Raw genomic sequence first — 40,673 nt, forward strand, 5'->3', positions numbered from 1 at the left:
CGTACCGGGTGTACTCGGACGATCCCGACAACGCAGCGAGCGTGCGTGCCAGGCGTCGCGGGGCAGGCGGGACTTTCGCAACACGCCCTAGGCGGATTCACCCTGCGGGCCGGCCTCGTCCGCGTCGTCGAACGCGCTCACTCCCGCCACGCCGTGGCCCTGGTGCTCACGGCCGCCGCGGCGGCGGCGAGGGCCAGGGCGGCCACGAGGGCGGGCCACGGGAGCGGGACGGTCGCGGTACGGGAGCCGGTGACGAGGGCCGTCACCGCGTGCCGCGCCGGTGAGCCGGGCGTCACGAGCGCGAGGAGCGAGCCGAGGACAAGGGCGGTCAGGGACCAGCCGCGGGAGCGGACGAGCGGCCGGGTGGTCAGGGCGCCCACGGCGGCGCCGGTCAGGACGCAGGCCGTGGTGGCGAGGAGACCGGCGGTCCCGGCCGGGACCGGGTCGACGCGGCGGAGGTCGCTCACCGCGGTCACGCCGAGGACGGCGACGAAGCCGAGCAGCGCCGCGCAGGCGACGGCGGCCAGGACCGCCGCGAGATGGGCCCGTTCGCGTCCGGCCGCGGCGGCCACCACGTGGCGGGCGGCGGACGGTTCCTGACCGAGACAGATCCGTACGAGCCAGGCCGTCACGGGGAGCAGCGCGGCGGCGGTGTAGCCGAGGGCGCCGAGCACGGGCTCCCCGGCCTGGACGCCGACGCCGAGGAACACCGCGTACAGCAGCACGGGCGCGAGCCAGCGCTGGGAGCGGACGAGCAGGCCGGTCCGGTAACGCAGGAGTGCGGTCATACCCGTCCCGCCCGGAGGGCCTCGGTGGTCGCCAGTTCGTGGATGTGCCAGGAGGCCTCGAGCAGGGCCCGCAGCGTCGTGTCGGAGTGCGCCGCGTCGACCGCGTACACCGTCGTGCCGTCGGGGCCGGGCTCGTACGAGGGCGCGCCGGGCAGTCCGTCGGGGAGCGGGCGGCCTCCGGAGGCCACGATCCGCGTCCGGGTCCGCGGGCCATCGTCGTGTCGCGGGGTCCCGGGTCGTACCCGTCCCGCCTCCACCGTGAACGCGGCGTCGGCCTCCCCCGCGAGCCTTCTCGGGTCGTGGTCGACGAAGACGACCGTCCCGCCCGCCGCGACCCGCTCGCGGACGGCACGGTCCAACTGCTCCCGCGCGCCCGTGTCGAGGCCCGTCCACGCCTCGTCGAGGACCAGGAGGCCGGGGTCGGCGAGCAGGGCCTGGGCGACGGCGACCTTCTGACTGCTGCCCTTGGAGAGTTCGGCGAGCGCGGTGTCGGCGAAGCGGGCCGCGCCGAACCGCTCCAGCCACTCCCCCGCCCTCCCGGCCGCCTCCGTCCGGCCGAGCCCCTGGACGCGCCCGAGGTGGGTCAGAAAACCGCGCGCGGTGAAGGGCAGGGTGGCCGGGAAGCGCTCGGGAACGTACGCCGTGCGTCGCGGCCTGCCGGTGATCCGGCCCTCCGTCGGCGCGTCGATGCCCGCGACGACCCGGAGCAGCGTCGACTTGCCGGTGCCGTTGGTGCCCGTGATCCTGACGAGGCTGCCCTGGGACAGGCCGAGTTCGACCTCGCGCAGTACCCACGGGCCGCGCAGGCCGTACCGGCGTCCCACCCGCGCCAGGTTCAGTTCGACGCCTTCTGCGGGGTGAGCTCGCTGGGCCGGACGATGACGAATCCCTCGCCCTCCAGCTTCAGCTGGACGGCCTCGCCCGAACCGCCGCGGATCATCGATCCGACGGACTGCGAGCGGTGCAGCGAGGTCTGCAGCTGGTGGCTCCAGCCGACGACGGCGTCGGTGTCCACGAAGACCGGGAACTGTGACGTGACGGGAATGACGATCGGGTTGCCCTCACAGATCAGGGCGATCTTGCCGTAGCCGGTGAAGACGCTGTTGAAGAGGCCGCCGCCGGTCATGCCGGCGCCCTTCACCGTCTTGATCTCGTAGCTGAGGGTGGAGTCGAAGCAGAGGACGTTGCGGCCGTTCACGGTGAACGCGTCGTTCTGCTCGATGTCGACGATGAAGCAGTTCTGCGCCTCGTGCGCGAACCAGGCCTCGCCCTGACCGCGCACGGCCATGAGCGCCAGGCCCTCGCCGGTGACGGCGCGCTTGAGCATGCCGCCGATGCCCTGGCCCTTGCGCTCGAACTGGAGGTTTCCGCGGAAGGCGATCATCGAGCCTTGCCGAGCCTGCATCTCGCCGTTGACGGCGTACTTGACGCATTTGGCGTTCTGCAGGGTCATACCGGGGAACGTGGCGGTCTCGGCAAGGTTCTCGCCGGCGAAAAGGTCGCTCTTCATGGGGGCATCCTGTCCCGGAACCATCCATTCCTCCAAGAAGCGTCTCCGCGGACGGTGGCAGACTTGCCAGGTGAGCAGCGAAGAGACCGACATCCGCGACGAGAAGCCCCAGTTCGTCCTCCCCCTGGTGGTACGGATCGAGCGGGCCGAGCCCCCGGCCCGTACCGACGCCCTGGAGACGGCCGCCCGCGCCGTCCTGGAGATCCTCGCCGACGAGCGCTCGTCCGGAGACGGCGTGTGGGCACAGACGATGACCGACTGGCAGGACGCCCGCATCCGCAAGGTCGTGCGCCGGGCGCGCGGCGCGGAGTGGCGGCGCGCGGAGGCGCTCCCGGGCATCACGGTGAGGGGGGAGGCCGCGGAGGTACGGGTGTTCCCGCCGGTCCCGCTGGACGGTTGGCCCAAGGAGCTGGCCAAGCTCCAGGTGTCGGGGACCGATCTGGAGGACCCGGCCGCCCCGGGCGCCCCCCGCCCGGGCGCGGCGCTGCTCCGGCTCAACCCGGAACTGGACATGTCCGCCGGCAAGGCCATGGCCCAGGCGGGGCACGGCGCGCAGCTGCTGTGGTGGGAGATGTCCGAGTCCGACCGCAAGGCGTGGCGCGAGGCCGGCTTCCCGCTGGCCGTGCGCACGGCCGATCCGGCGCACTGGGCGGAGCTGACCGCGAGCGGTCTGCCGGTGGTGCGGGACGCCGGATTCACGGAGATCGCCCCCGGTTCGTGCACGGTCGTGTCCGAATTCCCCGAGCTCGGTTCGCTCGGCGACTGAACACGCCCGTCCCGTAGTACGTATCTCCCGATACCGCCAAGGGGGTTGAACGGAACCCTCGTTGCCGGTTCAGTTCCGGTGACCGATATTTCGAACGTACGGGAGAGACACCTTGTCGCTACGCGTCAACGGGACGGCACTCATCATCGCGGCGCTGGTCGCGACGGTCGGCGCGCTCGCCTTCCCCGTCTGGTCCTACGCCGACCGCTCCGGTACCGGCCAGGCGAACCTCAACGCGTCGAGCGTCGCCACGCAGTGGGGGCCGCTGTCGGCCACCGACCGCGACTTCCTGGTCAAGGTGCGGCTGGCCGGCCTCTGGGAGCTCCCGGCCGGCCAGCAGGCCATTCAGCGCGCCCCGAGCAAGGCGATGGTGGACTGCGGCGACCACCTCGTCGTCGGCCACACCGACCTGGACCGGCGGGCCCGCACCGTGGCGGCGAAGCTGGGCGTCGAGCTGCCGAACCAGCCGACCGACCAGCAGCAGGGGTGGCTGGACGAGCTGACGGCGGCGAGCGGCCAGGAGTACGAGCGGAAGTTCGCGAACCTCCTGCGCAACGCGCACGGCAAGGTGTTCGCACTGATCGCGGAGGTCCGGCACACCACACGCAACACGCTCATCCGCCAGCTGGCGAGCGACGCCAACCAGACCGTCCTCGACCACATCACCATGCTCGAGGCCACCGGGATGGTCGACCACGACGCCCTGGCGAACGAAGCGGCCGGCCGCAAGACGGCGCCGCCCACGGGCCCGCCGGTCGTGTCCTCCCCCGCGACCCCCTCGCCGGTCGGGCCGTCCGGGACCGACCAGTCGTTCACCTCGCGTCCGGTGCCGGAGGGCGGGCTCGTGACGCCGCACTCGGAGCCGTAGCGCCGCCGAAACCTCAAATCAACCTCTGAACGTCCCCCTGACTGGATTCGAACGTGCCCGGCGGGGCCATCACGTGGGGGACTGAAGGAGGGGGACATGACGGAACTCGGCATCGGCATCGGCTGGCGGCCGGAGATCGCGGAAGCGGTCGAGGCGCTCCCGGGCGTCGACTGGGTGGAGGTCGTGGCGGAGAACGTCTGCCCGGGCCATCTGCCCGACTCGCTGACGCGGCTCCGCTCGCGCGGGGTCACGGTCGTCCCGCACGGCGTCTCGCTCGGCCTCGGCGGCGCGGACCGGCCGGACGCGGGACGGCTCGCCGATCTGGCGGCGACGGCGACGGCGCTGGGGGCGCCGCTGGTCACGGAGCACATCGCGTTCGTCCGGGGCGGGGGCGCGCTCACCGCGACGCCGTCCCTGGAGGCGGGCCACCTGCTGCCCGTGCCGCGCACACGGGACGCGCTGGACGTGCTGTGCGAGAACGTCCGGATCGCCCAGGACGCGCTGCCGGTCCCGCTGGCCCTGGAGAACATCGCGGCGCTGTTCTCCTGGCCGGGAGAGGAGCTGACCGAGGGCCGGTTCCTGGCGGAGCTGGTGGAGCGTACGGGGGTACGGCTCCTGATCGACGTGGCCAACCTGCACACGAACCACGTCAACCGGGGCGAGTCCCCGTCGAAGGCGCTCTCGGAGCTCCCGGTGGAGGCGATCGCGTACGTCCACGTGGCGGGCGGCCTCATGCGCGACGGCGTCTGGCACGACACCCACGCCCACCCGGTTCCGGAGCCCGTCCTGGACATCCTGGCGGAACTGGCGTCCCGGGTCTCCCCGCCGGGCGTCCTGCTGGAACGGGACGACAACTTCCCCGTGTCCGAGGAGCTGGCGTCGGAGCTGACGACGATCAGGGATCGGCTCTCCCTGGCCCGGACCGCCGGCGCCGAGGCGGCGACGGCCGCTGCCGCACCCCCGCCCGCACCCGAGCACGCGCTGCTGATCGGCGCGGGCGCCCGGGTCTCGGGCGGCCCGATGCCGCAGCCTTCGAGTGGTCCGATGCCGCAGTCGTCGGGCGCGCCGCTGCCGCAGCCCCGGCCTGCGGAGCCCGCGTCGGCGGTGTTCACGGTCGCAGCATCCCCGGTCGCTGGGTCCACGGTCGCAGCATCCCCGGTCGCTGGGTCCACGGTCGCGGCATCCCCGGTCGCTGGGTCCACGGTCGCGGCATCCCCGGTCGCTGGGTCCACGGTCGCGGCACTCGGGGGCGCGGTACCCGGGGGCGCCGACAGGCGGCTCGCCGCCGTCGAGCCCGGAGCCGTCCGCGTCACCGCACCGGCCGAGAGCCCCGGCGGCGCGGGCGCGCGGGAACGGGTCGCCGTGGCGCAGGCCGCGCTGCTGTCCGCACTCGTCGCCGGGACGCCCGTGCCCGAGGGGTTCGACCCGGTGCGGGTAGGGGTGCAGAGCCGGGCCCTCGTAGGGAAGCGGGCCGACGTGATCGCCAAGATCGCGCCCGAGCTCCCCGTGATCCTCGGCGACGACTACCGGCCCTGGTTCCGCGCGTACGCCAGGTCCCGCCCCATGACCGGCGGCTACCGCCGTGACGCGCTCGCCTTCGTCGAGCACCTGCTCGTGGCCGGACGCCCCGAGGATCCGGACGCCCGGCGCCGCCTCACCCGCTGGTGGCAGGAGCGCACCGACACGCGCCCGCCCGGCCCCGCCACCCGACTCATCCGCGCTGCCCGCGCCGCACTCGTACGGAGGTGACGCCCTCATGAACCTGATCGCACTGATCTTCTGGGCCGCCGTGATCACCGGCTCCATCCTGCTCATCGTCAGCCTCCGGTCCGCCCGCGCGGACCGCGGCGGTTCCGTCCACGACGTCGCCGAGGCGGCGTTCCTGGCCGGCGGCCCGCCCCGGGTCGTGGACACGGCCCTGGCGACCCTGCACGCCGAGGGGCTGATCGGGGTCGGCGGGCCCGGCCTCGTCGTCGTCCTCCGTCCCGACCGGCGGGCCCGGGACCATGTCGGCCGTGCCGTACTGGAGCAGCTCGCGGCCGCTCCGAGCGGCGCGCTGCACGAGCTGCGCCTCGCGGTGATGCGCAGCCCCGCCGTCCAGGAGATCGGCGACGGCCTCGCCGCGCGGGGTCTGATGGTGGCCCCGGACGCCCGGCGCGCCGGCGGACGCGCGTGCCTCGCACTCGGCATCGGGTCGCTCGCGCTGCTCGTCACCTCGATCATCCTGACCGCGAGCGCCGACCGGGAGCCGTTCGAGGTGCCCTTCTTCGTCAAGGTGATCTTCGTACTCTTCGCGGGCATCGTCACTGCCCTGGTCTGCGCCGCGTACAACGCCAACCGCGCCACCCGAGGCGGTCGGCGGGCGTCGGCCGAGTACCACCGGGACCACGTGTACGACGCCGACGCCGGGCACCAGGTGGCGCTGCGCGGACTGCGCGGGGTGCAGGATGCCGAGCTGAGGAGCCAGCTGATCGCGGCGGCCCGTATGCCCGTCGCCAGGACCCGGCCCGTGACCGCGCCCGGCGGGTCCCGCCCGCACGGCACGCACCACTCGCACGGCACGTCCGGCTCGGACGCGGTGCTGATCCCGGTGCTCTGGTGCGCGGGCACGCCGGGCAGCCCGGGCGGCTGCGGCGGCGCTTCCGGCAACACCGGAGGCTCCGGCGGCGGAGGCGGGACGGACAGCGGGTTCGGCGGCGGCTGTTCCGCGAACGCCTGCTCCGGCGGTTCGTCGGGCGGGTCGAGCTGTTCGAGCTCCGGCGGTGGCAGCTCGTGTTCCGGCTCCAGCGGTTCGAGCTGTTCCAGTTCCAGCGGTTCGAGCTGCTCGAGCTCCAGCGGTTCCAGCTGTTCCAGCTCCAGCGGCTGACCGGGTCGATTCCGGCGACACCGGCCGGAGACGCTTTACAACGGGGTGGCGGCCGTGCTGACGATCCTGCCGTGAAAGCCCTCGCGTTGACCGGAACCGTCGGGTCGTTGCTGCTGACCTCCCTCACCGCCGCACCTGCCCCCGCCCTGGACGCCCCGCCCGCCGAGACCGGTGGCACCGTGGTCGCCGCCCGCCGCGCGGCCGCCGAAGGAATCCGCTTCGGCGACTGCCCGGCGGCCGAGAAGCTGCCGCCGTCCGTCCGGTGCGGCACCGTCCGCGTCCCGCTCGACTACGCGGACCCCGACGGCGTCCGGATTCCGCTCACCGTCAGCCGGGTCAGGGCCTCGGGGCCGTCCGCCGACCGTCAGGGCGCGCTCGTCTTCAACCCGGGCGGCCCCGGCGCCTCGTCGACGTACTTCCCTCTGGTCGCCGAACTCCCGGCCTGGAAACGGATCGCCGCCGCGTACGACCTGATCGGCTACGCCCCGCGCGGCGTGGGCGCCTCCGCCCCGGTCTCCTGCCAGGACCCCGCCGACCGCCCCAAGGGCCCCACCCCGGCGCCCACCCACCCCTCCGAGGTCTACAAGCGGGAGCGGATCGCCCGCGCGAAGACGTACGCGCAGGGCTGCGCGAACCGCACCGGCGCTGCGCTGCGGCACTACCACTCGCTCAACAACGCCCGTGACCTGGAGGTGCTGCGCGCCGCGCTCGGCGAGCCGAAGCTCACGTACATGGGCGCCTCCTACGGCACGTACTTCGGCGCGCTGTACGCCACGCTCTTCCCTCACCGGGTGCGCCGCATGGTCTTCGACGCTCCGGTCCACCCCGCGCCGGGGAAGATCTGGTACGCCAACAACCTCGACCAGTCACGCGCGTTCGAGGCCCGCTGGACCGACTTCCGCAGCTGGGTCGCCCGGCACGACAAGGTGTACGGCCTGGGCGCCACCGTCGAGGAGGTCCAGCAGAGTTACGAGAAGGTCCGCGCCGAACTCGCGGCACGGCCGGCCGGCGGGCGCGTCGGCCCGGGGCAGCTGCACGGGGCGATGCTCCAGGCCGGGTACCACGACGGCTTCTGGCCGTTGCGGGCCACGGCGCTCGCCCGGTATCTGAAGGGCGACCCGAAGCCGCTGATCGAGCAGGCCGCGCCGAGCGAGGAGGTCACGCCGTCCACGGGCAACGGGGCGGCCGTCTACACGGCGGTGGAGTGCAACGACGCACCGTGGCCGGAGGACTTCGCCGTGTGGGACCGGGACAACGTCTGGGCCAACCTGCCCTGCGCGTACTGGAAGGCGCCCCGGCAGAGGCCGCTGGACGTACGGACCGGTCCCGGCGTGCTGCCGCCGGTGCTGATCCTGGCGGCCGAGCGGGACGCGGCCACACCGTACGCAGGGGCCCTCGAACTGCAGCGCAGGCTGGCGGGTTCGGCGCTGGTGACCGAGCGGGAGGCCGGTACGCACGGGATCGGGGGCGGGGCGAACGCCTGCGTCAACGGTTACCTGGAGAGCTATCTGCTGACGGGGGCCGTGCCGGAGACCGCCGGAGGGACGCCGGTGCGGCGCGCGTCGTGCGCGCCGCACCCGGAGCCGGACCCGGTGTCGCTGGAGCGGCGTACGGAACTCCGTCCGCCGTCTGATCTTCCGGGTCAAGGGATGACGGCCCGGCAGGCAGCCGGGCCGTCACCGAGTCGGTAGGGCGGCCGTCAGGCCAGGCCCGCCACCAGGTCCGCCACGGAGCGGCGGCGCCCGGTGTAGAACGGCACCTCCTCGCGGACGTGCATCCGCGCCTCGGAGGCCCGCAGGTGGCGCATGAGGTCGACGATGCGGTGCAGCTCGTCGGCCTCGAAGGCCAGGAGCCACTCGTAGTCGCCGAGCGAGAACGAGGCGACCGTGTTGGCGCGGACGTCAGGGAAGCCACGGGCCATCTTGCCGTGGTCCGCGAGCATCCGGCGGCGGTCCTCGTCCGGCAGCAGGTACCAGTCGTAGGAGCGCACGAAGGGGTAGACGCTCACGTAGTCGCGGGGCGTCTCGTCGGCCAGGAAGGCCGGGATGTGCGACTTGTTGAACTCGGCGGGGCGGTGCAGCGCCATGTTCGACCAGACCGGCTCCAGCGCGCGGCCCAGCCGGGTGCGGCGGAAGAGGTTGTACGCGTCCTGGAGCTCGTCGCTCGTCTCGGCGTGCCACCAGATCATGACGTCCGCGTCGGCGCGCAGACCGGAGAGGTCGTACGTGCCGCGGACGGTGATGTCCTTGGCCGCGAGCTGGTCGAACAGCTCCTGGACCTCGTCGGCGTAGCCGGCGCGGTCCTCGGGCAGGTTGTCGCGCAGCTTGAACACAGACCACAGGGTGTAGCGGATGACCTCGTTGAGGTCCTTCGCCTTCTTACCGGCGTTCGGGATCTTTTCGGGCGCACTCATACGCCTATTCTCGCCCGTCACGGACAGTGCCCTGCACCAGGGTGGGTGGTTGGGGACGTGGCGATGATCTCGTCGGCGAGACCGGCGGCGATCTCGTCGGCGGCGCGGGTGCCCGAGGCGATGCAGGCGGGGATGCCGACGCCGTCGTACACGGCCCCCGCCACCCGCAGTCCGGGGACGCTCGCGACGGACTCGCGGATGCGGGCGACGCGGGCGAGATGGCCGACGGGGTACTGCGGGAGGCCGCCGGTCCAGCGGGTGACGGTGGTGGCGACGGGCCGGGCGGTCAGCCCGGCGGCCGTGGCGAGGTCCTTCAGGGAGGCCTCGACGAGGTCGGCGTCGTCTCGGAAGACCTGCTCCTCCTCGCCGTAGCGGCCGACGGAGGTGCGGAGGAGGAAGAGGTCAGGCGCGCCGTCGGCGACCCACTGCCACTTCTGGCTGGAGAAGGTGGACGCCTTGATGGTGTGTCCGTCGACGGGCGGCACGAGGAAGCCGGAGCCGGGCAGCGCGTGCACGTCCTGCCGCCGGAACGCGAGGGTCACGAGCGCCATCGAGGCGTACTCGACGGTCCCGAGCTCGCCGGCGGCGACGGGCGCCTCGGTCGCGAGGAGTTCGGCGGCGGCCCAGGCGGGCGCGGCGAGGACGACCGCGTCGGCGAGGAACTCCCGGCCGCCGGCGTCGACCCGCCATGCTCCTCCGTCCGCCACGCGGCGCAGGCCGGTCACGGGCATGAGGGTCAGGATCTCGCCACCCGCCGCGCGGACCGCTCCGGCGACGGCCTCGGGGAGGGTGCCGATGCCGCCCTCGATGCCGAGGAAGGCGGAGCCGCCGAGGCCGGTGGCCGCGCCCGCGGCGTCGGACGGGGTCGCGGCGCCCGCGCGCTGGACGGCCCGGACGGCGTCGGTGAGCGTGGGGTGGGTGCGGGCGGCGGCGAAGAGCGCGGGGACGGCGGCCCGCATCGAGATGCGGTAGGCGTCCCCGGCGTACACCCCGCCGAGCAGCGGTTCGACGAGCCTGTCGACGACCTCGTGGCCCATCCGCTCGGCGACGTACGCGCCGATGGCGATGTCCTCGCCGATCTCGCCGGGGGGCAGGTCGCGGTCGTGCGCGACCCGGCGCAGGCCCTCGTCGGAGAGGAGTTCGGTGAGCGCGGCGGGATCGCCCGGGACGCCCATGACGTGGCCCTTGGGCATCGGACGCAGGGTGCCGCGGGTCCAGACGGACGCGGTGGTCGTGGCGGGCGGCCGGAGCCGGTCGCCGAGGCCGACGGCACGGGCGAGCGCGATCGCCTCGGGCCGGCGCGCGAGCAGGGACTCGGCACCGAGGTCGACGGGGGCGCCGGCGATCTCCCCGGCGAGCAGCTTGCCGCCGAGCCGGTCGCCGCCTTCGAGCAGCGTCACCCGGAGCCCGGCCGAGACCAGTCGGTGGGCCGCCGCGAGACCGGCGATACCGCCTCCGACGACGACGACATGCCTGGTCCTGGTGTCCGCGTTCATGGCTCCACTCTCTCAAACCCGTTCCGAGGCCGGAACGTGACCGCATCGCTACCGCACGGGCGAAACCCGGGCGCCCCTCCCCCACGTCGAACCGGCGACATTCGCCACCGTCCCAGGGGGGATTCCATGAGTGGAGCACGAAGAGCGGCCGTGGCGCTGCTGACGGTCTCGCTGGCGCTGACCGGCTGCGCCGCGGGCGCGTCGGACAGCGGTGCGGACAGCAAGGGGCTGAGCGCGGCGAAGCCCGCCGAGGGGGCCGGGGGCGCGGGCGCCGCCGACCGGGGCTACGAGGCGGACGAGGGGGCCGCGCCCGCGGAGAAGCCGGCCCCCGCGCTCCAGCGCCAGCACGTCATCCGTACCGCCGAGCTGGCCGTGGAGGTCGAGGACGCGACCGGGGCGCTGGCCACCGCCCGCCGGGTGACCGAGGGTGCGGGCGGTCATGTCGCCAACGAGTCGACCGAGCGGATCGACGAGACGCACATGACCTCGCGGGTCGTGCTGCGCGTGCCGCAGGACGCGTACGACGCGGTGCTCGGGGAGCTCGCGGGTACGGGCCGGCTGCTGTCCAGGAAGGCGGACGCGAAGGACGTCACCGAGCAGGTGGTGGACGTGGAGAGCCGGATCGCCACGCAGCGGGCGAGCGTCGACCGGGTGCGCGGGCTGATGGACCGGGCGACGCGGCTGAGCGACGTGGTCACCCTGGAGGGCGAGCTGAGCCGCCGTCAGGCCGACCTGGAGTCGCTGCTGGCCCAGCAGGCTTCGCTGAAGGACCGTACGACCATGGCGACGATCACCCTCGAACTCAGGGAGGAGACGGAGCGGGCGCCGGACTCCGAGGACCGGCCGGGCTTCCTCGACGCTCTCGCCGGTGGCTGGAACGCGCTCGTGGCGGCACTGGCCTGGGCCGGGATCGTCCTGGCGGCAGCGGCTCCCTGGCTCGCGCTGGCCCTCCTCGGTTGTCTGGTGTGGCGTCTGCTCGCGCGCTCGCGGGCGCGCCGGACGGAACGCTCCCCCGCCGCGGAACCCGAGGTGCATGGCGAGCCGGTCGGGCGCGCGGCCCCCGGAGCCGGGGCGGGCGCTGAAGAATAGAGGCATGAGCGAACGACTGGTGGTCATCGGCGGCGACGCGGCGGGCATGTCCGCCGCCTCGCAGGCGCGCAGGCTCAAGGGCCCCGAGGAGCTGGAGATCGTCGCCTTCGAGCGCGGGCACTTCTCCTCGTTCTCGGCCTGCGGCATCCCGTACTGGGTCGGCGGCGACGTCGGCGAGCGCGACGAGCTGATCGCGCGTACCCCGGAGGAGCACCGGGCGCGGGACATCGATCTGCGGATGCGCACGGAGGTCGTCGAACTGGACGTGCCGGGGCAGAGGGTGCGCACGCGGGATCTTGAGTCGGGCGCCGAGGCGTGGACGGGTTTCGACAAGCTGGTGATCGCGACCGGCGCGCGCCCGCTGCGGCCGCCGCTGCCGGGGATCGACGCCCCGGGGGTGCACGGTGTGCAGACGCTGGACGACGGGCAGTCCCTGATCGACTCGCTGGAGCGCACGGAGGGCCGGCGCGCGGTGGTCGTGGGCGCCGGGTACATCGGCGTGGAGATGGCAGAGGCGCTCCTGAACCGGGGCTACGAGGTGACCGTCCTCAACCGCGGCGAACAGCCGATGGCGACGCTCGACCCGGACATGGGGCGCCTCGTCCACCGGGTGATGGACGGCCTCGGGATCAGGACCGTGGGCTCGGCGGCGGTCACCAAGATCCTCACGGGGGACGACGGCCGGGTCGGGGCGGTGGCGACGGACGACGCCGAGTACCCGGCGGACGTGGTCGTCCTCGGGATGGGGGTGGTGCCGGAGACCCGCCTCGCGGAGGCGGCCGGGCTGCCGCTGGGCGTGCACGGCGGACTGCTCACCGATCTCGCGATGCGGGTGCGGGGCCACGAGAACATCTGGGCGGGCGGTGACTGCGTGGAGGTGCTGGACCTGGTCTCGGGCCGGGAGCGGCACATCGCGCTCGGCACGCACGCCAACAAGCACGGCCAGGTCATCGGTTCGAACGTGGGCGGGGGCTATGCCACGTTCCCCGGCGTGGTCGGGACCGCGGTGTCGAAGGTGTGCGACCTGGAGATCGCGCGGACGGGGCTGCGCGAGAAGGAGGCCCGGGAGGTGGGCCTGCGGTACGTCACGGTGACGGTGGAGTCGACGAGCCGGGCGGGGTACTACCCGGGGGCGGCTCCCATGACGGTCAAGATGATCGCGGAGCGGCGTACGGGCCGGCTCCTCGGCGTGCAGATCGTGGGCCGTGAGGGCGCGGCCAAGCGGGTGGACATCGCGGCGGTGGCGCTGACGGCCGGGATGTCGGTGGAGCAGATGACGGCGCTTGACCTGGGGTACGCACCGCCGTTCTCGCCCGTGTGGGACCCGGTCCTGGTCGCGGCGCGCAAGGCGGTCACGGCGGTACGCGCGGCGGGCTGAGGGCGCGAACGGCGCGGCGCCCCGACGGCCCGGGGCGCCGACGGCCCGGCGCCCCCACGGCACGGCGCGCTGACGGTCCGGCGCGCTGACGAGGGAAGGCGCCGTCGCCCCCGGGACGGGGGACGACGGCGCCGTCACATCAGAGCGGCCGGCGTCCGCTCAGACGGCCGTCTTCGTGTGGACGTACTCGACCAGACGCGTCAGCGCGTCGGGGTCGGTCGTCGGCAGCACTCCGTGGCCCAGGTTGAAGACGTGCCCCTCGAGGCCCTCGGCGGCGGCCAGGACCTCGTCCGTCTTGGCCTCGACGGCCTCGCGGGTGGAGAACAGCACGGCCGGGTCCAGGTTGCCCTGGAGGGCCTTGCCGGGGCCGACGCGCCGGGCGGCCTCGTCGAGCGAGACCCGGTAGTCGACGCCCATGACGTCCGCGCCCGCCTCGCCCATGAGGCCGAGCAGCTCACCCGTGCCCACACCGAAGTGGATGCGCGGGACGCCGTACGAGGCGACGGACTCCAGGACCTTCGCGGAGGCGGGCATCACGGAGCGGCGGTAGTCCGCGGGGGACAGCGCGCCGACCCAGGAGTCGAAGAGCTGGACGGCGGAGGCGCCGGCCTCGATCTGGACCTTGAGGAAGGCCGAGGTGATCTCGGCGAGGCGGTCGAGCAGATCGGCCCACAGCTGCGGGTCGCCGTACATGAGCGCCTTGGTGTGCTCGTGGTTGCGGGACGGACCGCCCTCGACGAGGTAGCTCGCAAGAGTGAAAGGCGCGCCCGCGAATCCGATGAGCGGGGTGGAGCCCAGCTCATCGGTCAGCATCCCGATGGCCTCGGTGACGTAGTGGACGTCCTCCGGGGTGAGGTCGCGCAGCCGGTCGAGGTCAGCGCGGGTGCGGATCGGGTCGGCGACGACCGGGCCGACGCCGGGCTTGATGTCGAGGTCGATGCCGATGGCCTTGAGCGGGACCACGATGTCGCTGAAGTAGATCGCCGCGTCCACCTTGTGGCGGCGCACGGGCTGCAGCGTGATCTCGGTGACCAGCTCGGGCCGCATGCAGGACTCGAGCATCGGGATGCCCTCGCGGACCTTCAGGTACTCGGGAAGCGAGCGCCCGGCCTGCCGCATGAACCAGACCGGCGTGTGCGGCACCGGCTCCCGTCGGCACGCCTTGAGGAACGCGGAGTCGTGCGTCCGCGACTGCTGCTTCGTCTGCTGGCCCACGGGGCTTTCATTGGCACTCACGACCAGAATCTTCGCATGTGGCGGGAAGCCGCTCGCCCGGGCCGGGTGTCCCTCCCTGCGCGAGGCCCCCGTTCCGCCTACTCTTCCCCGCATGGCTGCGGCTCAGGGACATTTTTCCGATCATTCCGACGGTGACGGAGGTACGGGCGACACGGAGGCGAACGCGGTGCCCCCCGCATTCCGGCGGGCGGTCGACGCCCTGCGGGCGGCTCGGCTGCGGCCGGAGCTGGAGATCGACCCGACCAGGCCGCCGCAGCGCCTGGCCCCGTACGCGTACGCGCTGGAGGCGGCCGTCGTCGAGGGCGAGGACGATCTGGCCGACGGGCGGCTCGTGCTGCTGCACGACCCGGCCGGGCACGACGCCTGGAAGGGCACGTTCAGGCTGGTGACGCTCGTACGGGCGGAGCTGGAGCCCGAGATGGCGGCGGACCCGTTGTTGCCGGAGGTCTGCTGGTCGTGGCTGACCGGTGCGCTGGAGGCGCGGGGCCTCGCGTACGGGGAGGCGAGCGGCACGGTCACCCAGGCGGGCTCGCACTACTTCGGCGGGCTCGCCGAGCGCCGTCCGGCCACCCAGATCGAGATCCGGGCCTCCTGGACACCGCAGGACGCCCTGGGCGGCGCGCCGGACACCGCGGCGCATCTGGCGGCCTGGTCGGACCTGCTCTGCCAGATCGCGGGGCTCCCGCCGTCGCTCTCCGACCCGGGGGCGGGCACGATCTCGGGCGCGGGGGTCGTCTCCCTCCCCCAGCGCAGAGGCCCGCAGCAGGCGTGAGGGCGGCTCCGGCACGGGCCCGGCGGGGCCCCGGCCAGGGGCTTTCGGCGGCGGCCGGCGGAGGCTCACTCGTAGGATGATCGATCACGCGTCCGAATTGCCCCAATTGTTACTCAGCAAATCGTGATCTTTCCCTAAAGGCGGGCGGCCCAGCTGCCGAAGAGGTCAATGACCCCTTCACCGCACGGGTTCGCCCCCGGCTTCTTCCCCGAGCCGGCTCCGTCCCGCATCTCCCCAGGAGGCCGTGTGTCCGTTCTCCTCGAGCAGCCCGCAAGCCTGGTCGCCTACCGCCCGAACAAGCCGACGGCCATGGTCGTCGTGGCCGACCCGCGCGTCCGCTCCACCGTCACCCGCCACCTGTGGGCTCTCGGCGTACGCGACGTGATCGAGGCGTCGTCCATCGCCGAGGCCCGTCCTCGCGTCGGCAACCCCCGCGACATCTGCGTGGCGGACGTCCACCTCCCGGACGGCAGCGGCCTGACGCTGCTCTCCGAGACCCGCGCGGCGGGCTGGCCCAACGGCCTCGCCCTCTCCGCGGCCGACGACATCGGCGCGGTGCGCAACGCACTGGCCGGCGGCGTCAAGGGCTACGTCGTCACCGGTACGCGTACCAACATCGGGCACCCCTCCCGCCCCGGGGCCGCCCCCATCGGCGCCGCGGCGGCCCGCCTCGGCCACCGCCGCCCCCCGGGTGCCCCGAGCCACCCGGGCGGCTACCGCGAGCTCTCCGGCCGTGAGGTCGAGGTGCTCCGGCTGGTGGCCGAAGGCCAGTCGAACAAGGCGATCGGCGTGTCCATGGGCCTCTCCGCCCTGACCGTCAAGAGCCACCTGGCCCGCATCGCGCGCAAGCTGGGCACGGGCGACCGGGCCGGCATGGTCGCGGTGGCGCTGCGCACCGGAATCATCCACTGAGTCCGCCGAGTCCCCGAACGGGCACCCCGCGCGGTTGACGAAAGATCGGCGCCTGTCGACGGAACGTTCCGGCGTTCTGTCGACAGGCATTTGCCGATTCACAGATACCCTTGACACGTGACCGACGCCCAAGAGACCGCAGCAGACACAGCACTGCGAACCACCGGGGGCGCTCCCCCGGACGACGACGTCCCTGCGAATGGGCTGCCGATCCCCTTGCTGGAGCCCCGTGAGGGCATTCCGCCCGTCGTGACCACCGCCGAGGGGCTCGCCGAGGTGATCGCCGCGTTCGCCGCAGGCCACGGGCCTGTCGCCGTCGACGCCGAGCGCGCCTCCGGATACCGCTACGGCCAGCGCGCCTATCTCGTCCAGCTCCGCCGCGAGGGCGCGGGCACCGCGCTCGTCGACCCGGTGGGCTGCCCCGACCTGTCCGGCCTCGGCGAGGCGCTCACGGGAACGGAGTGGATCCTCCACGCCGCGACCCAGGACCTGCCGTGCCTGCGGGACATAGGCATGACGCCGACCACGCTGTTCGACACCGAGCTGGCCGGCCGGCTCGCCGGCTTCCCCCGAGTGGGCCTCGGGGCCATGGTCGAGTCCGTACTCGGCTACGCCCTGGAGAAGGGGCACTCCGCGGTGGACTGGTCCACCCGCCCGCTGCCCGAGCCCTGGCTCCGGTACGCCGCGCTGGACGTCGAGCTCCTCGTCGACCTGCGTGACGCACTGGAGAAGGAGCTCGACCGGCAGGGCAAGCTGGAGTGGGCCCTGCAGGAGTTCGACGCGATCGCCTCGGCCCCGCCCGCCCCGCCACGCAAGGACCCGTGGCGGCGGACGTCGGGCATGCACAAGGTGCGACGCAGGCGCCAGATGGCGGTCGTTCGGGAGCTGTGGACGGCCCGGGACCGGATCGCCCAGCGGCGGGACGTCTCGCCGGGCAAGGTGCTCAGCGACGCGGCCATCGTGGAGGCCTCGCTCGCACTGCCGGTGAACGTGGCCGCGCTCACCCTGCTGCCGGGCTTCGGCCACCGCATGGGCCGGCGCCAGCTGGAACAGTGGCAGGCGGCCGTGGACCGGGCGAAGGCGCTCCCGGACAGCGAACTCCCGCAGCCCGGCCAGACGGTCGCGGGCCCGCCCCCGCCGCGCGCCTGGGCGGACAAGGACCCGGCGGCCGCCGCCCGGCTCTCGGCCGCCCGTGCGTCGGTCTCCGCCCTCGCGGAGCAGCTGCACCTCCCCCAGGAGAACCTGATCACGCCGGACACGGTCCGCCGCGTCTGCTGGGAACCGCCCGCCGGACCGACGGCCGACTCGGTGGCCGCCGCACTCGCCGGGTACGGAGCGCGCCCCTGGCAGATCGAGCTGGTGACACCGCTGCTGGTGACGGCGCTGGCGAGCGCCGAGCAGTGACCCCGAGCCCCCGGCCGCATGCGGCCGGGGGCTCCGCCGTCCTACGGGACCGGACTGAGGACACCGTCGACGGCCATGTCGAAGACGCCCTGGGTCTTGCCGTCGACCTTGAGGTGCTTGAGCCAGTGCTTCGAGAGCGCGTGCACGTTCTTGTGCTGCTGCTCCCACACCACCGAATGGCCCGCGCAGGCCAGCTTGACCATGAGCTTGTGGGAGCCCGCGACGGCGTCGTAGAGCGCGGGAACCGAGAAGTTGAGCTCCGGGTTCGTGCTGGGCGGGGACGTGTTGACCTGGGTGTCGGCATCCCCGTACACGATCAGTACGGGCACGCTTCCGCCGAGGACACCGCCCTGCGCCGCCGTCGTCCGGTTCCAGCCCCATCGGACGAAGTTCCGGATCCGGTTGAGGCCCTCCGGCGGTCCCCAGGTCCTGCCCACCGGGTCGTTGTCCATGATCGCGGCCCAGGCCCTCTCGACCATGCCGGGTTCACGCTGGTCCGGGCAGCGCAGTTCCGCGTTCCACCCGGACTCCACGCCCCATCTCGTGCTCAGGAACGTGGGGAAGCCGGGCTGTGGCAGCGTGCTCGGCGGGGTCGACGTGCCGTCGGGCGGGAAGATCGGCGCCAGCAGGAAGAGGCTCTCCACCTTGCCGGGGTTGTTCACCGCGTACGGCCCCATGGTGAACGCCGCCGCGGACCAGCCGATGAAGGCGACCTTGTCCACCTTGCGCTCCTTGCGGATCCACTCCACGACGGTGTGCAGCTCGTCGCGGTCGCTGTCCGAGTTGTTCAGCTGGAACGCGTAGTTCGCCGGGCCGGGGGTGAAGCCCGGTGGTCGCGGCTTCAGGAGGCTCTGGTTGGCCGGGTTGACGTTCCGCGGGTCGTCCATCTTCGGGCGCGGCGACCGCCCCGAGCCCTGGAGGTCCATCATGAAGACGTCGTGGCCGGCCTTCGCCAGTGCCTCGGCCCAGCTGTACGAGGCGTGCTGGAGATCGCAGCCCGCGAGTACCGGGACGCTCCGGCCGTGCAGCATGAGGACGGCCTTGCGCTCCGGGCCGTGCCCCGGTGACGTGTCGACCTTCTCCCGTACGAAGAGGTCGACCATCTCGCCCTTGTTCGCGGGGACGCTGGACTTGTGGGGAACCGCGTGGTCCTTGTTGACGATGGGCATGGAGTTCCGTTCTGTGGTCGCGCCCGGACGGTCGCCCGGGTGCGAGCAGCGTCCGCCCGGAACCGCATCCCGGACGGCTGACGTGACCGTGTCGCCCTCGCCGTCGACACGATCGGGTAGCCACGGCACTCCGATCGGACGGGCGTGCGCCGGGCGCACACATGCGCCCCTGCACCCCACCGGGGGCTTCGGCGCGCCCTCCCGCCAGTGTGACCTTCACCGCTCCGGCCCCCGGGGCTGGGCAGCCCGGTTACCCGCAAGTAGCATGGGGGGAGCAAGCGCGCGCTTAGCCGCGTGCCGCAGCAGTGCCATCCCGCACCCTGGAGGAGAGCCATCGTGCCTCGTACCGTCAGGGACGTCGTCTTCGTCGACGGCGTCCGCACCCCGTTCGGCAAGGCGGGCCCGAAGGGCATCTACCACGAGACCCGCGCCGACGATCTCGTCGTGAAGGCCATCCGGGAGCTGCTGCGCCGCAACCCCGGCCTCGACCCCGCGAAGATCGACGAGGTCGCTATCGCCGCCACCACGCAGATCGGTGACCAGGGTCTGACCCTCGGCCGCACCGCCGGCATCCTCGCCGGGCTGCCGCAGTCCGTCCCGGGCTACTCCATCGACCGCATGTGCGCCGGTGCCCTCACCGCCGTCACCTCGGTCGCCGGCTCCATCGCCTTCGGCGCGTACGACGCCGTCATCGCCGGTGGCGTCGAGCACATGGGCCGTCACCCCATGGGCGAGGGCGTCGACCCGAACCCGCGGTTCGTCAGCGAGAAGCTGGTCGACGAGTCCGCCCTGTTCATGGGCATGACCGCCGAGAACCTGCACGACCGCTACCCGAGCATCACCAAGCAGCGCGCCGACGAGTACGCGGTGCGCTCGCAGGAGAAGGCCGCCAAGGCGTACGCCGACGGCAAGATCCAGCAGGACCTGGTGCCGATCTCGGTCCGCCGCACCAACGCCGAGGCCGGCGAGACCGGCTGGGGCCTGGTCACCGCCGACGAGCCGATGCGCCCGGGCACCACCCTGGAGTCGCTGGCCAACCTGAAGACGCCGTTCCGCGTCCACGGCAACGTCACCGCCGGTAACGCGGCCGGTCTCAACGACGGCGCCACCGCCTCGATCATCGCCTCCGAGGACTTCGCCCGCGAGAACGACCTCCCGGTGAAGATGCGCCTCGTCTCGTACGCCTTCGCCGGCGTCGAGCCCGAGGTCATGGGCTACGGCCCGATCCCGGCCACCGAGAAGGCCCTCGCCCAGGCGGGTCTGTCCATCGAGGACATCGGCCTCTTCGAGATCAACGAGGCCTTCGCCGTCCAGGTCCTGGCCTTCCTCGAGCACTACGGCATCGCCGACGACGACGCCCGGGTCAACCAGTACGGCGGCGCCATCGCCTACGGTCACCCGCTCGCCTCCTCCGGCGTCCGCCTCATGACGCAGCTGGCCCGCCAGTTCGAGGCGAACCCGCAGGTCCGTTACGGCCTCAACACGATGTGCGTCGGCTTCGGCATGGGCGCCACCGTCATCTGGGAGAACCCCCACTGGGAGGGCAAGTGAGCACCACCGCCGAGCTTCTGAAGGGTGCGGCCGAGCTGTTCCCGGACGAGGTCGTCACCAGCGCCCACGTACGGCACTTCGAACTGCCCGCGGGCGCGGGCCGGTTCGCGCTGATCACGCTGGACAACGGCTTCGACCACACCAAGCCGACCACCTTCGGTCCGCAGTCGCTGGCCAACCTCAACACCGCGATCGACCAGGTCGAGGCCGAGGCCGCCAACGGTGAGATCGTCGGCGTCGGTATCACCGGCAAGCCGTTCATCTTCGCGGTGGGCGCCGACCTCAAGGGCGTCGAGCTGCTCAAGCAGCACTCGGACGCGCTGGCCATCGGCAAGGGCGGCCACGACGTCTTCAAGCGTCTGTCCGCGCTGGCCGTGCCGACCTTCGCGTACTACAACGGCGCGGCGATGGGCGGCGGTGTCGAGGTCGGTCTGCACTGCACCTACCGCACCGTCTCCAAGGCGCTGCCCGCCTTCTCGCTGCCCGAGGTCTTCCTCGGTCTGGTCCCCGGCTGGGGCGGCTGCACGATCCTGCCGAACCTGATCGGCGCGGAGAAGGCCGTCTCGGTCATCATCGAGAACTCGCTGAACCAGAACCGTCAGCTCAAGGGCAAGCAGGTCTTCGAGCTCGGCATCGCCGACGCGATCTTCGAGGGCGCGGACTTCCTGGAGCAGTCGCTGATCTGGACCGCCTCGGTCCTCAACGGCTCGGTCACGGTGGAGCGTCCGGAGATCGACCGCGGTGAGGGCTGGGACCAGGCCGTCGCCAAGGGCCGGTTCATCGCCGACTCCAAGGTGCACGGCGCGGCCCCGGCCGCGTACCGCGCCCTGGACATCATCGCCGCCTCCAAGGACGGCGACCTGCAGGCCGGCTTCGACGCCGAGGACCAGGCCCTCGCGGACCTGATCATGGGTGGCGAGCTCCGCTCCGGCATCTACGCCTTCAACCTGGTGCAGAAGCGCGCCAAGCGCCCGGCCGGTGCCCCGGACAAGTCGCTGGCCCGCCCGGTCACCAAGGTCGGTGTCGTCGGCGCCGGTCTGATGGCCTCCCAGCTCGCGCTGCTCTTCCTGCGCCGCCTCGAGGTGCCGGTCGTCCTGACCGACATCGACCAGGAGCGCGTCGACAAGGGTGTGGGCTACGTCCACGCCGAGATCGAGAAGCTGCTCGGCAAGGGCCGGATCAACCAGGACAAGGCCAACCGTCTCAAGGGCCTGGTCTCGGGTGTCCTGGACAAGGCCGAGGGCTTCGCGGACGCGGACTTCATCATCGAGGCCGTGTTCGAGGAGATGTCCGTCAAGCAGAAGGTGTTCGCGGAGGTCGAGGCGGTCGCTCCGGCGCACGCGATCCTCGCCACCAACACCTCCTCGCTGTCGGTCTCGGAGATGGCCTCCCAGCTCCAGCACCCGGAGCGCGTGGTCGGTTTCCACTTCTTCAACCCGGTCGCGATCCTCCCGCTCCTGGAGATCGTCCGCGGCGAGAAGACGGACGACGCCTCCCTCGCCACCGCGTTCGGTGTCGCGAAGAAGCTGAAGAAGACCGCGGTCCTCACCAAGGACGCCCCGGCGTTCGTCGTGAACCGCATCCTGACCCGCTTCATGGGCGAGATCCAGAACGTCATCGACGAGGGCACCTCGGTCGAGACGGCGGAGAAGGCCATCGAGCCGCTCGGTCTGCCGATGTCCCCGCTGGTCCTTCTGGAGCTCGTCGGCCCGGCCATCGGTCTGCACGTCTCCGAGACCCTGAACCGCGCCTTCCCGGAGCGCTTCACCGTCTCCCCGAACCTGGCGGCCGTGGTCAAGGCCGGCAAGCGCGGCTTCTACGTCTACGACTCCGGCAAGCCGGAGCTGGACCCCGAGGTCGCCGCGCTGCTCGAGCAGGGCGATGTCGTCCTGACCGAGGAGCAGGTCCGCGACCGCGTCCTGGACGCGGTGGCGCAGGAGATCGGCCTGATGCTGGAGGAGGGTGTCGTCGCCGAGGCGCAGGACATCGACCTCTGCCTGATCACGGGCGCGGGCTGGCCCTTCCACCTGGGCGGCATCACGCCGTACCTGGACCGTGAGGGTGTCTCCCAGCGGGTGAACGGCAAGCCGTTCCTCGCGCAGGGCGTGGCGAGCGTCCCGGCGTAGCGCCGAGTACGCGGGCGGCCCCGGCACCTTCTGGTGCCGGGGCCGCTCGTGCTTCGCGGTGGCGAGATCAGACCACCGAGTGCCAGGCGCCCAGCTGGAAGCCGTCGGACGCCGTCTTCTGACGCATGGTGAGCAGGACCGGTCCGTCGGCCACCGTCATGGCCACGAGGCCGCCGTCCAGGGCCTGGGTGAGGGTGGTCGCGAGCGGGCCATGCGGGGCGCCGGTCTCCGTCCACTTGGCGCCGGCCGTCTCCTGCTCGGCGGGGTACGCGGCGAGCGCGAGCCGCCCGTCGGCGGACTGCTGGGCCAGGACCGTGCAGTCGAAGCCGTCGATCCGGCAGGAGGCGGCCGCGAGCGGTCCCGTCCCCACGGCGTCGACGAACTGCGTCGCCTCGGGCGAGCGTCCCGGGGACCAGACGCAGACGTGCCCGTCCTTGTCGAGGTAGAAGAGCGTGACGTGCCCCGAGGGCCCGGTCACCGCGGCCAGCGTGCCGAGGGTCACCTCGGCGGGCACCACGTCCTGCCGCACCGGCTTGCCGCCGGGCTCCTCCTGGACGTACCGCAGCAGTCCCTTGGCGGTGGCCGTGTACAGCTCGACGAGGCCCTCGCCGTTGGTGACGGCGACCGGCGAGGGGTCGGTGCCGCTGCCCATCAGGTCCCACCAGGGGTGCCAGCCGCCGCCCTGCTTCTGGGCCCGGACGCTGAGCCCGCCCCCGCCGTTGCGGGTGAACACGTACGCCCGTCCCTCGGCGTCGACCGCGATGCTCGGGTTGCCGGTCCGCTTGAAGCTCTTGCCGTTGGAGTGCTGGATGGAGCGCCACTCCACCGCCGGACGCCCCGTCTGGAACTGGGTGCTGTGCACCAGCTCGACGTGGTCCTCGGTGTCGGGGACGGGGCGCAGCCCCACGAGGTGGACATAGCGGTCGGCGCCCTGTCCGACGGCGAGCACCGGCAGGAGTCCGCCGCCGCCGAGGGAGACCGCGTCGCTCCAGCGGCCGTCGGTTTCCTCGGTCCAGCGCACCACCTCGCCGTCCCTGAGAAGGTACGCGCTGAAGCGGCCCTCCGTGCCACGGGTGAGCCAGCCCCCGTTCAGTGTCGGGACGCTGAACGGCCCCTTCGGACGGCGGGTCGGGTCCTCGGATCGATATGCCATGGGGTCCAGCGCTCCGGTCGACAGGTCAGCATCGGAATGAGCAGGTCCGCTCGGACTGCTGTTCGTCGACTTTAGTGGGTGCCGGGAGTGCCTGATGCCGCCGCTCCGCCACCGGCGGCTGACGCGGCGGCACTCAGGACGTGCGGAAGGGGTGCGAACCGGTGAGAGACCGGTTCGCACCCCTTCCGCCGTCACGGCGCTTCGGTGCGGCGTGTCAGTACTGCGCGTTATGTCCCGCCTTGCCCAGACGGCTGTGGGAGCGGCCGTACAGGAAGTACACGACGACGCCGATGACCATCCAGACCGCGAAGCGGAACCAGGTCTCGCCCGGCAGGTTGAGCATCAGCCAGACCGAGGCGGCGATGGAGAGGATGGGCAGGAACGGCACCCACGGCGTACGGAAGGCGCGGTGCAGGTCCGGGCGCGTGCGGCGGAGCACCATCACACCGATGGCGACGACGACGAAGGCGAAGAGCGTGCCGATGTTCACCAGGGTCGCGAGCTCGTTGATGCTGGTGAAGCCGGCCACGATCGCGATGATGACGCCGAGCAGGATGGTCGGGCGGTACGGGGTCCGGAACCGCGGGTGCGTGACGGAGAAGAAGCGCGGCAGCAGGCCGTCGCGGCTCATCGCGAAGAACACCCGGGTCTGGCCGAGCAGCAGGATCAGGCAGACGGTCGTGAGACCGACGGCGGCACCGAAGCTGATCACACCCGCGTAGAACGGGTGCCCGACCGCCTTGAAGGCGTCCGCGAGCGGGGCGCTGACGGAGAGTTCCGTGTAGTTCTGCATGCCGGTCACGACCAGAGCCACGGCCACGTAGAGCACGGTGCAGATCAACAGCGATCCCAGGATGCCGCGGGGCATGTCGCGCTGCGGAAGCTTGGTCTCCTCCGCGGCGGTGGCGACCACGTCGAAGCCGATGAAGGCGAAGAAGACGACGGACGCGGCGGTGAAGATGCCCATGACGCCGAAGTTGGTGGCGTCGTAGCCGAAGATCGTCTGGACCAGCGGGGCGTCCCAGGCGGAGCCGCCGCCCTCCGGGGTGACCGCGGGAGGGATGAACGGGCTGTAGTTGTCGCCCACGATGAAGAAGAGACCCGCGACGATCACGATCATGACGACCGTGACCTTGATGGCCACGACGAGCGCGGTGATGCGGGCGGAGAGCTTCATGCCGAGGACGAGGACCACGGTCAGCACCAGGACCAGCAGGAAGGCCAGGATGTCGAAGGTGCCGCCCGGCACGTCGGGCCCTTCCAGCGCGGCCGGTAGATGCCAGTCCACGTTGTCCATCAGGGACCGCACGTAGCCGGACCAGCCCACCGCGACGACGGCCGTGCCGAGCGCGAACTCCAGGACGAGGTCCCACCCGATGATCCAGGCGGGGAGTTCGCCGATCGAGGCGTACGCGAAGGTGTACGCCGATCCGGCGACGGGGACTGTCGAGGCGAACTCGGCGTAGCACAGGGCCGCGAGCGCGCAGACGATGCCCGCGGCGACGAAGGCCAGGGCCGTGGCGGGGCCGGCGTTCTCCTTGGCCACCTTGCCGGTGAGCACGAAGATGCCGGTGCCGATGATGACGCCGACGCCGAAGACCATCAGGTCCCAGGCGGAGAGCGATTTCTTGAGCGCGTGCTCGGGCTCTTCGGTGTCCCGGATCGACTGCTCGACCGTCTTCGTCCGGAACATCCCGGAGCTCGCTCGTGGTTGTTGCTGGTCCGTACTCACCGTCGTACCTCCGTACCGTCGGTCCCGACACCCATGATCGAGACCCCGAAGGGGTAGCGCCTGTCGAAGCAACAGGTTTCACACGAATGGGCCGGTCGGCAACCCCGCGGGGTGGTCCGACCGGCCCAATGTCGACGGTGCGACGGCGTCAGTCGCGGGCGGGCTCCACGGCTCGGCCGCTCTCCTCGTACCTGCCGTCCAGACGTGAGACGAGGCCGGTGACCTGACGGGCGATGTCCGGGGCCGTCAGACCGATCTCGGCCATCACCTCGGCGCGGGAGGCATGGTCGAGGAAGCGCGGCGGGATGCCGAAGTCACGCAGCGGTACGTCCACGCCGGCGTCGCGCAGGGCCTGCGAGACGGCCGAGCCGACACCGCCCACCCGGCTGTTGTCCTCGACGGTGACGACGACCCGGTGCTGCTCGGCGAGCGGGGCGAGCGCCTCGTCGACCGGCTTGACCCAGCGGGGGTCGACGACGGTCGTGGAGATGCCCTGCTTGTCCAGCAGGCCGGCGATCTCCAGGCACATCGGCGCGAGCGCCCCCACGGAGACCAGGAGGACGTCGGGCGTGTCGGTGCCCGGCTCACGGAGCACGTCCATGCCGCCGACGCGGCGCAGAGCCGGTACGGCGGGGCCGACGGCGCCCTTGGAGAAGCGGACGACGGTCGGCGCGTCGGTGACGTCGACGGCCTCGCGCAGCTGGGCGCGGACCTGGTCGGCGTCGCGCGGCGCGGCGAGCCGCAGACCGGGGACGACCTGGAGGATCGACATGTCCCACATGCCGTTGTGGGAGGCGCCGTCGGTGCCGGTGATGCCGGCCCGGTCCAGCACGAACGTGACACCGCACTTGTGCAGGGCCACGTCCATGAGCACCTGGTCGAAGGCGCGGTTGAGGAAGGTCGCGTAGACCGCGAAGACGGGGTGGAGGCCGCCGGTGGCGAGGCCGGCCGCGGAGACCGCGCCGTGCTGCTCGGCGATGCCGACGTCGTACACCCGCTCGGGGAAGGCCTTGGCGAACTTGTCGAGGCCGACGGGCTGGAGCATGGCCGCGGTGATCGCGACGATGTCCTCGCGCTCCTTGCCGAGCTCGACCATCTCCTGGGCGAAGACGCCGGTCCAGTCGGCGCCGGAGGAGGCGATCGGCAGACCGGTGTCGGGGTGGATCTTGCCGACGGCGTGGAAGCGGTCGGCCTCGTCCTGGAGCGCGGGCTGGTAGCCGCGGCCCTTCTCGGTGAGGCAGTGGACGATGACCGGGCCGCCGAAGCGCTTGGCGCGCGTCAGGGCGGACTCCAGCGCCTCGATGTCGTGGCCGTCGATGGGGCCGACGTACTTCAGGCCGAGGTCCTCGAACATGCCCTGCGGGGCGATGAAGTCCTTCAGGCCCTTCTTGGCACCGTGCAGCGTCTCGTAGAGCGGCTTCCCGACCACGGGGGTGCGCTCCAGGATGTCCTTGCCGCGGGCGAGGAATCGCTCGTAGCCGTCGGTCGTACGGAGCGTGGCCAGGTGGTTGGCGAGTCCGCCGATCGTGGGCGCGTACGAGCGCTCGTTGTCGTTGACGACGATGACGAGCGGGCGGTCCTTGGCGGCGGCGATGTTGTTCAGCGCCTCCCAGGCCATGCCGCCGGTGAGGGCTCCGTCACCGATGACGGCGACGACGTGGTCGTCCTTCTTCAGGACCTCGTTCGCCTTGGCCAGGCCGTCGGCCCAGCCGAGGACCGTGGAGGCGTGCGAGTTCTCGATCACGTCGTGCTCGGACTCGGCCTGCGAGGGGTAGCCGGACAGGCCGCCCTTCATCTTCAGCTTCGAGAAGTCCTGACGGCCGGTGAGCAGCTTGTGGACGTAGCTCTGGTGGCCGGTGTCGAAGAGGACCTTGTCCTTCGGGGAGTCGAAGACTCGGTGCAGGGCGATGGTCAGCTCGACCACGCCGAGGTTCGGGCCGAGGTGGCCGCCGGTCTTGGAGACGGCGTCCACGAGAAACGTCCGGATCTCCTCGGCCAGCTGGTCCAGCTGTTCCGGGGAGAGCCGGTCCAGATCGCGCGGTCCCCTGATACGGGTCAGCAATGCCACCCGTGCCTCCTTGCCATTGAGCTGGTCGAGCTTGCCGATTTGTCGAGTCTAATGTTCCGCCCCCGGCCTTGGTCATCGGGCGGCGGGTTGTGCGTCACGCTGATGGCCGACACACCGCTGAGCCTACGGGCGGTGCACAGGGCCAGACGCAGCAGTGCCCGGCACCGGTTCTCCGGCGCCGGACACTGTGGGCTTGGTAACGCCGAAACGTTACGCGCGGCCTGCGGTCTTCTGCGTGCGACGCGAGACCGAGTCGATCACGACGGCGGCGAGGAGCACCGCGCCGGTGATCATGTACTGGATCTCGTTGGCCATGCCGATCATGTTCAGGCCCTGCTGGATCGACTGGATCACGATCATTCCAAGGAGTGCCGACCAGACCTTGCCGCGGCCGCCGAAGAGGCTGGTGCCGCCGATCACGGCCGCCGCGATGACGAGCATCAGGGTGTTGCCGCTGCCGAGGCTCTTGGTGGCGCCGCCCGAGAGGCTGGCGACGAAGAGACCGCCGAAGGCGGCGAGCATGCCGGACACGCCGAAGACGACGATCCGGATCCGGTCGACGTTGATGCCGGCGCGGCGGGCGGCCTCGGCGTTGCCGCCGACCGCGAAGACCTTGCGGCCGAACCGCGTGCGGCGGGCGACGAAGTCGGCGATCACGAGGACGGCCAGGAAGAGGACCAGGGCCAGCGGCAGGCCGCGGGCGCCCTCGGGCTCGTTCAGGACGTAGGCCACGACGAAGCAGAGGACGGCGACGACGGCCGTACGCAGCACGATCTCGCTGACCGGGCGGGCGGGCAGGGCGGCGGCCTTGCGGCGCTTGCGGTCGAGCAGCAGGGAGACGGCGTAGGCGAGGACCGCGACGAGGGCCAGGCCGTACGCGGCGGCCTTGTCCTCGAAGTAGTACGCGGTGAGGTTCTCGACGAACGAGCCGGAGGGCGCGTTGATCGAGCCCTCCTTGCCCATCAGCCAGATCTGCAGACCGCTCCAGCCGAGGAAGCCGGCGAGGGTGACCACGAAGGCCGGGACGCCGATCTTGGCGAAGAAGAAGCCGTGCAGCAGACCGATGCCGAGGCCGGAGAGGACGGCGATGCCGACGGCCAGCAGGTCGTTCATGCCGTTGCTGACGTTGAGCACCGCCCAGACGGCGGCGCCGACGCCCGCGACCGAGCCCATCGACAGGTCGATCTCGCCCAGGATGAGGACGAAGACGATGCCGACGGCCATGATGCCGAGGCCGGAGGAGTACACCGCGATGTTGGCGACCGAGCTCGCGGAGAGGAAGTTGCTGTTCTGCGCCTGGAAGACGATCGCGATGACGATCAGGCCCAGGACGACGGGCAGGGAGCCGAGCTCGCCGCCGCGGATCTTGCGGTTGAACTCGGTCCAGTAGCCCTTGAGGCCCTGCTCGCGGACCAGCAGGCGCGGGTCGACGGCGGGGATGGGGGCGGCGGTGGTCGCCGGAGCCTCGGGGGAACGGGGCTGGGGGGTCTTGGCGAGGTCGCTCACTTCGCGTCCTCCTTCGTGGCCTGGCGCGCCTGGCGACGGGTCACGGCGTTGTCCGTGGCGCCCGTGATGGCCGCGATGATCGTCTCGTGGCTGGTCTCGGCGACGGGGAAGTCACCGTTGTTGCGGCCCAGTCGCAGGACCGCGACGCGGTCCGCCACAGCGCGGACGTCGGCCATGTTGTGGCTGATGAGGATGACTCCGTGGCCGCGCTCGCGCAGCCGCTCCACGAGGTCGAGCACCTGTGCGGTCTGCTCGACGCCGAGGGCGGCGGTGGGCTCGTCCAGGATGACGATCTTCGGGTCGCCGATCAGGGCACGGGCGATGGCCACGACCTGGCGCTGACCGCCGGAGAGCGCCGCGACCGGGATGCGTACGCTCGGGATCCGGATGGACAGGGTGTCCAGGAGCTCCTTGGCGCGCTTCTCCATGGCGATCTCGTCGAGCACGGAGCCGGAGCTCAGCTCGTTGCCGAGGAAGAGGTTGGCGACGACGTCGAGGTTGTCGCAGAGCGCCAGGTCCTGGTAGACGGTGGCGACCCCGAGGTTCTGGGCGTCCTGCGGCTTGGTGATCTGGACGGGGCGGCCGTCCCACTCGATGACGCCCTCGTCGATCGGGTGAACACCCGAGATCGTCTTGACGAGGGTCGACTTGCCGGCGCCGTTGTCGCCGACCAGGGCGACGACCTCACCGGCGTGGATCTCCAGTTCTACGTCGGTGAGCACCTGGACGGCGCCGAACCGCTTGGAGATTCCGCGCAACGCCAGCACGGGCGTAGCGGACACGTGAATCATCTCCTTCGCCGCCTGACCGGCGGGGATGGTGGGTGGTGCGAGAGAGCACAGAGGGGGGCTGTGAGGGGCTGTGAGAGAGTCCGGCGCCCCCGCCCCCGCTTGCGGGGCGTTGAACGGGGCGGGGGCGCCGGACCGGACCGGGGGCCGTTCGGAGGAGGTCAGCGGGTCCGAAGGGCGTTCCGGCAGCGGGTGTTACTTGATGCCCGCCGCGTCGCAGGCCGCCTTGTACTCGCCGGCGCAGATGGCCGCGGCCTCGTAGACGCCGTCGGCGACGATCGTGGAGCCGATGTTCTCCTTGGTCACGACCTGCGCGTCGTACAGCTTCGCCGGGATGTCCTTGAACTCACCGGTGAGGCTGGTGACCTTGGTGGGGACCAGGTCGTCGATCTTCTCGCCCTTGAGCAGGCGGACGGCGATCTCGGCGGTGGTCTCGGCCTCGGGCTTGATCTGCTTGTAGATCGTGAAGGCCTGGTCGCCCTTCAGGATGCGCTGCAGACCGGCGAGCTCGGCGTCCTGGCCGCCGACCGGGACCTTGATGCCCTGCTTGGAGAGGGCGGTGATGATGCCGCCGGCCATGCCGTCGTTGGCCGAGTAGACGCCCTGGAAGCCGTCCTTGCCCAGCGAGTCGATGGCGGCACCCATCTTCTTGTTGGCCTCGTCGGGGGACCAGTCCGGGATGTCCTGCTCGTAGACGACCTTCTTGACGGCCGAGTCGAGGACGCTGTGGGCGCCCTTCTTGAAGAGCGGGGCGTTCGGGTCGGTCGGCGAGCCGTTGATCATGACAACGTTGGCGTCCTTGGCCTTGTCGCCGAGCGCCTTGACCAGGCCCTCGCCCTGCAGACGGCCGATCTTCTCGTTGTCGTAGCTGACGTACGCGGAGATCGGGCCCTCGGCCAGACGGTCGTACGCGACGACCGAGACGCCCTGCTCCTTGGCCTGCTGGACCCAGGACTTGGTGGCCTTGTAGTCGACCGAGTCCAGGATGATGACCTTCACGCCCTGGGTGACCAGCGCGTCGAACTGCTTCTTCTGCGTCTCGGTGTCCTGCGCGGCGTTGTTGTACTTGACCTCGCAGTCCGAGCAGAGGGCCTTGATCTTCGCCTCGATGATCGGGCGGTCGAAGGTCTCGTAACGCGTGGTCTTGTTCTCCGGCAGCAGCAGACCGATGGTCTTGCCGTCGCCGCCCTTCCCACCGGTGCTGCCGTCCGAGCCGGAGCCGCTGTCGCCCGCCTTGCCACAGGCGGCGAGGGAGAGGGCCATGGAAACCGCGGCCGTGCCTATGACGACGCGTCGCGTCACTGCGTTCATGTGGGTGTGCCTCCCTGACGAGGCCGCGACTTTGCGGCCGAGGTGGCTGGAAGTCAACTCGGCCGCCGGGTCGCCGTCAAGGAGTAAATCCTTAACGAGATGACAACGGTGCCATCCGTTATCTAAGTGAAGGCAGGCGCGGAGACCTGCGCGGCACCCGGCAGGGCACTCTCAAGAAGGGTCGAATCGCCCATCTCGCTCAGGGCGAGAGCCAGCGCGCCGAGCACCTCGGCGCGCCCGCCGAGCGCCCCGGGGGCGAGCGAGAGCTGGCGGGCGGCACTGGGGATGGCGTACCGCGAGACGGAGTCGCGGATGGGGGCGAGCACGAGCTCGCCGGCCTCGGCCAGGTCGCCGCCGAGCACCACCCGGCTGGGGTTGAGCAGGTTGCAGAGGTTGGCGATACCGCTGCCGATGTGGCGGCCGACGTCGGCGATGACCCGCCGGCAGCCCGGGTCGCCCTCGCGGGCGAGCTGGACGACCCGTTCCATGGTCAGATCGGGGCCGTGGCCGGGCTGGAGCAGCGGTAGCACGTACCGGGCCGCCGTGAAGGTCTCCAGGCAGCCGCGGTTGCCGCAGCGGCAGACGGGGCCGGACTCGTCGAGCGTGATGTGGCCGATCTCGCCTGCGGTGCCGCCCGGCCCGCGGTAGACCCGTCCGTCGATGACCAGGCCCGCGCCGACGCCGCTGGCGACCTTGATGTAGGCGAGGTCCTTGACCCCGCGGCCGCTGCCCCAGACGAGTTCGCCCAGCGCGCCGAGGTTGGCGTCGTTGTCGACGTACACGGGGACGCCGAGGCGGCCCGAGAGCTCCTCGGCCGGGTTGATGCCGCTCCAGCCCGGGAGGATCGAGGTGGAGCCGAGCGTGCCCGAGGAGACGTCGATCGGCCCCGGGACGCCGAGGCCGACGCCGACGACCTTCTCGCGGCTGATGCCGGTGGCCTCGATCAGCCGCATGACCAGGCGTTCCGCCCGGTCGAAGCCCTCGGCTGAGGAGGCGTCGACGTCCAGCGGCTCGGACTCCTCGGCGAGGACCTGATGGGCGAGGTTGCCCACGGCGACCCGGAGGTGGGTGTGGCCGAAGTCGACGCCGATGACGATGCCGGCGTCGCCGGAGAGCGAGACGCTGCGGGCCCTTCGGCCCCCCGCGGAGGTGGGTGTGACCTCGACGGTTCCGCCGTCCTTCAGCTCCCGCACGATGTTGGAGACCGTGGCGGCGGACAGCCCGGTGGACCGGGCGATCTCCGCCTGGGTGAGCGAGCCCGCCATGCGTACCGCACGGACGACCCGTTCGAGATTGGCCTTGTGCAGAGATGTCTGCGACCCCGGAGTCTCCATCGACTCATCCACTCCCGCCTGCGCCGGACGGTGCGATCACCGCCCCCGGGCCGGGGTCGCGGCTGTGAGACCCCGGCTTGTTCTCCAACTTGTGAACTCTAAGCTGAGCCTTTGGGGTTGTCCCCCGTCAAGACCTTGAGCCAGAGCAGGCTCAGATGAGCTCGACGGCGACAGGGGGCCCGGCCCGGCCGGAAACGGGCGGGAACAGGCGCTTGCGGTGACGCCTCGGGCCACCCGGCTACGGGGGTGAACATACAGGTCGGAGCGGTACGGGCGGTGTCCGCGAGGGTTGTGTCCCGGCCCTCGGCGAGGTCTCGGGCCGGGGCGGGCCCGCGTCCGGTTCGTGCCGGGTTCGAGACGTCGCCGTGACACCGGCCGCCCGCCCTGAGGGTCGGAGCCAGGCGGAGTCCGGCGGAGGGCGACCCCAGGACCCGGACACGGCGGAGGGCGGCCCCCCGGGTTCGAGGGCCGCCCTCCGAGAGTCCTCGGCGCTACTTCACCGCGCCGGCCGTGAGGCCGGCCACCACCTGACGCTGGAAGACGATGTACGCGGCGAGGACGGGGAGCATCGCCATGACCAGACCGGCGAACAGGCCCGACCAGTCGCCCTTGTAACCCTGACTGACGGCGAGCTGGACCAGGCCCTGGGAGAGCACCTTCTGGTCCTGCTCGGTGTTGAGCACGGTGGGCAGCAGGTACTGGTTCCACTGGCCCAGGAAGTTGAAGATGCCCACGCTGATCAGGCCGGGCTTGGCCATCGGCAGCATCACCTGGAAGAAGGTCCGGGTGTGCGAGGCGCCGTCCATGAAGGCCGCTTCCGCCACCGAGGTCGGCAGCGTGCGGAAGAAGGCGGTGAGGAAGAAGACCGTGAACGGCAGCGAGTACGCGATGTAGACCAGGATCAGGCCGTGCAGGGTGTTGAGCAGGGCCATGTTCTGCAGCACGTAGAAGAGCGGTACGAGCGCCAGGATGATCGGGAAGCTCATTCCTCCGATGAAGAGGAAGTAGATGAAGCGGTTGCCCGGGAAGTCGAAGCGGGCCAGCACGTAGGCCGCCATCGAACCGAAGAGCAGCGTGCCGATCAGCGAGCCGCCCACCACCAGGATGGTGTTCAGGAAGTAGTCGCTCATGTGCGCCTCGGTCCAGGCGCGCGACCAGTTCTCGAAGTGCAGCCTGTCGGGCAGCGACCAGGGCGAGGTGAAGATCGCCCGGTCGGTCTTGAACGAGGTCATGACCGCCCACAGCAGCGGCATGACCACCATGATCGCCCAGACGATCAGGATGCCGTGGGAGAAGACGTTGAGGGTCGCACCCTCGGACCTGCTCTCCTTGCGGGTGACGGGAGGCGCGCTCTTCGTCACCTGCGCGGCGCCGGGCTCGGGCGGCTCGGGGAGGGCCGCGCCGGCGGGAGGGGTGTCGATGGCTTTCACCGGAGGTCACCTCGTGCTGTCGTGCCGGCCACCGCGACCGAGCTGGTTTCCTGCTGGGGGTCCGGGAGCTGTCCCCCGGGAAGACACAGCATCAGTACTCCAGCCGCTCGCGCCGGCCGAGCCGCATGACGACCGCCGCGAAGAGCAGCGTGACGACGAGCAGCGCGACACCGATCGTGGTCGCGTACGCGGCCTGACCGTCGCGGAAGGCCTTCTGGTACACGTACAGCGGCATCACGATGGTGGAGTAGTCCGGCCCGCCGCCGTTGGGGCCGACCGTCATGATCTGGACCACCGCGAAGGACTCGGCGCCGAGCGCCAGGATGCCCATGTAGATCCAGCCGGACTGCACGGTGTCCCAGAGCAGCGGCAGGGTGATCTTGAAGAAGGTGGTGAACCGGTTGGCACCGTCGAGCAGCGCCGCCTCGTAGAAGTCCTTCGGGATGGAGGCCATGCCCGCCGAGAAGAGGACGACGAAGAAGCCGACCGTGGACCAGACGAGGACGACCATCACACAGATGAGGGCCAGGTTCGGGTCGCCCAGCCAGTCGGGCTGGATGCTGCCGAGCCCCACCCCCTTGAGGACCGAGTTGATGGCTCCGCTGTTGGGGTTGTAGGCGAACTGGAAGAGCAGCGCCACGATCGCGATGGACAGCACCTGCGGGAAGAAGTACACGATCTTGTAGAAGGACGAACCGCGCACACCGGCGACGGCCGCTCCCCGGCGGCGCCGACCGCCGACATTGAGCATGAACGCGAAGAACAGCGCCAGACCGACGGTGACCAGCGGCAGGACGACGGCGAAGGTCAGGCTGTGCTGGAGCGATTTCCAGAACACCTCGTCGTCGAGCATGCGGCTGTAGTTGTCGAATCCGACCATACGGAATTCGGGGCTGAGACCGCTCCAGTCCGTGAACGAGTAATAGATGGACTGGATGAAGGGCCAGATGACGAACAACGCGTACATGGCCAGGGGAACCGCCAGGAACCCCACGATGAAACGGTACTTGCCGTGTTGCATTCCTACCGACCCCGATCTTCCCGCGGAAGTGCCGCTGGTGCCGTGCGTGCGGTGAGTGCCGTACGCAAGGAGCCGGGGCCCGCTCCCGGTCGGCGGGAAGGGGCCCCGGCACAGCTCACTGGTGCTTGTAGTGCTTGATGGAGGAGTCCTTGGCCGCCTCGTCGGCGAACTTCTGGATCTTCTTGATCGTCTCGGCCGGGGTCGCCCGGCCGGCCATCATCTCGCCGATGCCTGCGACACCGATCTTCTCCTTCTGCAGCGCCACATACCAGTCCTGCAGGCGCGGGTTGACCACGTTCTGTCCGGCCTTGTCGAGCGCCGCGACACCGGACTTCAGACCGGGGGTCAGCTCGATCCCGTCGGTACCGCCGTTGAACGCGGTCAGCGACTTGACGGACTTGGTGAAGTTCTTCGAGGAGGCCTCGCTGAGCATGATGCGCAGCTGCTCCATGCCGCCCTCGATGTTCTTCGCCTTGGCCGGGACGATGAAGGGCTCACCGCCGGAGGCCCAGATCGTGCCGAACGGCATCTTGTCGGAGGAGTCGATGCCGGTCGGGGCGGAGACGGCGAGGTTGAAGTCGGCCGGCATGGTCTTCGCCGCCTCGTTCTCCACCCACGAGCCGTTCGGGATGAAGAGGGCCTTGCCCTCGGTCCAGGCCGTCTGCGACTGGATGTGGTCGAGGCCCGGGGTGCCCTGGAGGATGTAGCCCTTCCGCTGGAGCTCGTAGTACGCCTCGAAACAGGCCTTGACCGCGGGGTGCTCCCAGGCCTTCGGCTCCAGGTTGTCGATCGCGTCGAGGACCTCGCGGCCGCCGACCTTGCCGATCATCGGGTAGAGCGAGAAGGGGACGTAGTACGGGTGCTTGCCGGCGTACGTCCAGCCCGCGATGCCCTTCTTCTTGGCCTTCTCGCAGACGGCCAGCATCTCGTCCCAGGTCTCGGGGTACTTCGCGTCGAGCGAGTCGAGCAGCTTCTGGGAGTACCAGACGCCGTAGACCGTGTAGGCGTAGTACAGGATCCAGACCGGGGCGCCGTCGAACTGGCCCATCTCCACGATGCCCGGCCGCAGGGTGTCGCGGACCTTCTTGCTCGGGTCGTCGACCGAGGCGGCGTCGAGCAGGGCGGTGAGGTCGGCCAGCTGCTTCTGGCCGACGAGGACGCCCATGTCCATCTGCTCGGCGCCGGAGTTGTCGATGAGGTCCGGCGGGTTGCCGCCGTTGAACCGCGGCTGCAGCTCGGTGGTGATCTTCTGGGTGGCGGTGAACTTGACCTTGGCCTGCGGATAGGTGGTCTCGTAGACCTTCACCGCGTCCTTGGCGTACTGCTGGCCGAAGCCTCCGTCGAAGAGGACGAAGTCGAGCGGAGCCGACCCGTTGACGCCGAGCGGGTTCTTCTCGGTCTTGGTGCCCTTCTCGACCTTGTCGCCGCCGTCGGTGGTGCCGCCGCTGGCGCAGGCGGAAAGGAAGCTCATCGTCGGCACCGAGATCAGACCGAGAGCGGCGGAGCGCTTGATCAGATCGCGGCGGCCGAGGCCCTCGTCGTTGTGCGCGGAGGTGGATCCCATGCTCAAGTCCTCGCCTTCATTCAGGACTCAGGCGGTGTACCGGTCGCCCGTTTTCTGCTCGCCACAGGCGAAGGGCCCCGCCACCGCATTCGAATGCAGCTTGGGTCGTACACGTGCAGGCGTCGTGCCGTCGATCGCGTGGTACGACGGTCCGGACGCCGACAGGTATAGTCCACTTCCCTTCTCCTGAGCAAGATCGAAAGCAGGTTTGCGCGGCAGTCTTTCCCGAGTTGAGACCTCGCGGATTATCCAGGCGTATCTATGCCGTTTCATCCCCCGACTTGCCGTCAACACCCTTGACACCAGAACACACTTGACCCCCTACTAGAGCCTGCGTCTTCGGTTTGACAACGTTGTCCAAATCCAGTGGCAGGAGCGGCGACACGGCATGGAGCCCAGAATTCGCACCCGATCACGGTCCCGGAACCCCCGCTTCAGAGCCGCCGCGCTGGTCGCGTCGACGGCATTGGTACTGAGCTCGGCCCCCTCGGTGGCACAGGCACTTCCCGGCCAAAAAGACATATCCTCCGGGGAGTTCACCACCTCCTTCGAATCGGACGAAACTCAGCCCACTTGGCGTAACACGGTGGACGTCGGATCGGACGGCGCCAAGCGTGCGTCGGGTGTCGACGGCGGCTTCGCCAGTGGGATTCCGGGCAATGTCACCGACAAGGTGGTGGCACTGCGCGCCAGCGGCGAGAACGCCGGCTCGGGAGAGACCAAGGAGAACCTGGTCGATCTTCAGCCTGCCACGAAATGGCTGGTCTTCGAGCCCACCGCCTGGATCGAGTTCGACCTGGACGAGCCGGTCAAGGTGGTCACGTACGCGCTGACGTCGGCGAACGACGCGGCCGAGCGCGACCCGCGCGACTGGACGCTGAAGGGCTCGGCCGACGGCAAGGAGTGGAAGGTCCTCGACACCCGCGAGGGCCAGGGCTTCACCAAGCGCTTCGAGACGAAGACGTACGACACCGCCAACGACACGGCGTACGGCCACTACCGGCTCGAGATCACGAAGAACGCCGGCGCGAGCATCACCCAGCTGGCCGACGTTCAGTTCTCGAACGGGGACACCTCGGCCCCCGTGCCCGAGGACATGCGCAGCCATGTCGACCGCGGCCCCGGCGGCTCGCCGACCGCCAAGGCGAACGCCGGCTTCACCGGCACCCGGGCCCTGCGCTACGCCGGTACGCACAAGCCGGACGGGCGGGCGTACTCGTACAACAAGATCTTCGACGTCGACACCCGGATAGCCCGGGACACCGAGCTTTCGTACCGGATCTTCCCGTCCCTCCCCGAGACGGACCTCAACTACCCGGCCACGAACGTGTCGGTGGACCTGGCCTTCACGGACGGCACCTATCTGAGCGACCTCGGGGCCACCGACTCCCACGGCGGCCTCCTCTCTCCCGGGGGCCAGGGCGCGGCCAAGCGGCTCTACGTCAACCAGTGGAACCAGGTGACCTCGATGATCGGCGCGGTCGCGGCCGGCCGGACCGTCGACCGGATCCTGGTGGCGTACGACTCCCCGAAGGGTCCGGCGAAGTTCCAGGGCTGGATCGACGACATCGCGCTGAAGGCCAGGGCCCCGGAGAAGCGGCTCGACCGGCTCTCCGACTACGCCTCCACCACCCGGGGGACGAACTCCAGCGGTTCCTTCTCGCGCGGCAACACCTTCCCGGCGACCGCCGTCCCGCACGGCTTCAACTTCTGGACGCCGGTGACCAACGCGGCCTCCAAGAGCTGGCTGTACGAGTACGCGCGCGGCAACAACGCGGACAACCTGCCCACGGTGCAGGCGTTCGCCGCGAGCCATGAGCCGAGCCCCTGGATGGGCGACCGGCAGACCTTCCAGGTGATGCCGTCGGCCGCGGCGGGCACCCCGGCCACCGACCGGGTCGGACGGGCGCTCGCCTTCCGCCACGAGAAGGAGACGGCCCGGCCGCACTACTACGGCGTCACCTTCGAGAACGGTCTGAAGGCCGAGGTCACCCCGACCGACCACGCGGCGATGATGCGCTTCACCTATCCGGGCGACGACGCGAGCGTCGTCCTCGACAACGTCACCGCGGAGGGCGGTCTGACCCTCGACGCGGCGAGCGGCTCCTTCACGGGCTTCTCCGACGTGAAGAGCGGTCTGTCGACGGGCGCCACCCGGATGTTCGTGTACGGCGTCTTCGACGCGCCGGTCACCTCCGCGACGGCCGAGGGCGTCAGGGGTCTGCTCCGCTTCGACACGGGTGAGGACCGCACGGTCGGCCTGCGCATCGCGACCTCGCTGATCTCCGTCGACCAGGCGAAGGCGAACCTCGCGGACGAGCTCCCGGAGGGCAGCCGCTTCGAGAGCGTGAAGGAGCGGGCTCAGGACGCCTGGGACGAGATCCTGGGCCGGGTCGAGGTCGAGGGTGCCACCCACGACCAGCTGGTGACCCTCTACTCCAGCCTCTACCGGCTCTACCTCTACCCGAACTCCGGATTCGAGAAGGTCGGTTCGAAGCACCGGTACGCCAGCCCGTTCTCCCCCATGACCGGTCCGGACACCCCCACCCGTACCGGGGCGAAGGTCGTGGACGGCAAGGTGTACGTCAACAACGGGTTCTGGGACACCTACCGCACGACCTGGCCGGCGTACTCCTTCCTCACGCCGGACAAGGCGGGCGAGCTCGTCGACGGGTTCGTGCAGCAGTACAAGGACGGCGGCTGGATCTCCCGCTGGTCCTCCCCCGGCTACGCCGACCTGATGACCGGCACCTCCTCGGACGTGGCGTTCGCCGACGCCTTCGTCAAGGGCGTGGACTTCGACGCGGAGGCGGCGTACGAGGCGGCGCTGAAGAACGCAACCGTCGTGGCGCCGAGCCGGGGTGTGGGCCGCAAGGGGATGGAGACCTCCCCCTTCCTCGGCTACGCGTCGACCGAGACCCACGAGGGTCTCTCCTGGTCGCTGGAGGGCTACCTCAACGACTACGGCATCGCGAGGATGGCGCAGGCGCTGCACGAGAAGACCGGGAAGAAGCGGTACGAGGAGGAGGCGGCGTACTTCCTCTCCCGCGCCCAGAGCTACGTCTCCCTGTTCGACAAGAAGGCCGGCTTCTTCCAGGGCCGCGACCTGAAGGGCGAGTGGCGCGTGCCCTCGGAGAGTTTCGACCCGAGGATCTGGGGCCACGACTACACCGAGACCAACGGCTGGGGTTACGCCTTCACGGCCCCGCAGGACTCGCGGGGACTCGCCGCGCTGTACGGCGGTCGCGGCGGCCTGGGCAAGAAACTGGACACGTACTTTGCCACGCCCGAGACGGCGAGCCCGGAGTTCGTGGGCTCGTACGGCAGCGTCATCCACGAGATGACCGAGGCGCGTGACGTCCGGATGGGCATGTACGGGCACTCCAACCAGGTGGCCCACCACGTCCCGTACATGTACAACGCGGCCGGGCAGCCCTGGAAGACGCAGGAGAAGGTCCGCGAGGTGCTCTCCCGGCTCTACACGGGCAGCGAGATCGGGCAGGGATACCACGGCGACGAGGACAACGGCGAGCAGTCGGCCTGGTACCTCTTCTCGGCGCTGGGCTTCTACCCGCTGGTGATGGGCAGCGGGGAGTACGCGATCGGATCGCCGCTCTTCACCAAGGCGACGGTCCGGACGGACAACGGCCGCAAGCTCGTCGTGGAGGCCCCGCGCAACAGCGCGAGGAACATCTACGTCCAGGGCGTGAAGCTGAACGGCAAGCGCTGGAACTCCACCGCACTGCCGCACGACCTGCTGGCACGCGGCGGCACGCTGTCGTTCGAGATGGGCCCCCAGCCCTCGGCCTGGGGCACGGGCGCGCAGGCGGGTCCGGTCTCGATCACCCCGGCCGGCAAGGCTCCGTCGCCCCGCACGGACGCCACCACCGGCACCGGCCCGCTCGTCGACAACACCTCGTCCACGGCGGCGGCCGTGACCTCGGTCGAGCTGCCGGTCGCGGAGAGGACGCGGGCGGTGCAGTACACGCTGACGTCGTCGGCGGCGGAATCGGCGCCCACGGGCTGGGTGTTGCAAGGCTCGAAGGACGGTCAAAAGTGGACGGATCTGGACAAGAGGTCAGGAGAGACCTTCACTTGGGACCGCCAGACCCGCGCCTTCACGGTCCGGACGCCGGGCTCGTACACGACCTATCGTCTGGTGCTCGGCGCGGAGGCACAGTTGGCAGAGGTGGAGCTGCTCCACTAACACCCGGCAAACAGGAGCTCCTTACCGAAACAGTTCTGTCACAAACGAATTGACCCGTGAAGATCCTGTGCGAGGATCCTCGGAGTGAGTGGTGCGGCCCGCCCCCCCCGGGGGGGGGGGCCCAATTAAACCCAAAAAAGGGGGGTTTTAATTGGCCCACAATAATTGCAGAAAAACAACGGCCACCTTTCACCGGTTAAAGTGGCCGCGGTAAA

Annotated in this window: 30 protein-coding genes; 13 read left to right on the forward strand and 17 right to left on the reverse strand. The window is 70.9% G+C overall.

Features of this window, described 5'->3' with window-relative positions:
• Window positions 1–137 precede the first annotated feature (137 nt).
• Genes ACZ3IJ_RS32990 through ACZ3IJ_RS33000 form a run of 3 tightly spaced genes read right to left on the reverse strand, consistent with a single transcriptional unit; the run spans window position 138 to window position 2,298 of the window.
• Window positions 138–788, reverse strand: a complete 651-nt coding sequence (locus tag ACZ3IJ_RS32990; protein ID WP_467474345.1) for an ABC transporter — start codon at window positions 786–788, stop codon at window positions 138–140.
• Window positions 785–1,627, reverse strand: a complete 843-nt coding sequence (locus tag ACZ3IJ_RS32995) for an ABC transporter ATP-binding protein (protein WP_467474560.1) — start codon at window positions 1,625–1,627, stop codon at window positions 785–787. Before ACZ3IJ_RS32995 ends, ACZ3IJ_RS32990 begins: the two co-directional genes overlap by 4 nt.
• Entirely contained in the window at window positions 1,624–2,298 is a 675-nt protein-coding gene (locus tag ACZ3IJ_RS33000) for an AIM24 family protein (RefSeq protein WP_467474347.1), read from the reverse strand. Before ACZ3IJ_RS33000 ends, ACZ3IJ_RS32995 begins: the two co-directional genes overlap by 4 nt.
• 70 nt (window positions 2,299–2,368) lie before the next feature.
• On the opposite strand from ACZ3IJ_RS33000, the gene ACZ3IJ_RS33005 reads away from it, so the two are divergent.
• From ACZ3IJ_RS33005 to ACZ3IJ_RS33025, 5 genes are all read left to right on the forward strand, one after another.
• Entirely contained in the window at window positions 2,369–3,064 is a 696-nt protein-coding gene (locus ACZ3IJ_RS33005) for a peptidyl-tRNA hydrolase (protein ID WP_467474350.1), read from the forward strand.
• 112 nt (window positions 3,065–3,176) lie between these two features.
• Window positions 3,177–3,932: a DUF4142 domain-containing protein gene (locus ACZ3IJ_RS33010; RefSeq protein ID WP_467474354.1), complete on the forward strand. Its 756-nt coding sequence runs from the start codon at window positions 3,177–3,179 to the stop codon at window positions 3,930–3,932.
• Window positions 3,933–4,028: 96 nt separating this feature from the next.
• A complete protein-coding gene (locus ACZ3IJ_RS33015; protein WP_467474357.1) occupies window positions 4,029–5,681 on the forward strand; it encodes an MbnB/TglH/ChrH family RiPP precursor modification enzyme in 1,653 nt (550 codons plus the stop codon).
• A gap of 7 nt (window positions 5,682–5,688) precedes the next feature.
• Complete coding sequence (locus tag ACZ3IJ_RS33020) at window positions 5,689–6,798, forward strand: TIGR04222 domain-containing membrane protein (protein WP_467474359.1); 1,110 nt, start codon at window positions 5,689–5,691, stop codon at window positions 6,796–6,798.
• A 71-nt stretch (window positions 6,799–6,869) separates the two neighbouring features.
• On the forward strand, window positions 6,870–8,489 hold the full coding sequence (locus ACZ3IJ_RS33025) for an alpha/beta hydrolase (RefSeq protein WP_467474562.1): 1,620 nt from the start codon (window positions 6,870–6,872) through the stop codon (window positions 8,487–8,489).
• 8 nt (window positions 8,490–8,497) lie between these two features.
• On the opposite strand, the gene hemQ is transcribed toward ACZ3IJ_RS33025, so the two are convergent.
• Both hemQ and hemG read right to left on the reverse strand, forming a co-directional pair.
• Window positions 8,498–9,211 (reverse strand): hydrogen peroxide-dependent heme synthase, encoded by a 714-nt coding sequence (gene hemQ, locus ACZ3IJ_RS33030; RefSeq protein ID WP_467474362.1) that lies wholly within the window; start codon window positions 9,209–9,211, stop codon window positions 8,498–8,500.
• Between the two features lie 17 nt (window positions 9,212–9,228).
• Window positions 9,229–10,707: a protoporphyrinogen oxidase gene (hemG, locus tag ACZ3IJ_RS33035; RefSeq protein ID WP_467474365.1), complete on the reverse strand. Its 1,479-nt coding sequence runs from the start codon at window positions 10,705–10,707 to the stop codon at window positions 9,229–9,231.
• A gap of 126 nt (window positions 10,708–10,833) precedes the next feature.
• On the opposite strand from hemG, the gene ACZ3IJ_RS33040 reads away from it, so the two are divergent.
• Window positions 10,834–11,796 carry a DUF4349 domain-containing protein gene (locus ACZ3IJ_RS33040; protein WP_467474368.1) on the forward strand — a complete coding sequence of 321 codons (963 nt, stop codon included), beginning with the start codon at window positions 10,834–10,836 and terminating at the stop codon, window positions 11,794–11,796.
• A 4-nt stretch (window positions 11,797–11,800) separates the two neighbouring features.
• On the forward strand, window positions 11,801–13,174 hold the full coding sequence (locus tag ACZ3IJ_RS33045; protein ID WP_467474371.1) for an FAD-dependent oxidoreductase: 1,374 nt from the start codon (window positions 11,801–11,803) through the stop codon (window positions 13,172–13,174).
• 159 nt (window positions 13,175–13,333) lie between these two features.
• Here ACZ3IJ_RS33045 and hemE read toward each other — a convergent pair whose 3' ends face one another.
• Window positions 13,334–14,410: a uroporphyrinogen decarboxylase gene (gene hemE / locus ACZ3IJ_RS33050; protein WP_467474375.1), complete on the reverse strand. Its 1,077-nt coding sequence runs from the start codon at window positions 14,408–14,410 to the stop codon at window positions 13,334–13,336.
• A gap of 91 nt (window positions 14,411–14,501) precedes the next feature.
• On the opposite strand from hemE, the gene ACZ3IJ_RS33055 reads away from it, so the two are divergent.
• From ACZ3IJ_RS33055 to ACZ3IJ_RS33065, 3 genes are all read left to right on the forward strand, one after another.
• Window positions 14,502–15,182: a DUF3000 domain-containing protein gene (locus ACZ3IJ_RS33055; RefSeq protein WP_467474377.1), complete on the forward strand. Its 681-nt coding sequence runs from the start codon at window positions 14,502–14,504 to the stop codon at window positions 15,180–15,182.
• Between the two features lie 246 nt (window positions 15,183–15,428).
• Entirely contained in the window at window positions 15,429–16,094 is a 666-nt protein-coding gene (locus ACZ3IJ_RS33060; RefSeq protein WP_352186942.1) for a response regulator transcription factor, read from the forward strand.
• 117 nt (window positions 16,095–16,211) lie between these two features.
• Complete coding sequence (locus ACZ3IJ_RS33065; protein WP_467474380.1) at window positions 16,212–17,498, forward strand: HRDC domain-containing protein; 1,287 nt, start codon at window positions 16,212–16,214, stop codon at window positions 17,496–17,498.
• Window positions 17,499–17,539: 41 nt separating this feature from the next.
• Here the strand turns inward: ACZ3IJ_RS33065 and ACZ3IJ_RS33070 are convergent, their stop codons facing one another.
• Window positions 17,540–18,667, reverse strand: coding sequence for an alpha/beta fold hydrolase (locus ACZ3IJ_RS33070; RefSeq protein ID WP_467474384.1), 1,128 nt, complete (start codon window positions 18,665–18,667; stop codon window positions 17,540–17,542).
• 336 nt (window positions 18,668–19,003) lie between these two features.
• On the opposite strand from ACZ3IJ_RS33070, the gene ACZ3IJ_RS33075 reads away from it, so the two are divergent.
• Both ACZ3IJ_RS33075 and ACZ3IJ_RS33080 read left to right on the forward strand, forming a co-directional pair.
• Window positions 19,004–20,218, forward strand: coding sequence for a thiolase family protein (locus tag ACZ3IJ_RS33075; RefSeq protein ID WP_467474387.1), 1,215 nt, complete (start codon window positions 19,004–19,006; stop codon window positions 20,216–20,218).
• The gene (locus ACZ3IJ_RS33080) at window positions 20,215–22,344 is read left to right on the forward strand and encodes a 3-hydroxyacyl-CoA dehydrogenase NAD-binding domain-containing protein (RefSeq protein WP_467474389.1); all 2,130 of its coding nucleotides are present in this window, start codon (window positions 20,215–20,217) and stop codon (window positions 22,342–22,344) included. The genes ACZ3IJ_RS33075 and ACZ3IJ_RS33080 overlap by 4 nt, the downstream gene beginning before the upstream one ends.
• 67 nt (window positions 22,345–22,411) lie before the next feature.
• Here the strand turns inward: ACZ3IJ_RS33080 and ACZ3IJ_RS33085 are convergent, their stop codons facing one another.
• From ACZ3IJ_RS33085 to ngcE, 10 genes are all read right to left on the reverse strand, one after another.
• The gene (locus ACZ3IJ_RS33085; RefSeq protein ID WP_467474393.1) at window positions 22,412–23,497 is read right to left on the reverse strand and encodes a PLL family lectin; all 1,086 of its coding nucleotides are present in this window, start codon (window positions 23,495–23,497) and stop codon (window positions 22,412–22,414) included.
• A 214-nt stretch (window positions 23,498–23,711) separates the two neighbouring features.
• On the reverse strand, window positions 23,712–25,190 hold the full coding sequence (locus ACZ3IJ_RS33090) for an amino acid permease (protein ID WP_467474564.1): 1,479 nt from the start codon (window positions 25,188–25,190) through the stop codon (window positions 23,712–23,714).
• 187 nt (window positions 25,191–25,377) lie between these two features.
• On the reverse strand, window positions 25,378–27,297 hold the full coding sequence (dxs, locus tag ACZ3IJ_RS33095; protein ID WP_467474395.1) for a 1-deoxy-D-xylulose-5-phosphate synthase: 1,920 nt from the start codon (window positions 27,295–27,297) through the stop codon (window positions 25,378–25,380).
• Between the two features lie 210 nt (window positions 27,298–27,507).
• Window positions 27,508–28,803: a sugar ABC transporter permease gene (locus ACZ3IJ_RS33100; protein WP_467474397.1), complete on the reverse strand. Its 1,296-nt coding sequence runs from the start codon at window positions 28,801–28,803 to the stop codon at window positions 27,508–27,510.
• Window positions 28,800–29,594 carry an ATP-binding cassette domain-containing protein gene (locus ACZ3IJ_RS33105; protein ID WP_391801710.1) on the reverse strand — a complete coding sequence of 265 codons (795 nt, stop codon included), beginning with the start codon at window positions 29,592–29,594 and terminating at the stop codon, window positions 28,800–28,802. Before ACZ3IJ_RS33105 ends, ACZ3IJ_RS33100 begins: the two co-directional genes overlap by 4 nt.
• 192 nt (window positions 29,595–29,786) lie before the next feature.
• Window positions 29,787–30,902: a substrate-binding domain-containing protein gene (locus tag ACZ3IJ_RS33110; protein WP_467474400.1), complete on the reverse strand. Its 1,116-nt coding sequence runs from the start codon at window positions 30,900–30,902 to the stop codon at window positions 29,787–29,789.
• Window positions 30,903–31,024: 122 nt separating this feature from the next.
• A complete protein-coding gene (locus tag ACZ3IJ_RS33115; protein WP_467474402.1) occupies window positions 31,025–32,236 on the reverse strand; it encodes an ROK family transcriptional regulator in 1,212 nt (403 codons plus the stop codon).
• Window positions 32,237–32,727: 491 nt separating this feature from the next.
• Window positions 32,728–33,666 carry a carbohydrate ABC transporter permease gene (locus ACZ3IJ_RS33120; protein ID WP_467474404.1) on the reverse strand — a complete coding sequence of 313 codons (939 nt, stop codon included), beginning with the start codon at window positions 33,664–33,666 and terminating at the stop codon, window positions 32,728–32,730.
• 91 nt (window positions 33,667–33,757) lie between these two features.
• A complete protein-coding gene (locus ACZ3IJ_RS33125; RefSeq protein WP_352186952.1) occupies window positions 33,758–34,687 on the reverse strand; it encodes a carbohydrate ABC transporter permease in 930 nt (309 codons plus the stop codon).
• Window positions 34,688–34,802: 115 nt separating this feature from the next.
• Window positions 34,803–36,251, reverse strand: coding sequence for an N-acetylglucosamine/diacetylchitobiose ABC transporter substrate-binding protein (ngcE, locus tag ACZ3IJ_RS33130; protein WP_391801706.1), 1,449 nt, complete (start codon window positions 36,249–36,251; stop codon window positions 34,803–34,805).
• A gap of 388 nt (window positions 36,252–36,639) precedes the next feature.
• Between ngcE and ACZ3IJ_RS33135 the strand changes: the two genes are divergently transcribed.
• The gene (locus tag ACZ3IJ_RS33135) at window positions 36,640–40,458 is read left to right on the forward strand and encodes a GH92 family glycosyl hydrolase (protein WP_467474407.1); all 3,819 of its coding nucleotides are present in this window, start codon (window positions 36,640–36,642) and stop codon (window positions 40,456–40,458) included.
• Window positions 40,459–40,673: the final 215 nt, after the last annotated feature.

The sequence above is a fragment of the Streptomyces sp. NPDC013317 genome, assembly GCF_055563155.1.

Bases quoted from the DNA above. Each gene is read 5' to 3' on its own strand.
- ACZ3IJ_RS33110 (WP_467474400.1), bottom strand. From the start codon at position 30,902: ATGAACGCAGTGACGCGACGCGTCGTCATAGGCACGGCCGCGGTTTCC.
- ACZ3IJ_RS33020 (WP_467474359.1), top strand. From the start codon at position 5,689: ATGAACCTGATCGCACTGATCTTCTGGGCCGCCGTGATCACCGGCTCC.
- ACZ3IJ_RS33040 (WP_467474368.1), top strand. From the start codon at position 10,834: ATGAGTGGAGCACGAAGAGCGGCCGTGGCGCTGCTGACGGTCTCGCTG.
- ACZ3IJ_RS33125 (WP_352186952.1), bottom strand. From the start codon at position 34,687: ATGCAACACGGCAAGTACCGTTTCATCGTGGGGTTCCTGGCGGTTCCC.
- hemG (WP_467474365.1), bottom strand. From the start codon at position 10,707: ATGAACGCGGACACCAGGACCAGGCATGTCGTCGTCGTCGGAGGCGGT.
- ACZ3IJ_RS33135 (WP_467474407.1), top strand. From the start codon at position 36,640: ATGGAGCCCAGAATTCGCACCCGATCACGGTCCCGGAACCCCCGCTTC.
- ACZ3IJ_RS33085 (WP_467474393.1), bottom strand. From the start codon at position 23,497: ATGGCATATCGATCCGAGGACCCGACCCGCCGTCCGAAGGGGCCGTTC.
- ACZ3IJ_RS33070 (WP_467474384.1), bottom strand. From the start codon at position 18,667: ATGCCCATCGTCAACAAGGACCACGCGGTTCCCCACAAGTCCAGCGTC.
- ACZ3IJ_RS33045 (WP_467474371.1), top strand. From the start codon at position 11,801: ATGAGCGAACGACTGGTGGTCATCGGCGGCGACGCGGCGGGCATGTCC.
- ACZ3IJ_RS33115 (WP_467474402.1), bottom strand. From the start codon at position 32,236: ATGGAGACTCCGGGGTCGCAGACATCTCTGCACAAGGCCAATCTCGAA.
- ACZ3IJ_RS33000 (WP_467474347.1), bottom strand. From the start codon at position 2,298: ATGAAGAGCGACCTTTTCGCCGGCGAGAACCTTGCCGAGACCGCCACG.
- ACZ3IJ_RS33055 (WP_467474377.1), top strand. From the start codon at position 14,502: ATGGCTGCGGCTCAGGGACATTTTTCCGATCATTCCGACGGTGACGGA.
- ACZ3IJ_RS33015 (WP_467474357.1), top strand. From the start codon at position 4,029: ATGACGGAACTCGGCATCGGCATCGGCTGGCGGCCGGAGATCGCGGAA.
- ACZ3IJ_RS32990 (WP_467474345.1), bottom strand. From the start codon at position 788: ATGACCGCACTCCTGCGTTACCGGACCGGCCTGCTCGTCCGCTCCCAG.
- ACZ3IJ_RS33090 (WP_467474564.1), bottom strand. From the start codon at position 25,190: ATGTTCCGGACGAAGACGGTCGAGCAGTCGATCCGGGACACCGAAGAG.
- hemQ (WP_467474362.1), bottom strand. From the start codon at position 9,211: ATGAGTGCGCCCGAAAAGATCCCGAACGCCGGTAAGAAGGCGAAGGAC.
- ACZ3IJ_RS33105 (WP_391801710.1), bottom strand. From the start codon at position 29,594: ATGATTCACGTGTCCGCTACGCCCGTGCTGGCGTTGCGCGGAATCTCC.
- ngcE (WP_391801706.1), bottom strand. From the start codon at position 36,251: ATGGGATCCACCTCCGCGCACAACGACGAGGGCCTCGGCCGCCGCGAT.